The 56,970-nt window shown below is 71.2% G+C and carries 55 protein-coding genes and 1 tRNA gene (1 of these 56 only partly in view); 37 read left to right on the plus strand and 19 right to left on the minus strand.

Annotation, left to right across the window (positions count from 1 at the left end; genetic code table 11):
- The 3 genes from ACWPOB_RS23830 to ACWPOB_RS23840 form a co-directional block, all read left to right on the plus strand.
- Positions 1-336, plus strand: a 336-nt coding sequence (locus ACWPOB_RS23830) for an NAD(P) transhydrogenase subunit alpha (RefSeq protein WP_455402333.1), incomplete at its 5' end; no start/stop codon positions are given.
- On the plus strand, positions 333-1,763 hold the full coding sequence (locus ACWPOB_RS23835; protein WP_100055966.1) for an NAD(P)(+) transhydrogenase (Re/Si-specific) subunit beta: 1,431 nt from the start codon (positions 333-335) through the stop codon (positions 1,761-1,763). The genes ACWPOB_RS23830 and ACWPOB_RS23835, both read left to right, overlap by 4 nt.
- A 122-nt stretch (positions 1,764-1,885) precedes the next feature.
- The gene (locus tag ACWPOB_RS23840) at positions 1,886-2,488 is read left to right on the plus strand and encodes an NADPH-dependent FMN reductase (RefSeq protein WP_100055965.1); all 603 of its coding nucleotides are present in this window, start codon (positions 1,886-1,888) and stop codon (positions 2,486-2,488) included.
- On the opposite strand, the gene ACWPOB_RS23845 is transcribed toward ACWPOB_RS23840, so the two are convergent.
- Genes ACWPOB_RS23845 through pdhA form a run of 4 tightly spaced genes read right to left on the minus strand, consistent with a single transcriptional unit; the run spans position 2,485 to position 7,080 of the window.
- Positions 2,485-3,660 (minus strand): MFS transporter, encoded by a 1,176-nt coding sequence (locus tag ACWPOB_RS23845; RefSeq protein WP_455402334.1) that lies wholly within the window; start codon positions 3,658-3,660, stop codon positions 2,485-2,487. The two genes, ACWPOB_RS23840 and ACWPOB_RS23845, sit on opposite strands and share 4 nt — an antisense overlap.
- Before the next feature lie 21 nt (positions 3,661-3,681).
- Positions 3,682-4,986 (minus strand): dihydrolipoamide acetyltransferase family protein, encoded by a 1,305-nt coding sequence (locus ACWPOB_RS23850; protein ID WP_455402335.1) that lies wholly within the window; start codon positions 4,984-4,986, stop codon positions 3,682-3,684.
- Positions 4,987-4,996: 10 nt separating this feature from the next.
- Positions 4,997-5,980, minus strand: coding sequence for an alpha-ketoacid dehydrogenase subunit beta (locus ACWPOB_RS23855; protein ID WP_455402336.1), 984 nt, complete (start codon positions 5,978-5,980; stop codon positions 4,997-4,999).
- Positions 5,977-7,080, minus strand: coding sequence for a pyruvate dehydrogenase (acetyl-transferring) E1 component subunit alpha (gene pdhA, locus ACWPOB_RS23860; RefSeq protein WP_455402337.1), 1,104 nt, complete (start codon positions 7,078-7,080; stop codon positions 5,977-5,979). Before pdhA ends, ACWPOB_RS23855 begins: the two co-directional genes overlap by 4 nt.
- Before the next feature lie 166 nt (positions 7,081-7,246).
- Here pdhA and ACWPOB_RS23865 point away from each other — a divergent pair, with 166 nt between their 5' ends.
- Positions 7,247-7,717 (plus strand): Lrp/AsnC family transcriptional regulator, encoded by a 471-nt coding sequence (locus ACWPOB_RS23865; protein WP_006940156.1) that lies wholly within the window; start codon positions 7,247-7,249, stop codon positions 7,715-7,717.
- A 43-nt stretch (positions 7,718-7,760) separates the two neighbouring features.
- On the opposite strand, the gene ACWPOB_RS23870 is transcribed toward ACWPOB_RS23865, so the two are convergent.
- From ACWPOB_RS23870 to ACWPOB_RS23880, 3 genes are all read right to left on the minus strand, one after another.
- Positions 7,761-8,933 carry a thiolase family protein gene (locus tag ACWPOB_RS23870; RefSeq protein ID WP_100058247.1) on the minus strand — a complete coding sequence of 391 codons (1,173 nt, stop codon included), beginning with the start codon at positions 8,931-8,933 and terminating at the stop codon, positions 7,761-7,763.
- Between the two features lie 94 nt (positions 8,934-9,027).
- Positions 9,028-9,504, minus strand: coding sequence for an acyl-CoA thioesterase (locus ACWPOB_RS23875; RefSeq protein WP_455402338.1), 477 nt, complete (start codon positions 9,502-9,504; stop codon positions 9,028-9,030).
- Complete coding sequence (locus ACWPOB_RS23880; RefSeq protein ID WP_455402339.1) at positions 9,501-10,697, minus strand: benzoate/H(+) symporter BenE family transporter; 1,197 nt, start codon at positions 10,695-10,697, stop codon at positions 9,501-9,503. Before ACWPOB_RS23880 ends, ACWPOB_RS23875 begins: the two co-directional genes overlap by 4 nt.
- Positions 10,698-10,797: 100 nt before the next feature.
- Here ACWPOB_RS23880 and ACWPOB_RS23885 point away from each other — a divergent pair, with 100 nt between their 5' ends.
- Positions 10,798-11,634 (plus strand): sulfurtransferase, encoded by an 837-nt coding sequence (locus ACWPOB_RS23885; protein ID WP_455402340.1) that lies wholly within the window; start codon positions 10,798-10,800, stop codon positions 11,632-11,634.
- A 10-nt stretch (positions 11,635-11,644) separates the two neighbouring features.
- Here the strand turns inward: ACWPOB_RS23885 and ACWPOB_RS23890 are convergent, their stop codons facing one another.
- The 3 genes from ACWPOB_RS23890 to ACWPOB_RS23900 all read right to left on the minus strand — a co-directional run bounded on the left by ACWPOB_RS23890 (position 11,645) and on the right by ACWPOB_RS23900 (position 14,044).
- Entirely contained in the window at positions 11,645-12,469 is an 825-nt protein-coding gene (locus tag ACWPOB_RS23890) for a shikimate 5-dehydrogenase (RefSeq protein ID WP_100057369.1), read from the minus strand.
- Positions 12,470-12,605: 136 nt separating this feature from the next.
- The gene (locus ACWPOB_RS23895) at positions 12,606-13,307 is read right to left on the minus strand and encodes an HNH endonuclease family protein (RefSeq protein WP_455402341.1); all 702 of its coding nucleotides are present in this window, start codon (positions 13,305-13,307) and stop codon (positions 12,606-12,608) included.
- 161 nt (positions 13,308-13,468) lie between these two features.
- Positions 13,469-14,044 (minus strand): TetR/AcrR family transcriptional regulator, encoded by a 576-nt coding sequence (locus tag ACWPOB_RS23900; protein WP_455402364.1) that lies wholly within the window; start codon positions 14,042-14,044, stop codon positions 13,469-13,471.
- Between the two features lie 81 nt (positions 14,045-14,125).
- Between ACWPOB_RS23900 and ACWPOB_RS23905 the strand changes: the two genes are divergently transcribed.
- The 6 genes from ACWPOB_RS23905 to ACWPOB_RS23930 all read left to right on the plus strand — a co-directional run bounded on the left by ACWPOB_RS23905 (position 14,126) and on the right by ACWPOB_RS23930 (position 18,556).
- On the plus strand, positions 14,126-14,209 hold the full coding sequence (locus tag ACWPOB_RS23905) for a putative leader peptide (protein ID WP_442800834.1): 84 nt from the start codon (positions 14,126-14,128) through the stop codon (positions 14,207-14,209).
- A gap of 88 nt (positions 14,210-14,297) precedes the next feature.
- Positions 14,298-14,813, plus strand: coding sequence for a DUF4242 domain-containing protein (locus ACWPOB_RS23910; RefSeq protein WP_072634955.1), 516 nt, complete (start codon positions 14,298-14,300; stop codon positions 14,811-14,813).
- A gap of 8 nt (positions 14,814-14,821) precedes the next feature.
- The gene (locus ACWPOB_RS23915; protein ID WP_455402342.1) at positions 14,822-15,871 is read left to right on the plus strand and encodes an acyl-CoA dehydrogenase family protein; all 1,050 of its coding nucleotides are present in this window, start codon (positions 14,822-14,824) and stop codon (positions 15,869-15,871) included.
- Positions 15,847-16,587: an ABC transporter ATP-binding protein gene (locus tag ACWPOB_RS23920; protein ID WP_455402343.1), complete on the plus strand. Its 741-nt coding sequence runs from the start codon at positions 15,847-15,849 to the stop codon at positions 16,585-16,587. The genes ACWPOB_RS23915 and ACWPOB_RS23920 overlap by 25 nt, the downstream gene beginning before the upstream one ends.
- Positions 16,584-17,747, plus strand: coding sequence for an ABC transporter substrate-binding protein (locus ACWPOB_RS23925; protein ID WP_455402344.1), 1,164 nt, complete (start codon positions 16,584-16,586; stop codon positions 17,745-17,747). Before ACWPOB_RS23920 ends, ACWPOB_RS23925 begins: the two co-directional genes overlap by 4 nt.
- Before the next feature lie 35 nt (positions 17,748-17,782).
- The gene (locus ACWPOB_RS23930) at positions 17,783-18,556 is read left to right on the plus strand and encodes an ABC transporter permease (RefSeq protein WP_455402365.1); all 774 of its coding nucleotides are present in this window, start codon (positions 17,783-17,785) and stop codon (positions 18,554-18,556) included.
- 174 nt (positions 18,557-18,730) lie between these two features.
- Here the strand turns inward: ACWPOB_RS23930 and ACWPOB_RS23935 are convergent, their stop codons facing one another.
- Positions 18,731-19,057 carry a hypothetical protein gene (locus ACWPOB_RS23935; protein WP_006940172.1) on the minus strand — a complete coding sequence of 109 codons (327 nt, stop codon included), beginning with the start codon at positions 19,055-19,057 and terminating at the stop codon, positions 18,731-18,733.
- Between the two features lie 182 nt (positions 19,058-19,239).
- On the opposite strand from ACWPOB_RS23935, the gene ACWPOB_RS23940 reads away from it, so the two are divergent.
- The 7 genes from ACWPOB_RS23940 to ACWPOB_RS23970 all read left to right on the plus strand — a co-directional run bounded on the left by ACWPOB_RS23940 (position 19,240) and on the right by ACWPOB_RS23970 (position 28,402).
- Complete coding sequence (locus ACWPOB_RS23940) at positions 19,240-22,044, plus strand: DEAD/DEAH box helicase (protein ID WP_455402366.1); 2,805 nt, start codon at positions 19,240-19,242, stop codon at positions 22,042-22,044.
- A complete protein-coding gene (locus ACWPOB_RS23945) occupies positions 22,041-22,799 on the plus strand; it encodes an SWIM zinc finger family protein (RefSeq protein WP_100057111.1) in 759 nt (252 codons plus the stop codon). Before ACWPOB_RS23940 ends, ACWPOB_RS23945 begins: the two co-directional genes overlap by 4 nt.
- A 189-nt stretch (positions 22,800-22,988) precedes the next feature.
- Complete coding sequence (locus ACWPOB_RS23950; RefSeq protein ID WP_455402345.1) at positions 22,989-24,494, plus strand: CoA-acylating methylmalonate-semialdehyde dehydrogenase; 1,506 nt, start codon at positions 22,989-22,991, stop codon at positions 24,492-24,494.
- Positions 24,495-24,506: 12 nt separating this feature from the next.
- Complete coding sequence (locus tag ACWPOB_RS23955) at positions 24,507-25,661, plus strand: isobutyryl-CoA dehydrogenase (protein ID WP_100057110.1); 1,155 nt, start codon at positions 24,507-24,509, stop codon at positions 25,659-25,661.
- Positions 25,658-26,719, plus strand: coding sequence for an enoyl-CoA hydratase/isomerase family protein (locus ACWPOB_RS23960; protein WP_100057109.1), 1,062 nt, complete (start codon positions 25,658-25,660; stop codon positions 26,717-26,719). The genes ACWPOB_RS23955 and ACWPOB_RS23960 overlap by 4 nt, the downstream gene beginning before the upstream one ends.
- A gap of 1 nt (position 26,720) precedes the next feature.
- Positions 26,721-27,629: a 3-hydroxyisobutyrate dehydrogenase gene (gene mmsB, locus ACWPOB_RS23965; protein ID WP_455402346.1), complete on the plus strand. Its 909-nt coding sequence runs from the start codon at positions 26,721-26,723 to the stop codon at positions 27,627-27,629.
- Positions 27,626-28,402, plus strand: a complete 777-nt coding sequence (locus tag ACWPOB_RS23970) for an enoyl-CoA hydratase (protein ID WP_100057108.1) — start codon at positions 27,626-27,628, stop codon at positions 28,400-28,402. The genes mmsB and ACWPOB_RS23970 overlap by 4 nt, the downstream gene beginning before the upstream one ends.
- 54 nt (positions 28,403-28,456) lie before the next feature.
- Here the strand turns inward: ACWPOB_RS23970 and ACWPOB_RS23975 are convergent, their stop codons facing one another.
- Positions 28,457-28,984, minus strand: coding sequence for a MarR family winged helix-turn-helix transcriptional regulator (locus ACWPOB_RS23975; RefSeq protein ID WP_006940181.1), 528 nt, complete (start codon positions 28,982-28,984; stop codon positions 28,457-28,459).
- Between the two features lie 189 nt (positions 28,985-29,173).
- Between ACWPOB_RS23975 and ACWPOB_RS23980 the strand changes: the two genes are divergently transcribed.
- The gene (locus ACWPOB_RS23980) at positions 29,174-29,719 is read left to right on the plus strand and encodes an arsenate reductase/protein-tyrosine-phosphatase family protein (RefSeq protein ID WP_455402347.1); all 546 of its coding nucleotides are present in this window, start codon (positions 29,174-29,176) and stop codon (positions 29,717-29,719) included.
- On the opposite strand, the gene ACWPOB_RS23985 is transcribed toward ACWPOB_RS23980, so the two are convergent.
- The 3 genes from ACWPOB_RS23985 to ACWPOB_RS23995 all read right to left on the minus strand — a co-directional run bounded on the left by ACWPOB_RS23985 (position 29,704) and on the right by ACWPOB_RS23995 (position 32,877).
- Complete coding sequence (locus ACWPOB_RS23985; RefSeq protein WP_455402348.1) at positions 29,704-30,852, minus strand: sulfotransferase family protein; 1,149 nt, start codon at positions 30,850-30,852, stop codon at positions 29,704-29,706. The two genes, ACWPOB_RS23980 and ACWPOB_RS23985, sit on opposite strands and share 16 nt — an antisense overlap.
- Before the next feature lie 61 nt (positions 30,853-30,913).
- Complete coding sequence (locus ACWPOB_RS23990; RefSeq protein ID WP_455402349.1) at positions 30,914-31,714, minus strand: SDR family oxidoreductase; 801 nt, start codon at positions 31,712-31,714, stop codon at positions 30,914-30,916.
- A complete protein-coding gene (locus ACWPOB_RS23995; RefSeq protein WP_455402350.1) occupies positions 31,711-32,877 on the minus strand; it encodes a hypothetical protein in 1,167 nt (388 codons plus the stop codon). Before ACWPOB_RS23995 ends, ACWPOB_RS23990 begins: the two co-directional genes overlap by 4 nt.
- Before the next feature lie 83 nt (positions 32,878-32,960).
- Between ACWPOB_RS23995 and ACWPOB_RS24000 the strand changes: the two genes are divergently transcribed.
- From ACWPOB_RS24000 to ACWPOB_RS24025, 6 genes are all read left to right on the plus strand, one after another.
- Positions 32,961-33,875, plus strand: coding sequence for an IclR family transcriptional regulator (locus tag ACWPOB_RS24000; RefSeq protein WP_100058082.1), 915 nt, complete (start codon positions 32,961-32,963; stop codon positions 33,873-33,875).
- Positions 33,876-34,062: 187 nt separating this feature from the next.
- Positions 34,063-34,980, plus strand: coding sequence for a sulfate adenylyltransferase subunit CysD (gene cysD / locus ACWPOB_RS24005; protein ID WP_455402351.1), 918 nt, complete (start codon positions 34,063-34,065; stop codon positions 34,978-34,980).
- A complete protein-coding gene (gene cysC / locus ACWPOB_RS24010; RefSeq protein ID WP_100058084.1) occupies positions 34,980-36,815 on the plus strand; it encodes an adenylyl-sulfate kinase in 1,836 nt (611 codons plus the stop codon). The genes cysD and cysC overlap by 1 nt, the downstream gene beginning before the upstream one ends.
- Complete coding sequence (locus ACWPOB_RS24015; protein ID WP_455402352.1) at positions 36,812-37,927, plus strand: 3'(2'),5'-bisphosphate nucleotidase CysQ; 1,116 nt, start codon at positions 36,812-36,814, stop codon at positions 37,925-37,927. Before cysC ends, ACWPOB_RS24015 begins: the two co-directional genes overlap by 4 nt.
- Positions 37,928-37,980: 53 nt before the next feature.
- Positions 37,981-38,976 carry an MBL fold metallo-hydrolase gene (locus ACWPOB_RS24020; protein WP_455402353.1) on the plus strand — a complete coding sequence of 332 codons (996 nt, stop codon included), beginning with the start codon at positions 37,981-37,983 and terminating at the stop codon, positions 38,974-38,976.
- 13 nt (positions 38,977-38,989) lie between these two features.
- A complete protein-coding gene (locus ACWPOB_RS24025; RefSeq protein ID WP_455402354.1) occupies positions 38,990-39,370 on the plus strand; it encodes a limonene-1,2-epoxide hydrolase family protein in 381 nt (126 codons plus the stop codon).
- Between the two features lie 55 nt (positions 39,371-39,425).
- On the opposite strand, the gene ACWPOB_RS24030 is transcribed toward ACWPOB_RS24025, so the two are convergent.
- Positions 39,426-39,501 (minus strand) — tRNA-Arg (locus tag ACWPOB_RS24030).
- Between the two features lie 245 nt (positions 39,502-39,746).
- Between ACWPOB_RS24030 and ACWPOB_RS24035 the strand changes: the two genes are divergently transcribed.
- Complete coding sequence (locus ACWPOB_RS24035) at positions 39,747-42,137, plus strand: phosphoketolase family protein (protein WP_455402355.1); 2,391 nt, start codon at positions 39,747-39,749, stop codon at positions 42,135-42,137.
- A 106-nt stretch (positions 42,138-42,243) separates the two neighbouring features.
- Here ACWPOB_RS24035 and ACWPOB_RS24040 read toward each other — a convergent pair whose 3' ends face one another.
- Both ACWPOB_RS24040 and ACWPOB_RS24045 read right to left on the minus strand, forming a co-directional pair.
- Positions 42,244-42,954, minus strand: a complete 711-nt coding sequence (locus ACWPOB_RS24040) for a DUF305 domain-containing protein (RefSeq protein ID WP_100056643.1) — start codon at positions 42,952-42,954, stop codon at positions 42,244-42,246.
- 1 nt (position 42,955) lies between these two features.
- Positions 42,956-43,789, minus strand: a complete 834-nt coding sequence (locus ACWPOB_RS24045) for a DUF3105 domain-containing protein (RefSeq protein ID WP_100056642.1) — start codon at positions 43,787-43,789, stop codon at positions 42,956-42,958.
- 180 nt (positions 43,790-43,969) lie between these two features.
- Between ACWPOB_RS24045 and argS the strand changes: the two genes are divergently transcribed.
- From argS to prfA, 8 genes are all read left to right on the plus strand, one after another.
- The gene (gene argS / locus ACWPOB_RS24050) at positions 43,970-45,682 is read left to right on the plus strand and encodes an arginine--tRNA ligase (protein ID WP_455402356.1); all 1,713 of its coding nucleotides are present in this window, start codon (positions 43,970-43,972) and stop codon (positions 45,680-45,682) included.
- Positions 45,679-47,100, plus strand: coding sequence for a diaminopimelate decarboxylase (lysA, locus tag ACWPOB_RS24055; protein WP_455402357.1), 1,422 nt, complete (start codon positions 45,679-45,681; stop codon positions 47,098-47,100). The genes argS and lysA overlap by 4 nt, the downstream gene beginning before the upstream one ends.
- The gene (locus tag ACWPOB_RS24060) at positions 47,097-48,422 is read left to right on the plus strand and encodes a homoserine dehydrogenase (RefSeq protein ID WP_455402358.1); all 1,326 of its coding nucleotides are present in this window, start codon (positions 47,097-47,099) and stop codon (positions 48,420-48,422) included. The genes lysA and ACWPOB_RS24060 overlap by 4 nt, the downstream gene beginning before the upstream one ends.
- Positions 48,419-49,513: a threonine synthase gene (gene thrC, locus ACWPOB_RS24065; RefSeq protein ID WP_100056640.1), complete on the plus strand. Its 1,095-nt coding sequence runs from the start codon at positions 48,419-48,421 to the stop codon at positions 49,511-49,513. Before ACWPOB_RS24060 ends, thrC begins: the two co-directional genes overlap by 4 nt.
- A 35-nt stretch (positions 49,514-49,548) precedes the next feature.
- Positions 49,549-50,478, plus strand: a complete 930-nt coding sequence (gene thrB / locus ACWPOB_RS24070; RefSeq protein WP_100056639.1) for a homoserine kinase — start codon at positions 49,549-49,551, stop codon at positions 50,476-50,478.
- Between the two features lie 356 nt (positions 50,479-50,834).
- Positions 50,835-52,817, plus strand: a complete 1,983-nt coding sequence (gene rho / locus ACWPOB_RS24075; protein ID WP_455402359.1) for a transcription termination factor Rho — start codon at positions 50,835-50,837, stop codon at positions 52,815-52,817.
- 141 nt (positions 52,818-52,958) lie between these two features.
- Entirely contained in the window at positions 52,959-53,192 is a 234-nt protein-coding gene (gene rpmE / locus ACWPOB_RS24080) for a 50S ribosomal protein L31 (protein WP_006944378.1), read from the plus strand.
- A gap of 111 nt (positions 53,193-53,303) precedes the next feature.
- On the plus strand, positions 53,304-54,383 hold the full coding sequence (gene prfA / locus ACWPOB_RS24085; protein ID WP_100056427.1) for a peptide chain release factor 1: 1,080 nt from the start codon (positions 53,304-53,306) through the stop codon (positions 54,381-54,383).
- A 24-nt stretch (positions 54,384-54,407) separates the two neighbouring features.
- Here prfA and ACWPOB_RS24090 read toward each other — a convergent pair whose 3' ends face one another.
- A complete protein-coding gene (locus ACWPOB_RS24090) occupies positions 54,408-54,878 on the minus strand; it encodes a hypothetical protein (protein ID WP_100056426.1) in 471 nt (156 codons plus the stop codon).
- 123 nt (positions 54,879-55,001) lie between these two features.
- Between ACWPOB_RS24090 and prmC the strand changes: the two genes are divergently transcribed.
- The 3 genes in view from prmC to ACWPOB_RS24105 are tightly spaced (at most 36 nt apart) and all read left to right on the plus strand, a layout consistent with a single transcriptional unit that may run on beyond the window.
- Positions 55,002-55,922 (plus strand): peptide chain release factor N(5)-glutamine methyltransferase, encoded by a 921-nt coding sequence (gene prmC / locus ACWPOB_RS24095; protein WP_100056425.1) that lies wholly within the window; start codon positions 55,002-55,004, stop codon positions 55,920-55,922.
- Between the two features lie 36 nt (positions 55,923-55,958).
- On the plus strand, positions 55,959-56,621 hold the full coding sequence (locus ACWPOB_RS24100) for an L-threonylcarbamoyladenylate synthase (RefSeq protein WP_029542940.1): 663 nt from the start codon (positions 55,959-55,961) through the stop codon (positions 56,619-56,621).
- Between the two features lie 18 nt (positions 56,622-56,639).
- Positions 56,640-56,970, plus strand: partial view of a glycosyltransferase family 4 protein gene (locus ACWPOB_RS24105; RefSeq protein WP_100056424.1) — the beginning only. 875 nt of this gene lie beyond the right edge of the window; 331 of the gene's 1,206 nt are visible here — the first part of the coding sequence; the start codon lies at positions 56,640-56,642; its stop codon lies off the right edge, out of view.

Consider the following 56,970-nt stretch of genomic DNA (forward strand, 5'->3'; position numbering starts at 1 on the left):
GAACTGTTGGCGAACATCGCGATCCTGGTCCTGGCCGGGTTCGTGGGCTTCGCCGTGATTTCGAAGGTGCCCAACACCTTGCACACCCCGCTGATGTCGGGCACCAACGCCATCCACGGCATCGTGGTGCTCGGTGCGCTGGTGGTCTTCGGCCACCTGCCGGCCGACGCGCCGTGGAGCATCAAGGTCATCCTGTTCGTCGCGCTGGTGTTCGGCACGCTCAACGTCGTGGGTGGCTTCGTGGTCACCGACCGCATGCTCGCGATGTTCAAGCCCAAGAAGCGGGTGCCGGTGCAGGCCGCCCCGGCGGTGGAGAAGGGAGCCGACGCGAAATGAGCTACCTCGTCTCCGTCCTGTACATCGTCGCGTTCGCGATGTTCATCTACGGTCTGATGGGCCTGACCGGCCCGAAGACCGCGGTCCGCGGCAACTACATCGCCGCGGTCGGTATGGCCGTGGCGGTCGTCGCCGTCCTGATCGACATCCGCGCCACCGACAACTGGCTCTGGATCGTCGCCGGCCTGGCCGTCGGTGTCGTCCTGGGCGTGCCGCCGGCGCTGCGCACGAAGATGACGGCGATGCCGCAGCTGGTGGCGCTGTTCAACGGCGTCGGTGGCGGCACCGTCGCGCTGATCGCGTGGGCGGAGTTCCTCGACTCGGACGGCTTCACCACCCTCGCCGAGGAGCCGACGGTGCCCGTGGTGGTCGGCTCGCTGTTCGCCGCGATCGTCGGGTCGGTCTCGTTCTGGGGTTCGCTGGTGGCGTTCGCCAAGCTGCAGGAGCTGCTGAACAAGAACCTCGAGCGCCGCCTCGTCGGCGCGGCCAAGGCCTTCCAGCTGGCGAACATCGGGCTTGCGCTCGCGGCGGTCGCGCTCGCCGTGTACATCGGTCTCGCGGCCGACCCGGCGAACGAGCCCACCTCGGCGATCTGGATCGTGGCGCTGCTCGTCGTGGCCGGGCTGATGGGCCTGTTCGTGGTGCTGCCGATCGGCGGCGCCGACATGCCGGTGGTCATCTCGCTGCTCAACGCCCTGACCGGCCTGTCGGCCGCGGCGGCCGGTCTGGCGCTGAACAATCAGGCGATGATCGTCGCCGGCATGATCGTCGGGGCGTCGGGTTCGATCCTGACCAACCTGATGGCCAAGGCGATGAACCGGTCCATCCCGGCGATCGTGTTCGGCTCGTTCGGCGGCGACGGCGGTGCCGGTGCGGTGGCCGGCGGGGCCGGTGGCACCGTCAAGGCCACCTCCGCCTCCGATGCGGCGGTCCAGATGGCGTACGCCAACCAGGTCATCGTGGTGCCCGGGTACGGGCTGGCGGTGGCGCAGGCGCAGCACGCGGTCAAGGAGATGGCGGCGCTGCTCGAGGAGAAGGGGGTGGAGGTCAAGTACGCCATCCACCCGGTCGCCGGCCGGATGCCCGGGCACATGAACGTGCTGCTCGCCGAGGCCGAGGTGCCGTACGAGGCGCTCAAGGAGATGGACGACATCAACGGGGAGTTCTCCCGCACCGACGTCACCGTCGTCATCGGCGCCAACGACGTCACCAATCCCGCCGCCCGGCACGACTCGTCCAGCCCGATCTACGGCATGCCCATCCTCAACGTGGATCAGTCCAAGTCGGTGATCGTGCTCAAGCGCTCGATGAGCTCCGGGTACGCCGGCATCGACAACCCGCTGTTCACCGCCGACCACACCTCCATGCTCTTCGGCGACGCGAAGAAGATGGTCTCCGAGGTCACCGAGGAACTCAAGGCGCTGTAACGAGTTCGACGAACCGGGGCGTCCGCACGGAACACCGTGCGGGCGCCCCGCTCGTGTGCGACCGTCGGAGATGGCAGGCGGGCTGCGCCCGGCCCGTGGCACCGACGGAAAGGACTCGTCCTGTGACCGAGCATCCCGTGACCGAGCACCCAGGGGCCGAGAGGACGTACAGGGTCGGCTACTTCGTCGGCAGCCTGTCGTCCACCTCGATCAACCGTATCCTCGCGAAGGCGTTGATCCGGCTCGCCCCGCACGACCTCGAATTCGTCGAGATCGCCATCCGGGACCTGCCGCTCTACAGCCCCGACTACGACGCGAACTACCCGCCGGAGGGGGCCGCGCTCAAGGACGCGATCGCCGCTGTCGATGCGGTGCTGTTCGTCTCACCCGAGTACAACCGGTCGATTCCCGGGGCGCTGAAGAACGCCATCGACTGGGCGTCGCGCCCGTGGGGGCAGAACTCGTTCGATCACATCCCGGCCGCGGTGATCGGCGCCTCCATCGGCGCGATCGGCACCGCCGTGGGCCAGCAGAGTCTGCGCGCCGTGCTGAGCTTCTGCAACGCCCGGCAGATGACGTCGCCCGAGGCATACATCCATTACACGCCCGAGGTCTTCGGGGACGACGGCACCGTCCACAACTCGGGCACCGAGGACTTCCTCCGCAACTACATGCGCGAGTTCCGCGACCACGTCGTGCGGGTCCTGACCGTCCTCCCGCGCTAGCGGCCGTCCACGCGCGCAAGCGTGTGACGGGTCCGCTCACCGACGGAGCCGGCGAGGGCTGCGGCGGCGAGCACGCATGCCAACGGCACCGTCATCGCCGCGGTGAGCGACGTCGCCTCCGAGAGCCAGCCGATGGTGGCGGGTCCCGCCAGGAACCCGATGTATCCCATGCCGACGACACGGGACATGTTGCGGCCCGGGGCGCCGGCGTCGATGTTCCCGGCTGCGCTGAAGATCTGCGGCACGGCGCCGGACAGGCCCAGCCCGAACAGCGCCCATCCGGCGAGCGTCGTGGGCAGCCACGGGGAGGCGACGACCGTGCCCATCCCGGCTCCCGCCAGCAGCGTGCCGTACCGGACCACGGCCACGGCGCCGATGCGGGCGCTGACGCGGTCCGCGACGAAGCGGCCGAGCGTCATCGTCGTGGAGAACGCGCCGAAGGCCAGCGCCGCGACCGCATCCGGGCTGCCCAGGTGTTCCTTGACCTGCAGGGCGCTCCAGTCGTTGGCGACGCCCTCGCTGAGCATCAGCATGAACGCGAGCCCGCCGAGCAGCAGCACCCGGCGGGAGTATCCGCCGCGCGGGCCGGCCTCGCGCGGGTGCTCGACCCGGGGCACCCGCACGAGGTGCGGCGCCGAGACCGCGACGACGAGCACGCCGACGAGGCCGGCGCCGCCGAGGGCGACGGCCGGGGTGAGCCCCGTCGCCAGGGCGGCCGCCCCGACCAGCGAGCCGACGACCCCGCCGACCGAGAACAGGCCGTGGAACGCGGCCATGATCGGCCGCCGGTAGCGTTGCTCGACCGCCACGGCCTGCGAGTTCATCGACACGTCCAGGGCGCCGTTCGCGAACCCGAACACCGCGAGCGCCACGCCCAGCTGCCACGCCGTGCCGGCCAGGCCGGGGCCGAGGGTCGCCACCGACAGCAGGACCGCCGCGGCGACGGTGGTGCGGTCGCTGCCGAACCGGTCGGCGAGCGGACCGGTGGCCTGCATCCCGGCGATCGCCCCGGCCGCGAGGACCAGCAGCAGGGAACCCAGCGTGGCGTGGTCGATGCCGACGCGCTCCTCGATCGCGGGGATGTGCACCACCCACATCGCGAGCAGGAACCCGTTGACGCCGAAGGTGGCGAACACGGCCGCGCGGGCGCGGCGAAGATCCTGAGCGGTCACGTGTCCCGACGCTACCGCCCGTCAGATACCGGCGAGCAGTTCCGGCACCGGGTCGGTGAGGATCGCCCCGATCTCGGCCAGCGCGCGCGCTGCCTGCTCACCGTCGACGAGACGATGGTCGAACGACAGCGACAGCGTCGTGACCTGCCGGACGGCAAGCTCGCCGTCGACCACCCACGGTCGCGGGGTGACGGCACCGAGCGCGAGGATCGCCGTCTCCCCGGGATTGAGGATGGGGGTGCCGGTGTCGACGCCGAACACGCCGATGTTGGTGATCGAGACCGTGCCGCCGGTCAGGTCGGCCGGGGTGGCGCGGCCGGATCGGGCGGTCTCCGCGGCGTGGGCGATGGCGCCGGCGAGGTCCGGCAGCGACATGCGGTCGGCGTCGCGGATCACCGGCACCATCAGGCCCGAGTCGGTGGCGGTCGCGATACCCAGGTTGACGTAGTGGCGGGTGACGATCTCCTGGTGCTCCTCGTCCCAGGCCGCGTTGAGGACGGGCTGGTGCTCGAGCGCCCGCAGCAGCGCCTTGGCCACCACGGTGAGCGCCGTCGGGCGACGGCCCTCGAAGGCGGCCGCGCCGCGCAGCCGGGCGACGAGGTCGACCGTAGCGGTGACGTCGCAGGTGAGGAACACGGTCACGTGCGGGGCGGTGAAGGCGCTGCGCGCCACCGCGGCGGCGGTACGTCTGCGGATCCCGTGGATCGGCGTCCGGGTCTCGCGATCCGATCCTGCTGCCGCCGTGGCGGATCCGTGTCCCTCCGCGGCGCGTCGGACGTCGGGGACGATGATCGCCCCGCCCGTGCCGGTTCCCGTCACCTCGGTGAGATCCACGCCGAGGAGCCGGGCCTCGCGGCGCGCCGACGGTTTCGCGTCGGGGCGGTGCCGCTCGCCGGGCGGTGTGGGTGCCTGCGCCGGGGCCGGTGCCGCCGCCGCGGCCCGGGCCGCGCGCCGGCTCACCGGCGCGGCGCCCGGCCCGTAGCCGACGAGCACCTGCACGGGTGAGTCGCCGCCACCGGTCGGGGTCGCCGCGGTGCCCGCCGCGACCGGCACCGCGATGCGGATCAGTGGCGCCCCGACGGGCACGCCGGCGCCCGGCTCGGCGAGCAGTTCGGCGACCGTTCCCGCGTACGGGGAGGGCAGTTCCACCGTCGCCTTGGCGGTCTCGACCTCGGCGATCACCTGGTTGAGCTCGACCCGGTCGCCGACGGCGACGGTCCACGACAGCAGTTCCGCCTCGGTCAGGCCCTCCCCGAGGTCCGGCAGCCGGAACACCTCGCTGTGTTCGGTCACCACGGTGCCGTGTTCGTTCATGCCCGGTTCCATGTCCGGCTCCTCACGCCGCGAGGCTGCGGTCGACGGCGTCGAGGATGCGATCCGGGTCGGGCAGGTGGTGCGCCTCGAGTTTCGCCGGGGGATAGGGGATGTCGAAGCCGCCGACCCGCAGCACCGGCGCCTCGAGCTGGTAGAAGCAGCGCTCCGCGAGCTGGGCGGCGATCTCGGCGCCGATGCCGCAGAACAGCGGTGCCTCCTGCACCACGACCAGCCGTCCGGTGCGCCGGACCGACGCCTCGACGGTGTCGAAGTCGATGGGCGAGAGGGACCGCAGGTCGATCACCTCGACCGAGTGCCCCTCGGTGTCGGCGATCTGCGCGGCGTGCAGCGCGGTGGACACCATCGACCCGAACGTCACGACGGTGACGTCCGTTCCGGGCCGGGCGACGCGGGCCTTGTCGAGCGGGAGGTCGGGCTCGGTGTCGAGGTCGACCTCGCCGCGGTCCCAGTACCGGCGTTTGGGCTCGAGGAAGATCACCGGGTCGTCGAGCGCGATGGCCTGCTGGATCATCGTGTAGGCGTCGGCCGGATGGCTCGGGCTGACGACCCGCAGTCCGGCGGTGTGCGTGAAGTACGCCTCGGGTGACTCCGAATGATGTTCCACCGCACCGATCCCGCCGCCGTAGGGGATGCGGATGGTCAGGGGTGCGGTGACCCTCCCGGCGGTGCGGTAGTGGATCTTGGCGACCTGCGAGACGATCTGGTCGAACGCGGGGTAGACGAAGCCGTCGAACTGGATCTCGCACACCGGCCGGTAGCCGCGCAGGGCCATGCCGAAAGCCGTTCCCACGATCCCGGATTCGGCGAGGGGTGTGTCGATGACGCGGTTGTCGCCGAAGTCCTTCTGCAACGTGTCGGTGACCCGGAAGACCCCGCCGAGCCGGCCGACGTCCTCGCCCATGATCACCACCTTGCGGTCGTGTTCGAGGGCCCGGCGCAGGCCGGCGCCGAGGGCGGCCCCGAGGGCAAGCGTGGTGGTGGTCATGACGGCGCCTCCTCGTGGGTCGCGATCTCGAAATCGGCGAGGTAGTCGCGGTAGCGGGTTCGTTCCTCGGCGATCATCGGATGGGCGGTGGCGTAGACGTGGTCGAACATGCTCAGCGGCTCGGGGTTCGGGGCGCCGAGGGTGCCGGCGCGCAGCCGGGCCGCGGCCTCGTCGGCGGCGGCGCCGACCTCGTCGAAGAACTCGTCGCCGGCGTGTCCTTCCCGCCGGAGCAGCCGGTGGAGCCGGTCGATCGGGTCCCGGGCCTTCCACAGTTCGGTCTCGGCGGGGGTGCGGTAGCGGGTGGGGTCGTCGGAGGTGGTGTGCGGGCCCATCCGGTAGGTGATGGCCTCGACGAACGACGGGCCGCTGCCCTCCCGCGCGTGCCGGGTGGCCCGGCGGGTGACGGCGAGCACCGCGAGCGCGTCGTTGCCGTCGACCTGCACGGCGGGCATCCCGTAGCCGGCGGCGCGCTGCGCGATCGGGACGGGACTCTGCGACCGGACGGGGTGGCTGATCGCCCAGTGGTTGTTCTGGCAGAAGAAGACCACGCCGACGCCCCACGCGACGGCGAAGCCGAGGGCCTCGGCGATGTCGCCCTGGCTGGTCGCCCCGTCGCCGAAGTAGACGACGGTGGCGATCTCGGCGCCGTCGAAGTGGGCGCCCATCGCGTATCCGGTGGCGTGCAGGCCCTGGGAGCCGACCACGATGGCGGGGTTGGTCATGTTGACCGTGGCCGGATCCCAGCCGGAGTGGGCGCACCCGCGCCACAGCCGGGTCATGTCGGCGGGGTCGACGCCGCGGCACCAGGCCACGCCGTGCTCGCGGTAGCTGGTGAACACGTAGTCGTCGCGGTGGAGGGCGTGCGCGGAGCCGACCTGGGCGGCCTCCTGGCCGAGCAGCGGCGCCCACAGTCCGAGTTCGCCCTGCCGTTGCAGCGCGGTGGCCTCGGCGTCGAGGCGGCGGACGACGACCATGTCGCGGTAGAGGGCGCGGAGTTCGTCGGGTCCGACGTCGGCGACGAGCGCGGAGTACTCGGGGTTGTAGACCCGTCGTCCGTCGGGCTGGATCAGCTGGACCGGATAGGCAATCTTGTCGACCACCGTGCACCACCTCGCTATGGCGGGACCGGTCGCCCTCGTGAGGCGGGCCGGCGAACCTGTGTTGTACCTCACATGATCCACGCGGGGTGCAGGTGCGCAATCGGCCGATGCGCGATTGCGCAGGAAGCACGGTTTCGGGGTGCCCGCCGCTGTCATACTGCGAAATATGACCAGTCTCGATGCCACCGACGCCCGGCTGCTGCTCGAGCTTGCGCGGACCCCGCGGGCGACCGGGGTGGAGCTGTCCCAGCGTCTGGGGTTGTCCCGGAACACGGTGCAGGCGCGGCTCGCGCGATGGGATGCGGAGGGGGTCCTCGGGTCGTTCGAGCGGCGGGTGGATCCGCGGGCTCTCGGCTATCCGCTGGCGGCGTTCGTCGCGACCCGGGTCGATCAGCACCGGCTCGATTCGGTCGTCGCGGCCCTGGCGCAGATCCCGGAGGTCACCGAGGTGTACGGCATGACGGGGCAGACCGACCTGTCGGTGAAGGTGGTCGCGCGCGACGCCGAGGATCTCTACCGGCTGGCCGGGCAGATCCTCGAGATCCCCGGCGTCGAGCGCACCAACATGGCGCTGGTGATGCGCGAACTGGTGGGTCCGCGCACGACGCCGCTGCTCGAGCGGCTGGCGCAGCGATGAGGTGTGCCTTCCGGGACCGGGTCCCGGAAGGCACCACCGCGGGCTAGAGGATCTCGTAGATCGTGGCGTTGGCGGTGCCGCCGCCCTCGCACATCGTCTGCAGGCCGTAGCGGCCACCCGTGCGGCGCAGGTGATGGATCAACGTCGCGGCCAGGCGACCGCCCGAGGCGCCGAGGGGGTGGCCGAGCGCGATGGCACCGCCGAGGGGGTTCAGCTTCTCGAGCGGCGCGCCCGTCTCGCGTTGCCACGACAGCGGTACGGAGGCGAAGGCCTCGTTGACCTCGAACGCGTCGATGTCGTCGAGCGACAGTCCCGACCGCTTCAGCGCCAGGGCGGTGGCGGGGATGGGGCCGGTGAGCATCTTGACCGGATCGTCGCCGGTGACCACGGCGGTGTGCACGCGCGCGAGCGGGGTCAGGCCCAGCGCCTTCGCCTTCTCCGAGGTGGTGATCAGCAGCCCGGAGGCGCCGTCGGAGATCTGGGACGCGTTGCCGGCGGTGACCACGCCGTTCTCCCGGAACGGGGCCTTCAGGCCCGCGAGCTTCTCGACGGTGGAGCCGCGCCGGATGCCCTCGTCCGAGGCGATCACGGTGCCGTCCGCCAGGGTGTACGGCGCGATCTCGTCCGCGAACAGCCCCTCGTCCTGCGCGCGGGCGGACTTCTCGTGCGACCGGACGGAGTACTCGTCGAGCTCGGTGCGGGAGATGCCCCACTGCTCGGCGATGATCTCGGCGCCCACGCCCTGGTTGAAGCGGCCGTGGAAGCCGGGCGCGGTGAGCTCGTCGGCGTACCGTTCGCGGGCCGGGCCGCCCATCTGCCCGGTGCCCTCGGGAGCGGAGGAACCCAGCGGGATCGCCGACATGATCTCGACGCCGCCGGCGACGACGAGATCGGCCTGGCCGGAGATCACCGCCGCGGCCGCCGTCGAGACGGCCTGCTGCGACGAGCCGCACTGCCGGTCGATGGTGAAGCCGGGCACCGATTCCGGCCAGCCCGCGCCGAGCACGGCCATGCGGCCGATGTTGCCGGACTGCATGCCGACGGATTGCACGGTGCCCCAGTGCACGTCGTCGACGAGCGCCGGGTCGATGCCGGTGCGTTCGGCGATGGTGCGCAGGACGTGGGCGGACAGCTCGACGGCGTGGACGCCGGACAGGCCGCCGCCCCGCTTGCCGATGGGGGTACGGACGGCTTCGACGATGACAGCATCGCGCATCTTCGGATCACTCTCTCTCGGGGGACGTGCGGATGCCCCGGAGTGTAATCCGGTAGATGAATACAATGCCAAGCGGATGCTTGGTGGACGGGAGCTATTCCGTCGGGGGCGTCACCAGCTGGGCGACCGCCTTCTTGATCTCCTTGGGGATCACCACGGGACGTCGCGTGCGGGCGTCGACGTACACGTGCACGAAACGCCCGGTCGCCGCCGGCTGCAGCCCGCCTTCGCCGTCCTCCCGGAAGATGGCCAGCGAATAGGTGACGCTGCGGGTTCCCAGCCGCTCCACCGCCAGGCCGACGCGCAGCCGGTCCGGGAACGACAGCTCCGCCAGATACCGGCACGACGTCTCCGCGACCACGCCGATCGCGTCCAGCTCCCGGATGTCGACCCCGGTCGTGGCCATCAGCCATCCGTTGACCGCGGAGTCGAAGTACGAGTAGTAGGTGACGTTGTTGACGTGGCCGTAGTGGTCGTTGTCCGCCCACCGGGTCTGCATCGGCCAGAGGACCGGGAACCGGGCGGGAACGGGTGGGTCGGCGGCGGGCGTCGTCGGCTGGCGGTTCGTCACCGTCCTGACGATAGTCCCACGCGGACGGCAAGTCCGACCATCAACGCCCAGAATGCCGATCCGATACCGAACAGGGTCGATCCGGACGCCGCGACCAGGAACGTCACGACCGCTGCTTCGCGCTCCGGCGCGTCGCGCAGAGCCGAGGCCAGGGCCCCGCCGAGCGTCGCGAGCAGGGCCAATCCGGCCACCGCCTCGACCACCCCGTCCGGTGCCGTCGCCACGACCGTCGCGAGCCCGGTCGAGCACAGGGCCAGCGCGAGGTACGACCAGCCCGCCGACCACGCGGCCACCCACCGGCGCGCCGGATCCGGGTCCGCCTCGGGCGCCGCCGCCAGCGCCGCACTGATCGCCGCGAGGTTGATCGCGTGCCCACCGGCCGGCGCGCCCACGGCGGTGCCGAGGCCCGTGACCGTCATCGCCGCCCGCCACGGCGTGGCGTAACCGAACGAGTCGAGCACTGCGGTGCCCGGGATGTTCTGCGACGCCATCGTCACGATGTAGAGGGGCACGGCGATGCCGAGCAGCGCCTGCCACGTCCACGCCGGAGCCGTGAGATCGATCGAGGGCAGCAGATCCCGCGCTGCGGGCCGGGTTCCCGAGCGCGACAGGTGGATTGCCACGACCACCGCGGCCGCCGCGAACGCCCCCGGCACCGCCCAGCGCGGCCGCAGCCGCTGCAGCACAAGCCACGTCGCCACCACGGGCAGGATCGAGGCGGGCGAGGACATCACCTCCTCGACCGGGGCGAGGCAGAGCGGGACGAGCACCCCGGCGAGCATGGCCTGCGCCAGCGGCGTCGGGATCGCCGCGATCAGGGCGCCGAGCCGCGGCCACAGCCCCGTCAGGACGATCGCGGCGCCCACGACGACGAACGCGCCCACCGCGGCCGGCCATCCGCCCGCCACCACGCCGGTGCCGGCGAGCAGCGCAGCGCCGGGCGTGGACCACGCGAGCGTGATCGGTGTGCGGTACCGCCGTGCCAGCCACAGGATGCCGAGCCCCTGCGTCACACAGAGCGCCAGCAGACCGGCCGCCGCCTCCGACGGCGACGCCCCGACCGCCCGCAGTCCCGTCAGCACCACCGCGAACGAACTGGTGAACCCGACGAGGGCCGTGACGATGCCCGCCCCGATCGGCTGGGTGAGCGGGGCGGGACGGGTGGGCGCGGGAGCATCTGACACGGGCGGCATTCTGCCGCAGCGGACCCGGGCGGCATTCTGCCGCAGCGGACGCCGCCGCACCTCCCGTGTCGCGCGGCGCCCACCGCGCGGGCGTGCCAGGATCGGAGCCATGGTTGCGAATCCCGTGCTGATGACCGTGAGTGAACTGGCCGATCTCGTCGAGGTGGGCAGGCCGCCGGTCCTGCTGGACGTGCGCTGGTCGCTCGACGACCCGAACGGCGAGGACCGCTACCACGAGGGTCACATCCCCGGAGCGGTGTTCGTCGACCTCGAGACCGAGCTCGCCGATCCGGGATCGCCCGAGCGCGGCCGTCACCCCCTGCCGGACGTGGTGCGGCTGCAGGACCACGCGCGACGGTGGGGGATCGACGACGGCGACACCGTCGCCGTCTACGACGACACCGGTGGCCTCGCCGCCGCCCGGGCCTGGTGGCTGCTGCGCTGGGCGGGCCTTCGGGACGTGCGCCTGCTCGACGGCGGGCTGTCGCTGTGGACGGCGGCGGGACATGGCCTCGCGGCCGGGCCGGGGGAGGCCGTGAAGCCGGGATCGGTGACCCTGCGCGGCGGCCGGATGCCCACCGTCGGCATCGACGAGGCAGCCGAGTTCCCTTCGCGGGGAACCCTGCTCGATGCGCGGGCCGCGGCGCGGTACCGGGGCGACGAGGAACCCGTCGATCCGCGCGCCGGCCACATTCCCGGCGCGGTGAGCGCCCCCGCCACGGACAACCTCCGCGTGGACGGCACGTTCCGGACCGCCGAGGAACTCGCCGACCGCTTCGCGACCGTGTGCGGGGACGGTCCCGTCGCCGTGTACTGCGGATCCGGGGTGACCGCGACCCATCAGATTGCGGCGCTCGCCCTCGCCGGGATCGACGCAGCCCTGTTCCCGGGGTCGTGGTCGCAGTGGTGCCGGGACCCGGCCCGGGAGATCGCCACCGGGGCGTGAATGCCGGGGCTCAGGCCGCGGATCGGGAGAACTCCGACGCGCGGCGCACCTGCTCGGGCGTCGGGGTCACGCCGGTGTACAGCGCGAACTGCTGCGCCGCCTGCAGGGCGATGACCTCGGCGCCGGTGATCACGGGCAGTCCCCGCTCCTGGGCCGCGCGGATCAGCGGCGTCTGCGGGGGCATCGCCACCACGTCGAACACCGTCGTCGCCGCGCCCACCGCGGCTTCGGGGAACGGCAGCTGCCCGGATTCCGGCCCGCCCGCCATCCCGATCGGCGTGGCGTTGACGAGCAGGCCCGGAGCGAGCTCGCCGAGCTCGGGCCGCCAGTCGAACCCGTACTGCTGCGCGAGCGGGCGCCCGGTCTTCTCGTTGCGGGCGATCACCGACACGTTCGCGAACCCGCTGTCGCGCAGGGCCGCCACAACCGCCTTGGCCATCCCGCCGCTGCCGGCGACGGCGGCCGGCAACGCGGGGTCGACCTCGTGCTCGCGCAGCAGATCCACCACCGCCTGGTAGTCGGTGTTGTAGGCGTGCAGCACCCCGTTCTCGTTGACGACGGTGTTCACCGATTCGATGGCCCGCGCCGAGTCGTGCAGCTCGTCGATCAGGGGAATGATCGCTTCCTTGAACGGCATCGACACCCCGCACCCGCGGATGCCGAGGCCGCGGATCCCGGCCACCGCCGCCGGCAGGTCGGTCGTCGTGAACGCCTTGTACACGAAGTCCAGGCCGAGTTCGTCGTAGAGGTAGTTGTGGAAGCGGGTGCCGATGTTGCTCGGGCGGCCCGACAGCGAGATGCACAGGCGGGTGTCCTTGGTGATGCGCGAAACCATGAGTGCCACGCTAGTTCCCTCTGCCCGGATGCGGGGCACGGCGCCGGAGGGCGGCAGCCGCGCGACCACCGGCCGTCCGCGGGCAGCTCGTTGGATGCGCACGACCGACGAGCGCGCGGTCGCCGCGACGACGGGCTCAGCACGCGGAGATCGTCGACGCCAGCGCCCGCCGGTCGGCCACCGTGATCGGCAGCCCGTAGCGCACCGCCACCGACAGGTACTTGCCCGCGAACCAGCAGCGATACGCCGCCGCCGGCGGCAGCCACTCGGCCGGGGTGTGATCGCGCTTGTCCTCGTTCGCCGGGCCGTCCACCGCGATCAGGTTGTAGGCGACGTCGTTGGCGAACTGCCGGCGCCGTTCGGCCGGCCAGGCCGCCGCCCCGAGGTCCCACGCCGCCGCCAGCGGGTAGATGTGGTCGATCTGGACGGCCCGGCCCTCGGCGCGACGGAATTCGAGCCGCGCCCCGGTGTACGGGTCGGTCAGCGTGCCCGACAGGACGACACAGTCGCCGGTGCCGGGCCGGAACGCGACGTCGCGCAGATCGCGGGCGAGCACGTTGTTGCGGGTGTCGCACCCGTCGCGCCCGCCTGGTCCCGGATGGTCGTCGGACCACGCCTCCCCGAACACGCACCCCTCGCCCGGTCCGCACGCACGCTCGTACCCCGGCACCTGCGGCCGGTGCGGCACCACCGCCGCCCGCGCCAGCAGCTGTTCGAGCTCGCCGCGGCCGGGACTGCCCGGTGCCGGTGGTGCGTTCGACTCGATCCGGTCCCAACCCCACGACACGGCGATCGCGACCGCCACCACCAGCCCCCAGAACGCTGCGCCCCCTCGCACGCGGACATTCTCACCGACCGCACCGACAGCGTCGGCGCCGGTGCCCGCTCAGTGAGTGTTGTGGAACCCTGCGCCGAGGCGGCAAGTCGGCCGTGCAGGTGCATATCGGTGCCGAGAACTGGCACGTCGATCTGTCATGGCGAGATCGCCGTGCCTGAAAGTCAGCCCGTTGCGATCGCGGCGGCGAGTTCGCGGCCGAGCTGCAGCGGCTCCTCGGAGTGTTCGAGCTTGGAGCCGGACAGTGCCCCGTCGTAGATCAGTTGGATCTGCCGGGCAGCTGATTCCGGGGCGGCCACCCCGGCCTCGGTGAGCAGCGCGACGAGAGTCTTGCGCAGCCAGTCGCGGTGCGCTCGCACGGGCGCGAATTCTTCGTCCGGGAACTCGGTCGCCGCGTTGGCATATTGGCATCCCCGGTAGTTCCTCGCCGGAGCCGACATGAGGGCGAGGTCGAAGAACATCAGGACCTTCTCGACGGGATCGGCGACATCGGTGACGGCCGCGGTCCAGCGCGCGCGGTCCCGGCGGTCGAGGTAATCGAGGTAGGCCAGGACCAATGCGTCCTTGGATCCGTAGGCGGAGTACATGCTCGCGCGGGCCACGCCCGATTCGGCGAGGATGCGGTCGATGCCCACGGCACGGATCCCGTAGCGAGAGAACAGCGTCACCGCCGTGGCGAGCAGTCGCTCGGCGGGCGGCGCCTTGACTGGACGGGACTCGGGCGTGGTGTCCACGCGGATATCGGCGGAAGCGGGCACGGATCCAGGGTATCCGAGCGGCCGGATAGACAGATCGTTCTGTCCGTCTGTACTGTGGACGGCGTGACCCGCAGCAACCTCACCCGCCGCCTGCACGTGGATCTCGTGCGCGTGGCCGCTGCGGTGTGTCGTCACTCCTGTCGCTGACCGAGCCCGTCGGCTCGCAGCCTCCGCGCGCAACCCTCTCCAGGTTCGGCGCGCCCCGCCCTTCTCCTCAGTCCCCGGAAGGTGACCCATGTCCCTGTACCTGTACGAACTCGTGCCCACTGCCGACAATGCCGACCAGGCCCTCAAGGAATTCGACGCCCAAGTCGCCACCGCCGGCGGCGAGCTGATCGAGGCCCAGGTGACCGCCGGCGCGCAGCGCGTCTTCGCCGTCGCCGAGTTCGACGGCTGCAGCGCTCCCGACCTCGACGCCGCGGCGCTGTCCGCCTCCGAACTCGACGGACCGCACCAGGTCCGCCTCGTCGGCGCCGACCTCGACCAGATCAAGGCGGCACGGCCCGAGGCCGGCTATCTCGTCGAGTGGGACATCCCCGCCGAGATCGACATGGACACCTACCTCGCCCGCAAGAAGGCGAACTCGCCGAAGTACGCCAACGTCCCCGAGGTGAGCTTCCTGCGCACCTACGTCCGCGAGGACATGGACAAGTGCCTGTGCTTCTACAACGCGCCCGACGAGGCCGCGGTGTTCCGCGCCCGCGACGCCGTGAGCACCCCTGTCGACCGCATCCACACCCTCGAAAGCTGACCTTCACGATGACCGCGGCTGTTTCACAACCCCTCACCGAACGGCGCCGAACCGTCGCCGAATCCGTTCGCGACCGGGCGGACGCGCTCGATCGTGGCGAGACCGACATCCGCGTCGATCTCACCAGGATCGGCGAAAGCTGCCTGATCGCCGCCGGCCTCGGTGAGGACGGGATCGGCGAGATGGTCGCGGTCATCGAGGACATCGCCGCCGAGAGCCTCGCCGTGGGCTTCTCGCTGTGGGCGCAGCGGATGAGCCTCGAATACATCGACCGAGCTCCGGCGCCGCTACGGAACAGGTACCGCGACGACCTCGCCGCCGGGCGGCTCGTCGGCGTCACCGCGATGGCCGCCGCCCTCAAGCATCTCGCGGGCCTCGGCGAACTGCCGCTCACGGCCGAGCGCACCGCCGACGGCCTCGAGGTGTCCGGCCCGATTCACTGGGCCTCCAACATTTTCCCCGAGTCGCTCATCGTCTTCCCGGCACGCGGCGCGGACGGCACCCGTTTCGTCGCCGCCGTCCGGGCGAACGCGCCCGGCGTGCGGATCGCCCCGGCGCCGGAGTTGCTCGCGCTCGGTGCCACGTCCTCGACGTCGCTGACGTTCGACAAGGTGCACGTTGCCACGGACCACATCATTACCGACGACCTCGGAGGCTTCTGCGGGAACATCCGCCCGACGTTCCTCCTGCTGCAGACGGCGTTCTGCAGCGGCATCACCCGCACGGCCCTGGCCGAGTCCTCCGCCCGCCTCACCGGTCTCGGCGCCCAGTTCGCGGAGGAATACCAGACGCTGGCGGCCCGGTACGAGTCGCTGCGCGACCGCCTGCACCGCTTCGCCGCGAATCCGGCCACGGCCGGCCCAGCCGATCTGATCCGGTTGCGGCTCGACGGTTCGAGCGTCGCGGTCGCCGCAACCCGCCTCGAGTCGACCCTGCGCGGGGGCGCAGGCTACGCCTCCTCGAGCGCAACCAACCGTCGGTTCCGCGAGGCCGCCTTCCTGCCCATTCAGTCGCCCTCGGAAGGACAGCTGCGGTGGGAACTCTCGCAGTACGAATAACTAACGGATACAAGAGTTTTCCGGGACGGAACACGCCCGTCCTGGGTGGGGTCGACCTCGACATCGCCGACGGCGAGTTCCTCGTCGTGCTCGGCACGAGCGGTAGCGGCAAGTCCACACTGCTGCGAATCGTCGCCGGCCTCGAGCACCTCGACGGCGGCACCGTCACCTGGCCCACCTCCGACGACGACACCCGCCCGCACACGGGAGTGGTGTTCCAGCAACCCTTTCTGATGCCGTGGCTGACGGTGCGGGAGAACAGCGCCTTCGGGGGACGCTTCGCCGCCCACCGGGACCGGTTCGACGCCGCCTACGCGGACGAGCTGCTGCGGATGTTCGGGCTCGCCGACCTCGCCGGGTACTACCCCGACCAGCTCTCCGGCGGGCAGGCCCAGCGCGTCGCGGTGATCCGCGCCGTCGCTGTCCGCCCGCGCCTGCTGCTCCTCGACGAGCCGTTCAGCGCGCTCGACCCGGCTATCCGCTCCGACCTGCAGGTGTGGCTGCGCGACCTCGCCCGCGAACTCGGCTTCACCACGGTGCTCGTCACCCACGACATCGACGAGGCGCTGCTGCTCGCGGACCGCATCGCGCTGCTCGGCGGCGGGGGCGCCGTGCAGCAGCAATGGCACCTGAGCGCCCGTCCGGACGAGCATCCGGACCATCTGCGCGCCGAGATCCTGGCCCGCTACCGCGACACGTCGCTGTCCTCGCGGTGAGCGCCGTGATCACGCGCCGGACGCTGCTGCGCGGTGCCGTCGGGCTGGCCGCCGCCGGGGGCGTGGCCGGCCTCGTGGATCTCGGCCGCGTCGCGGCTACCGACCCCGCCAACACCACCGGGCAGTTGCGGATCGGATACCTGCCCATCACCGACGCCGCGCCGTTGCTCGTCGCGCACGGTGCCGGCCTGTACCCGCAGGGCGTCGTCGACGGCGCGAAGCCGGTGCTGTTCCGTAGCTGGGCGTCGCTGGCCGAGGCATTCCTCACCCGGCAGGTCGACGTCGTGCATCTGCTGATGCCGATGGCCGTACAACTGCGCTATTCGCTCGGCAGCGCCGTGCGCGTCATCGGCTGGAATCACACCAACGGCTCGGCTCTTACCGTCGCGCCCGACGTCACCGACCTCGGCCAGCTCGCCGGCCGGCAGGTTGCCATTCCGTTCTGGTGGTCCATTCACAACATCGTCCTGCAGAAACTGCTGCGTACCCATGGATTGCGCCCGGTGATCCGCCGGTCCGCGTCCCGCTCCGACGGCACCGTGGAGCTGATCGTCATGAGTCCGTCGGACATGATCCCCGCGCTCGCCAACGGCTCGATCGGCGGCTTCACCGTCGCCGACCCGTTCAACGCCGCCGCCGAGCTCCGCGGCATCGGACGCATCCACCGCTTCCTCGGCGACATCTGGCGCGACCATGCCTGCTGTGCGCTGCTCGTTCACGAGGACCTACTCGAGCAGCGACCCGCCGTCGCCCAGTCCGTCACCGACTCGCTCGTCGGCGCGCAGCAGCGGATCGGTGCCGATCGCCCGGCCGCGGCAACGATGCTCGCGGGCGGATACCTGCCGCAGCCGCTGCCTGCGATCACCGAGGCCTTGACCTATCCGGACCGCAGTCCCGGCGTGCACCCGCACTGGCGGCCGCAGCAGGTCGGCTACCAACCGTTCCCGTTCTCCAGCTTCACCGCGGCGCTGGTCGAGGCCATGCACGACACCCTCGTCGACGGCGACACCCGGTTCCTGGACCGGCTCGATGCCGCGACCGTGCACGACGACCTCGTCGACGACCGGTTCGTCCGGGCGTCACTCGCCCGTCTCGGCGGTCCCGCCACTTTCGGGCTGCCCGCAGACCTGACCCGTATCGAGGAGGTCGACCCCTCTTGAACCCCTCCACTCCCGCACCGCGGCGACCATCGCTCGTGCCGCAACTCGTCGCGGTTCTCGTCGCAGTGTTGCTGTGGTGGCTGCTCACCAGCGTCGTCGCCGCTCCCGACTCGCTGCTACGAGAGTTCGCACCCCAGCATGTGGTTCCCGCGCTGATCGACCTCGTCGAACGCGGCGTGCTGCTGCCCGACGTCGCTGCCAGCATGTGGCGGCTGCTCGTCGGTCTGCTGATTGCCGCGACGGTCGGCATCCCCGTCGGCCTGTTGATCGGACTGAACCCGGTCGTGGAGCGGGCGACCATGCCGGTGATGCAGTTCCTGCGGATGATCTCGCCGTTGTCGTGGGCGCCGATCGCCGTCGCGCTGTTCGGGATCGGCCATCAGCCGGTGTTCTTCCTCATCGCCGCGGCGGCCGTGTGGCCCATCGTCATCAACACCGTCGCCGGCGTGCACGCCGTCGACCCCGGGCAGCTGCTCGTCGCCCGGTCGTTCGGAGCGACCCGGTTCGAGCAACTCACCTCCGTGGTGCTGCCCGCGATCCGCGGCCAGGTCCAGACCGGGCTGCGGGTCGGGCTCGGCATCGCCTGGGTGGTCCTGGTGCCCGCCGAAATGCTCGGCGTCCGCTCCGGCCTGGGCTACCAGATCCTCAACGCCCGCGACCAGCTCGCCTACGACCAGGTGATGGCCGTGATCGCAGTCATCGGTGTGCTCGGATTCTGCCTCGACTGGGCGGCACGCCACCTGCTACGCGACCGACGCCGCCCGGTGTGCGTCGAGGACGCCGAAGACGAGAACCTGCAGCGCGCTTAGCTCGGTGACCGCACGGATGAACCCGCAGATCACCGCCGAAATCTGTGAAAGGGCACGACCGGAGATACCAGTGGACACGCCGGGCAGACCGGCCGATCGCCCCTGCCTCGCGAGATCACCCATCCCGAAATCCGATCCCGATCCGGATCGGGATCACCGACGGTGGATCAGGGTTCAGCCGTCGGTCGTCAGCGGAAACCGTGTCGCGTGGATGGACTCGATGGTGCGGCCGTCGTGCCCGACGATCCACGACCCGCCGTGCTGCCTGCACTCGGCGATCCGGTCGAACACGGTCAGCAGGAAGAACACCGCCTGCTCCGCGGTCGCGGTGGCGGCGAGCCGGTGGGATTCACCGTGTTTCGTCCCGTCGAGCCACACGCCGCACTGACCGTCGAGCCGCATGGTGGTGATGTGCTCGGAGTCGACGAACGCGTACTTGACCTGCTCCCAAGGGGTGTGGGCGCTGTAGGCCTGCTCGAGGACCTGGATCATGATCGACATCGCAGTCTCCTGGTGGGTGCACCTGCAGCCCAGTGTCCTCCGGGGAGCGAGCCCGATCCAGGGCCGATCGTCACCGGCGCTCAGCGCACGACCGTCCCGCGCGCGTGCCCACCCGCCACGACGGCGTGCGTGCGCCCCAGCCCGTCACGACGGTGTCGGTCGCGACTGGCACCATGGTGGGCATGCTGCACGGGCTGTGGTCACCGGGAGCGGGCCTGATGCTGTGGCGCGACGGCGACGACCCGCCCGACGACACACCCGCTGTACTGCGACGATGGATCGACCGGCCGTTCCGGCACCGGGTCGAGCTGCGTCTGCCCGGCGACGACGGTCCGCGGTCGATCCCGGCGGTGGCGGTCGCGCCGCCCGACGCCGCGGAGCTGCTGCTGGCGCTGCCGCGGCACGCCGAGGGGGTGGCCGGGGACCTGCGCTACCTCGCTCACGTCGCCCGCGGCCTCGAGCGCTGGGCGCAGGCCGGGCGGGTGGCCCCGGAACTGCACCGCGCGGACGGGCAGTGGTGGGCCCGGTGGCGCCTGCTCGGCGGTGACCGGATCCGTGCCTGGACGGCCGAACTGTCCGCCGCGATGCCGCCGGTGCAGCGGCAGGCCGGGCGGCCCGCGGCGCTCCTCGACGACCTCGCCACCGAGCTCACCGATCCGATCACCCGGGCGTTGATCGGCAACGTGGGTACCTCGCTGCATCCGCTGATCGCCGCCCTGGCCGAGGGGCAACCGCACCACAGCGGCTCCCAGCGCATGGCCGAGGCGCTGGACGAATGGCGGGCCTCGCTCGCGGGAAACGAGCCCGACCTGGTGCTGCGGCTCGTCGAACCGGACGACGAGGAGGACGGCATCGGCGCCGACACGCTGTGGCGGCTCGAGGTGTGCCTGCGGTCGGAGGGGCAGGCGCCGGTGCCGGTGCCGGTGGACGGCTCCGACGCCCAACTGCTGCAGATCGGGATCCGCAAGCTCGGCGCCGCCCTGAAGGCGTATCCGCGGCTGCAGGACGTGCCGCGCGACCCGGACAGCCTGGACCTGCTGCTGCCGACGGGGGTCGTGACCGACCTCGTGGAGCACGGTGGCCGCGCGCTGGGTGAGGCCGGCGTCGCGTTGCTGCTGCCGCGCGCGTGGGCGCGGCTCGAGCCGTCGCTGCGGCTGCAGGTGTCCTCGCCGGTCGCACCCGTCGCCGCCGAGGACGACACCGTCGGCATGAACGCGCTCGTCTCGTTCGAGTGGCAGCTTGCCGTGGGCGACATGCTGCTCACCCCCGCCGAGATGGAACGGCTGATCGCGGCCAACAGCGACCTGGTCAAGCTGCGCGGCAAGTGGGTGCAGGCCGATCCGATCGCCCTCGCGCGGGCCGCCCGCTACGTCGCCGGCCAGGGCGCGACGGACGCGACGCTGGCGACGTTGTTCGGCCGGTTCACCGGCGACGAGCCGCCCCCGGTGGAGGTCACCGACGTCGCCGCGACCGGTTGGGTGGCGACCCTGCTCGACGGGCAGGTCCGGCCCGAACCGGTGCCGCCCCCACCCGGCCTGCACGCGACCTTGCGTCCGTACCAGCAGCGCGGCCTGGAGTGGCTGGCGTTCATGAGCGGCCTCGGGCTGGGCGCGGTGCTGGCCGACGACATGGGCCTCGGCAAGACCGTGCAGGTGCTCGCGCTGCTCGCCCACGAACGGGCGGGCGGCGACGACGTGGCCCCGACGTTGCTGGTGTGCCCGATGTCGGTGGTGGGCAACTGGCAGCGCGAGGCCCAGCGGTTCGTGCCGGGCCTGCGCGTGCACGTCCACCACGGCCCGGCGCGGTTGCGCGACGCCGCGCTGGCCGCGGCGGTCGCCGACAGCGACCTGGTGATCACGACGTACGCGCTCGTCGCGCGTGACGTGGCGCCGTTGAGGTCGCTGCGCTGGGGCCGGGTGGTGCTCGACGAGGCCCAGCATGTGAAGAACGCCGCGACCGCGCAGTCCCGCGCGACGCGGGCGATCCCCGCGCGGCACCGCGTCGCGCTCACCGGCACCCCCGTGGAGAACCGGCTCGAGGAACTGCGATCGATCCTCGACTTCGCCAATCCCCGCCTGTTGGGTTCGCCGTCGACGTTCCGGGCCCGGTTCGCCGTCCCGATCGAGCGGGAGCGCGACGCGGCCGCCGCCGCGCGGCTGCGGGCGTTGACGTCGCCGTTCGTGCTGCGCCGCGTCAAGACCGACCCGTCGGTGATCTCGGACCTGCCGGAGAAGTTCGAGCAGACGGTGCGGGCCAACCTGACCGCTGAGCAGGCGGCGCTGTACCGGGCGGTGGTCGACGAGATGATGCGGCAGATCCGGGACAAGGAGGGCATGGCCCGCAAGGGCGCGGTGCTCGCCGCGCTGACCCGGCTCAAGCAGGTGTGCAACCACCCCGCGCACTACCTGGGCGACGGCTCCGGGGTGCTGCGGCGGGGCCGGCACCGTTCGGGCAAGCTCGGGCTGGTGGAGGACATCGTCGAGTCGATCCTCGCCGACGGCGAGAAGGCGTTGCTGTTCACCCAGTTCCGGGAGTTCGGTGAGCTGATCGCCCCGTACCTCGCCGAGCGGTTCGATACCACGGTGCCGTTTCTGCACGGCGGGGTGTCCAAGGGCCGGCGCGACGCGATGGTCGCCGCGTTCCAGGGCGACGGCGGCCCGCCGATGATGTTGCTCTCGCTCAAGGCCGGCGGCACGGGCCTGAACCTGACGGCCGCGAATCACGTGGTGCACCTGGATCGTTGGTGGAATCCGGCGGTGGAGAACCAGGCCACCGACCGGGCGTTCCGCATCGGCCAGCGCCGCGACGTGCAGGTCCGCAAGCTCGTGTGCGTCGGCACGCTGGAGGAACGGATCGACGAAATGATCGCGGGGAAACAGGAATTGGCGGAGCTTGCGGTGGGAGCGGGCGAGAACTGGATCACCGAGCTGTCCACCGAGCAGCTGCACTCGCTGCTGTCCCTGGGCGACGAGGCGGTGGGCGAGTGAGCCCGGCCGGCGGGTTCGACCGTTACGGCAAGCGCCGGCGGGTCGTCGGCGGCATCGAGGCGCGGACGAAGCGCGGGTCGATCGGACGCACCTGGTGGTCGAAGGAGCTGGTCGCGGCGATGGAGCAGGTCGCCGACAAGGGCCGGCTGGCGCGGGGCCGGACCTACGCCCGGTCGGGACAGGTGGTCTCGATGCGGCTCGAGCCCGGCGTGGCGGTGGGGGAGGTGCAGGGCAGTCAGCTGCGCCCGTTCACCTCGACGGTCTCGATCCGCACGCTCGACGAGGAGGCGGTCGCGGACCTGATCGACCGGGTGCGGTCGGCGCCGGGCATGCTGGTCCGGCTCGCGGGCGGTGCGCTGCCGGAGGAACTGGGTCCGCTGCTGCTGCCGCGGCGCGCCGGTGAACTGGACTTCGACTGCACGTGCCCGGACGACGGGTGGCCGTGCAAACACGCGGCGGCGGTCGGGTACCTGCTGGCCGAGCACGTCGACGAGCAGCCGCTGGCGGTGCTCACCCTGCGCGGGGTCGACCTGAACGCATTGATCGGCGGGGTGGACGCCGCCGAGACCGACGACGAGGACTTCTACGGGGACGCGATCCGGTTGCCGGATCTGCCGGCCGAGCAGTACCGGCCCGCGCTGGACGATCTCGATCCGATGCTGTTGCGGCGGGCGCTGCGGGCCGGCGGCACCGACGAGTCGGTGGTCATCCGCGGTGCCGCCGACCTGGAGGAGATGTACCGGCGGCTGCGATAGGCCGCTCCGCGGCCCGTGCGTCCTTTGGGCGGCTGGAGCAACCCGAAGGACGCACCGGCGGCGTAGCCGCCTATGGACATACGTGGACTTCCAACTATAGGATGAGCACACATTGCCGGGGGTGTCGTCCGCTGCCCCCGATCATCCCACCGAAACACGAGAATTCGACCAGTTAGGACGGATCCGGACATGAGCGTTCGAGAACTCACCCACTTCGTCGGGGGCAAGCACATCCCCGGCGCCTCCGACCGGTTCGCCGACGTCTTCGACCCCAACACCGGCGAGGTGCAGGCCCGGGTTCCGCTCGCCGACGTCGCCGAGACCGAGGCCGTCATCGCGAACGCCGTCGAGGCTCAGAAGGAATGGGCCGCGTTCAATCCGCAGAAGCGCGCCCGCGTGCTGATGAAGTTCCTGCAGCTCGTGCAGGACGACATGGACAACCTCGCGAAGCTGCTGTCCTCCGAGCACGGCAAGACCGTCGCCGACGCCAAGGGCGACATCCAGCGCGGCCTCGAGGTGATCGAGTTCGCCACCGGCATCCCGCACCTGCTCAAGGGCGAGTTCACCGACTCCGCCGGCACCGGCATCGACGTCTACTCGATGCGCCAGCCGCTCGGCGTCGTCGCCGGCATCACCCCGTTCAACTTCCCCGCGATGATCCCGCTGTGGAAGGCCGGACCGGCCATCGCGTGCGGAAACGCATTCGTGCTCAAGCCTTCCGAGCGCGACCCGTCGGTGCCGCTGCGCCTGGCGGAGCTGTTCATCGAGGCCGGGCTGCCCACCGGCGTGTTCAACGTCGTCAACGGCGACAAGACCGTCGTCGACGTGCTGCTGACCGACGAGCGCGTCAAGGCCGTCGGCTTCGTCGGCTCCACGCCGATCGCCCAGTACATCTACGAGACCGCCGCCGCCCACGGCAAGCGCGCCCAGTGCTTCGGCGGCGCCAAGAACCACGCGATCGTCATGCCCGACGCCGACATGGACCAGGTGGCCGACGCCCTCGTCGGCGCCGGCTACGGCTCCGCCGGTGAGCGCTGCATGGCCATCTCCGTCGCGGTGCCCGTCGGCGAGGAGGCCGCCGAGGCTCTCGTCGCGAAGCTGACCGAACGCGTCGGAAAGCTGAAGGTCGGCCGCAGCGACGACCCGAACGCCGACTTCGGCCCGCTCGTCACCGCCGAGGCTCGCCAGCGGGTGCACGACTACATCCAGTCCGGCATCGACGAGGGCGCCGAGCTCGTCGTCGACGGGCGCGACTTCGTGCTCGAGGGCCACGAGAACGGCTTCTTCTCCGGCGCCACCCTGTTCGACAACGTCACCGCGGAGATGAAGATCTACCGCGAGGAGATCTTCGGCCCCGTCGTGATCGTCGTCCGCGCGCACGACTACGAGGAGGCCCTGCGGCTGCCCTCGGAGCACGAGTACGGCAACGGCGTGGCCATCTTCACCCGCGACGGCGACACCGCCCGCGACTTCACCAACCGCGTCAACGTCGGCATGGTCGGCGTGAACGTGCCGATCCCGGTGCCGATCGCGTACCACACCTTCGGCGGCTGGAAGCGGTCCGGCTTCGGCGATCTCAACCAGCACGGCCCGGACTCGATCCGCTTCTACACCAAGACCAAGACCGTCACCCAGCGCTGGTTCTCCGGCCTGAAGGAGAACGCCGACCACTTCGTCATCCCGACGATGGACTAGGACGAGATACCGATGTTCACCCTCACCGACGACGACCGGGCGATCCGCGACACCGCCCGCGACTTCGCCGCCGAGTTCCTCGCCCCGAACGCGGTCGAATGGGACCAGACCAAGCACTTCCCGGTCGACGTCCTGCGCAAGGCCGCGGCCCTCGGGATGGGCGGCATCTACGTCCGCGAGGACGTCGGCGGGTCGGGCCTGCGTCGCCTCGACTCCGTCCGGATCTTCGAGGAACTCGCCAAGGGCTGCCCGTCCATCGCCGCCTACATCTCCATCCACAACATGGTCACGTGGATGATCGACCGGTTCGGCAACGACGAGCAGCGCCGTCGTTGGGTCCCCGGGCTCTGCACGATGGACCAGCTCGCGAGTTACTGCCTGACCGAGCCCGGCGCCGGCTCCGACGCGGCGGCCCTGAGCACCCGGGCCGTCCGCGACGGCGACGAGTACGTCCTCACCGGCGCCAAGCAGTTCATCTCCGGCGCCGGCACGTCGGACGTGTACGTGGTGATGGCGCGCACCGGCGAGCCCGGCCCGCGCGGCATCTCCGCGATCATCGTCCCGAAGGACACCCCCGGGCTGTCCTTCGGCGCCAACGAGAAGAAGATGGGCTGGAACGCCCAGCCCACCCGGCAGGTGAACTTCGACGGTGCCCGGGTGCCCGCCGAGAACCTGCTCGGCGAGGAGGGCAGCGGCTTCCGCATCGCCATGCACGGGCTCAACGGGGGCCGGCTCAACATCGCCGCGTGCTCGGTCGGCGGCGCCCAGGCCGCGCTCGACAAGACCGTCGGCTACCTCGCCGAACGCAAGGCGTTCGGCGAGCGGCTGCTCGACTCGCAGGCCCTGCAGTTCCGCCTCGCCGACATGCGCACCGGCATCGAGGCCTCCCGCACCCTGCTCTGGCGCGCGGCCGACGCGCTGGACCGGAATGCCGACGACGTGGTCGAGCTGTGCGCCATGGCGAAGCGATTCGCCACCGACGCCTGCTTCGACGCCGCCAACGACGCGCTGCAACTGCACGGCGGCTACGGCTATCTTGCCGAGTACGGGCTCGAGAAGATCGTGCGGGATCTGCGGGTGCATCAGATCCTCGAAGGAACCAACGAGATCATGCGGGTGGTCGTCGCGCGCAGCGTGGTGGCCGCGGCGCAGAACGGAGCAAAATGACCGAGACGGAAGACGTCCTCGTCCGGGTCTCCGGCGGCATCGGCCGGATCACCCTGAACCGGCCCAAGGCCATCAACGCCCTGAACTACGACATGGTGAAGGTGACGGCCGCCGCGCTCGGCGAGTGGGCCGGGGACGACTCGGTCCGCGCGGTCGTCGTGGACGGGGCGGGGGAGCGCGGCCTGTGCGCCGGCGGTGACATCGTCTCGATCTACCACGACGCCCGCGACGGGGGCACCGGCTCGCAGGACTTCTGGCGCGACGAGTACATCCTCAACGCCGCCATCGGCCGCTACCCGAAGCCGTACGTGGCGATCATGGACGGCATCGTCATGGGCGGCGGCGTCGGGATCGCCGCCCACGGCAACGTCCGCGTCGTCACCGAACGCTCCACGATCGCGATGCCCGAGGTGGGCATCGGCTTCGTCCCCGACGTGGGCGGCACCTGGCTGCTCTCGCGCGCACCGGGCGAGCTCGGCACCCACCTCGCTCTGACCACCGGTCGGATGACGGCCGGCGACGCCATCGCCCTCGGTTTCGCCGACCACTTCGTGCCGTCCGAGGCGCTCGACAAGTTCGTCGCCGCCCTCGAATCCGGCACGGTCGACGAGGCGCTCGCCGAATTCGCCCAGCCGGCCCCGGAGTCGCCGCTGCTCGCGCAGCGCTCCTGGATCGACGCCGCCTACTCGGCACCGACCGTCGAGGAGATCGTCGCCCGCCTGCAGGCCGCCGAGGAGCCCGAGGCCCGCGCGGCCGCCGAGCAGATCCTCGGCAAGTCGCCCGTCGCGCTGAAGGTGACCCTGCGATCGGTGCGCCACGCCCGCGAACTCGGCAGCCTCGAAGAGGTGCTGAACGAGGAGTACCGGGTGTCACTGGCGTCGTTGCGCTCGCACGACCTCGTCGAGGGCATCCGCGCGCAGGTGGTCGACAAGGACCGCAACCCGGCGTGGTCGCCGGCGACCCTCGCCGATGTCACCGACGCCGACGTCGACGCGTACTTCCAGCCACTCGGCGAGCTCGAGCTCGGGCTCGCCGCACCCGAGAAGGAAACCGCCTGACATGAGCACACTGCCGAACGTCGCCTTCCTCGGTCTCGGCCACATGGGCGGGCCGATGGCCGCGAACCTCGTCAAGGCCGGCTACCCGGTCACCGGTTTCGACCCGGTGCCGGCGGCCCAGGAACAGGGCCGCGCCGACGGCCTCACGATCTCCGAGTCCGCGACCGACGCGGTCCGCGAGGCCGACGTCGTGATCACGATGCTGCCCAACGGCGCCCTCGTGCTGAAGCTGTACGACGAGGTCCTGCCGGCCGCCCGGCCGAACACGCTGTTCGTCGACAGCTCCACCATCGACGTCGCCGACGCGCGCGCCGCCCACGAGAAGGCCGTGCAGGCCGGGCACCGCGCCATCGACGCGCCCGTCTCCGGCGGCGTGGCCGGCGCGGCCGGCGGCACCCTCGCCTTCATGGTCGGCGGGTCGGAGGAGGACTTCGAAGCCGCAAAGCCGCTGCTCGAGGTGATGGGCCGCAAGGTCGTGCACTGCGGCGGGTCCGGCGTCGGCCAGGCCGCCAAGATCTGCAACAACATGATCCTCGGCGTGTCGATGATCGCCATCAGCGAGGCCTTCGTGCTCGGCGAGAAGCTCGGACTGACCAACCAGGCCCTCTTCGACGTCGCGTCCAACGCCTCCGGCCAGTGCTGGGCGCTGACCAGCAACTGCCCGGTGCCCGGGCCGGTGCCCACCACCCCCGCCAACAACGACTACCAGCCCGGGTTCGCCGCCGCGCTCATGGACAAGGACCTCGGTCTGGCCGCGAACGCGTTGCGCGCCAACGGCGTCGACGCCGAGCTGGGGCTGCGGGCCGCGGAGATCTACCACCGCTTCAACGAGTCGGGTGGCGGCGGACTGGACTTCTCGGCCATCATCACCGAGATCCGCAACCGCTCGACAGAACAGGAAACCCAGTGACGGACTTCGAGACGATCCTGCTCGACCGCAAGGACCGCGTCGGCATCATCACGCTGAACCGGCCCAAGGCGCTCAACGCCCTCAACAGCCAACTGATGCGTGAGGTGGTGGCGGCCGTCGAGGAGCTCGAGGCGGATGCCGGTATCGGCGCCATCCTGCTCACCGGCTCCGAGAAGGCGTTCGCCGCGGGCGCGGACATCAAGGAGATGGCGCCGAAGACGTTCTCCGAGGTGTACGCGGAAGACCTGTTCTCGCAGTGGGATCGGCTCTCCTCGGCCCGCAAGCCGATCATCGCCGCCGTCTCCGGGTACGCCCTCGGCGGCGGCTGCGAACTGGCCATGCTGTGCGACTTCATCATCGCCGCGGACACCGCCAAGTTCGGCCAGCCCGAGATCAAGCTCGGCGTCATCCCCGGCATCGGCGGCTCGCAGCGGCTCACCCGCGCCGTGGGCAAGGCCAAGGCGATGGACATGTGCCTGACCGGCCGGAACATGGACGCCGAGGAGGCCGAGCGCGCGGGCCTGGTGTCGCGCATCGTGCCGGCCGCGGAACTGTTCGACGTGGCGCTCGAGGCCGCGACCACGGTGGCGTCGATGTCGCTGCCCGTCGCGATGATGGCCAAGGAAGCGGTCAACCGGTCCTTCGAGACCACCCTCGCCGAGGGCGTGAAGTTCGAGCGGCGGGTGTTCCACTCGACGTTCGCCACCGCCGACCAGAAGGAAGGCATGGCCGCGTTCGTCGAGAAGCGCGCGCCGGAGTTCAAGCACGCCTGATCGTCGTCCTCGACCGGGGCCGTTCCGCATCGTGCGGGACGGCCCCGATCCGTGTCACCACCTGGTGGGATCGCCTCCGGTGTCGAAGTCGCCGGCGTCGCGGCGCAGGCCGGCCAGGATCCGCAGCAGCGTCTCGAGCTGGTCGTCGGGCACGCCGGGCCGGGCGAACACCTCGGCGTTGAGCTTCTCGGTGGTCTCGACGGCCAGCGCCCGGCCCTCGTCGGTCAGTTCGACCAGCGTGGCGCGACGGTCGCTCGGGTGCGGGGTGCGGCGCACGAGCCCGGCGGTCTCGAGCCGGTCCACGGCATTGGTGACGCTGGTGGGGTGGACCTGCAGCCGGGCGCTGGCCTTCGCCATGGGCAGCGCCCCGGTCCTGGTGAAGTGCAGCAGGGTCAGCAGTTCGTACCGGGCGAACGTGAGCCCGAACGGTTTGAGGACCTCCTCGACCCGCGCCATCATGATCTGCTGCGCGCGCATCACGGAGGTCACCGCGGCCATGCCGTCCGCGACCTCACCCCAGCCGTGGGCCGTCCACTGGCGGTGGGCCTCGGCGATCGGATCGAGCGGTAGGGGTGCGGGCATACGTCGATCATCCCATGTGGCGCCGCATCGAGGTGACGCGGACACGGCATCCGGACCCCGCCGGGGCGGCCCGCGAACCGGCCGCCGAGGGTGAACGACACGCAACGGCCGGGCCAACGTCCCGTGAACACCGGGCGTCGCCCAAAAGTGCGGGCCCGCTGCCCGATTCGCGGCGGCTAGAGTGCGCGCGTGCACATCCTGTTCGTCTGCAGCGGCAACGTCTGCCGGTCCGTGATCGCGGAGCGGCTGACGCGGGCCTACGCGTGCGAATCGGGGTGGGCCGATCTGACCGCCGAGAGCGCGGGCACCCGGGCCCTGGTCGGGTATCCCGTCGAACCCCGGGCGGCGGCGGTCATCGCCGGTCTCGGCGCCGAGGCGAGCGACTTCCGCGCCCGCCGGGTGACCGCGACGATGGTCGAGGGCGCCGACCTGGTCCTGACCATGAGCGAGGAGCAGCGCGACCGGGTCGCCGGCCTGATCGCCGGCGCCGCGGCGAAGTCGTTCACCCTCACCGAGGCACACCGCATCGCGACCGTCACCGGGGCGGAGACCATCGCCCGGCTCGACGCCTGCCGGGATCCCAGCGGCGCGGCCCGCACCCCGAACATCCCCGACCCGATCGGCCTGTCCGAGCAGGCGTTCGTCGAGACCGGGGATCTCATCGCCGCCGCGCTGTTCCCGCTGCTCGACGTCCTCGCCGCCGCGGCGGTCGTCGCGGGTCAGCGACAGGCGTAGTCCGGGAACCGCTCGTCCACCTCGGCGTCGCTCAGACCGAAGTCCTCGAGCCGGTAGCGGTGCGCCGGCCGGCGATCCCCGCTGCGGCTCTCGGCGTGCAGCGCGGCCATCGCCTGTTCGGCGCCGGCGGTGAGCGGGATGCCGAACCGGTCGTAGATCGCGCCGACCGTGCCGAGGGGATCGGCGACGAAGTCGCGGTAGTCCACGTCGACGAACCGATCCGGGTGGTGCCGGCTCCGTGCCGCGGTGAACGTGTCGAGCCCGCGTGCCCACAGGTCGAGCTGGCTGCGCCCGATGCTCGCGCCCCGGAAGGTGTGCGACCAGCCGTCGGTGGCGTGCGCGGCCAGGCTGCACACCGACGGGATCACGATGCGCGGGTCGCGGTGGGTCACGACGATGAGCGCGTCGGGGTAGACGGTGAGCAGTTCGTCGAGTGCGAACAGGTGGCTCGGGTTCTTCAGGACCCAGCGCTTGCCGGCGTCGGGCAGCCCGATCAGCTGCAGGTTCCGGCGGTGCCGGGCGTACGCGCCGGTCCAGTCCTGCCGCGCGAGCCAGCGCGAGTAGGTGGGCAGGTGCGCGAGGCATTCGTAGGACACCGATCGGAAGGACTGCCGCAGCAGCTGCCAGCACTCCTCGACCTCGCCGGCGGACATGTAGTGCACACCCATGAACTCCGGGTGCTCGACGTGGTGCTGCGCGAACCCGGCCTCGATGGCCGCGAACGCCGGGTTCCCGGCCCACGTCTCGCGCGGCGGCCGGGGCTGCGGCAGCTCGGTCAGCCACATCTCGAGTCCCTGGTGGCCGGGATCGGCGGTGAGCAGGCGGTGCAGCGCGGTGGTGCCGGTGCGGGGGAGGCCGGTGACGAAGATCGGCCGTTCGATCGCCACGTCGGCGTGCTCGGGGTGGGCGCGCCAGGCCGACTCGCTCAGCAGCCGCGCGACGAGGGCGCCGCGCAGGAACACCCGCGACATCTTGCTGCCGAGCGGGGTGAGGTGTTCGTCGCGCGCATACGAGTCGAGGAGGACGCCGAGGGCGTCGGTGTAGTCGTCGTCGCCGAAGTCGGTCAGGCCGGTCAGCCGCGTCGCGGAGGCGTGCAGGTCCTCGACGGTGCCGACGCTGGTGCGTTCACTCATGGATCTCCCTTCCCTGTGCGCGCTTCTGGTAGCGCCGGCTACCGAAAACGCGCACGGCTGGTCAGTGGTGGTATTCGCCGCAGTTCACGTCCAGGCACTGGCCGGTGACGGCCCGTGCCAGCGGGGAGGCGAGGAAGATCACGGCGTCGGCCACCTCCTCGGTGGTGGGCAGGCGTTTGAGGTCGGTGCCCGCCGCGGTGTGCTGGTAGATCTGTTCGACGGTGGTGCCGTACTTCTCTGCCTGGTGCTCGAAGTACGCCTTCAGGGTTTCTCCCCAGATATAGCCTGGGGCAACGGAATTGACTCGGATACCGTGAGGGCCGAGCTCGGTGGCGAGGGACTGTGACATCGCGAGCAGAGCCGACTTGGCCAGTTTGTAGCTGCCGTAGCGCTCCTGCGAATGTCGCAGCACCATCGAATTGATGTTCACCACCGAGCCCTTCGTCTCGGTCAGGGCCTCGGTGAACAGTTGGGTCAGGCGCAGCGCGCCGAGGACGGTGAGTTCCACGCTGTCGCGGATGTGCTGGAAGTCGGTGCGTGCCAACGGTTTCATTGATGGAACCGAGAAGGCGTTGTTGACCAGGGTGTCGACCCGGCCGAACTCGCGGAGGGCCGTCTCGACCAGCCGGGACGCGGAGCCGGTGTCGGTGATGTCGGTCGGGACGGACAGGGCGCGCCGGCCCAGGGCGGTGATCTCGGCCGCGACGTCCTCGAGGCGGGCGGCGGTGCGGGCGGCGAGCACGACGTCGGCGCCGTGCTCGGCGCACCGCACCGCAAGGGTGCGGCCGAGCCCGGGCCCGACGCCGCTGACCACGACGGTCTGTCCGGCGAGCAGGGGGCTCGGGGTGGTCACGGCGCTCACCCGAGCATCCGGTCGGCGATCGCGGTCTGGCGGGCGGCGATCCGCGCGGACCACTGCTGGGGCGTGACCCGGTTGTGGTCGAGGAACGGCAGTGCCGCGGCCAGGTCGTCGAACGGGACCACCCGGGCCGTCGGGCCGTCCGCGGTCGTGAGGCCGCGGGAGAGGCGCTGCCAGCGGAACTGCAGGAACCCGCGGCTGCGGCCCAGGGTCTCGACCCAGTTGGCGACGCCGGGATTGCGGGCGGAGACGACCATGCGGATCATCCCGTCCGGATCGACCTGGGCCTGTGTGTTGTTCAGCGACGTCTGGTGGTGGATGTAGTCGAGCGAGATGTACCAGAGGCTGCCCAGCTGGAAGCCCTGGTACGGCGCGTCGGAGGCGGGGACGGTGAGGATCATCGCCTCGTCGTCGCGCAGGTCGAAGTGCCCGACGGACGAGTACTGGGTGGCCAGGCCACCGGGCGTCGGCCGCGGCTCGGTGACCGTGTTGACCGGAAGGTCGAGGTAGAACCACTGCGGGAACTGCAGCCACGTCCGCACTCGGGACACGAGGGCGCGCCCGGCCCGCCGGTAGCGAGCGGCGGCGTCGTCCTGCGTCGGCTCGGGCGGCGGCGTGCCGAGCGCGTCGACCCGGTCGATGCGCAGGGTGCCGCGCCGCTGGGACCAGTCGCTGTAGACCTCCCGGACGACGAGCTGGGACGAGCCGGGGGCGAGGGTGAAGTAGTTGTTCCCGGGGTCGGCAGGTCCGGGACCGAACCGGGCCTCGAAGGTGCCGTCGTCGGCGATGCGCAGCTCGCGGTCGTCGAACGCGGTGACGTTGCCGGGCACCTCGGCGTCGGTGTAGTTGCCGGCGAGCACCTGGAAGCTCAGGTCGCAGGTGGTGCCGCGGCGGCCGGTGACGACGTACTCGGCGTCGTCGCGGATGCGCGCCCCGAAGTAGAGGGTGTCGGGGTTGTCGAGTCCCATCTTCGTGTAGGGCCCGGTGCCGGTGACGAACGTGGGGTGGGCGCCCTCGGCCGCCCATGCCGAGTGGACGCAGGCGGTGATTCCGCCGGCGAGGTAGCGGTACCCCTCGATCAGGTCCTGCTCGGTGCGGATGTGCGGCGCCGTCGCGACGAGCTTCTCGGCCTCGGCGATGGCGGATGTGAGCGGATCGGTGAGCACACGATCTCCTTGCGGTTCAAATATGTACCGGTGCGGTAGGCTCTCGGTGCAGCGACGATAGAACGTGTTCCAAGGAGGCGTCAATGACCGAGGCCGCCGCGACGTCGTCCGCTCGGCGTTCGCCGCCGACCGAGCGGGTCGTGCAGGTCCTGGACCACCTGGTCGCGCACCCGGAGACCCGGTTCGGGCTCTCCGAGCTGGCGCGCCGGCTGGGCATGAGCAAGCCCACGTGCCTGGGGATCCTGACCGCCCTGACCGAGGCCGGCTACCTGATGCGCCATCCCGCCGACAGGACGTACGGCCTCGGTCCCGCGCTGATCGTCGCGGGCCGTGCCGCGCAGCGCGGCTTCGCCGTCGGTCCCGTCACCCACCGGCACCTGGCCGCGCTCGGCGCCGAGTTCGGCGCCACCTGCGCCGCGTCGGCGGTGGTGGGCGACCGTATCGCGGTCCTCGACGTCGCCGGGGCCGATCCGGACGGGGTCGGGGCGCGGGTGGGAGAGGTCTATCCGTTCGCGCCGCCGGTGGGCCTGATGTACGTGCTGTGGGACTCCGACGAGCGGCTCGAGCAGTGGCTTGCGCGCGAGCCGACGCTTCCGGTGCGGCTGGACCGGGACCGCCTGCGGGACGTGGTCGACGAGTGCCGCACCGCGGGATATCTGGTCGAGTCGCTCACCGCGGGCGGGCGGCGGTTGCACGCGCTCATGGCGGGCGTCGCGGCGCACGACCTGCCGTCCGAGCTGCGCGAACTGCTGGGGGAGATGGTGTCCAGCCTGGGGGAGCGGGTGCTGCTGACCGGGGCGGAACCGGTCGACGCCGAGCATCCGGTGAACCTGCTCGCCGCCCCCGCTTACGACGCGGACGGGCGGCAGTCGGTGGTGCTCACTCTCCACGTGGGCGCGACCCTGGCCAACCGGGAGATCGCCCGGCGCGGGGCGGCGCTCGTGGCCACCGCCGAGGCCGTCACGCGCGAGCTCGGTGGGCGTCGCCCGGCGCGGTGACGGCCGGGTGTGGCGGCGCCGGGGCCGAGCGAATGGATCATGCCGTCGGTCTGATCGAGTGGGCGATACATTCGCTCGCACCCCGCGAGGCGTTGACCCGGAACTGAAACTCGTTCTATTGTTCGGGGCGAAACCTTTCGACCGAGCCGGTACATATTTGGACCGGCACTCGTGAGCTGGAGCCCCGATGACCCTCACGCCGTCGTACGAACTGTCCCTGCTGCGCGCCCTCGAGGCCGAGTCCGTGCACATCTTCCGGGAGGTGGCGGCCACCTTCGAACGTCCCGTGCTGCTCTTCTCCGGCGGCAAGGACTCCGCGGTGATGCTGCACGTGGCGGCCAAGGCGTTCTGGCCGGCGCCGATCCCGTTTCCGGTGCTGCACATCGACACCGGCCACAACTTCCCCGAGGTCCTCGCCTACCGCGACGCCGAGGCGGCCCGCCGGAGGGTGCGCCTGCTCGTCTCCTCGGTGCAGGACGACATCGACGCCGGCCGGGCCGTCGAGGACGTCGGTCCGCGCGCGAGCCGCAACCGGCTGCAGACCCGAACGCTGTTGCGCGCCATCCGCGAAGGCGGATTCGACGCGGTGTTCGGCGGCGCCCGCCGCGACGAGGAGAAGGCCCGCGCCAAGGAACGCGTGTTCTCGTTCCGCGACGAGTTCGGTCAGTGGGATCCCAAGGCGCAGCGCCCCGAACTGTGGCAGCTGTACAACGGCCGGCACCGCCGCGGCGAGCACATCCGCGTGTTCCCGCTGTCGAACTGGACCGAACTCGACGTCTGGAACTACGTCCGCGACGAACGCATCGAGCTGCCGTCGCTCTACTACGCCCATCGCCGCCCCGTCATCGAGCGCGACGGAATGCTGCTGGCGCTCAACGAGTTTCTCACCCTGCTGCCGGACGACGAGCCGCGCGAGGCGCTGGTGCGGTTCCGCACGGTGGGCGACGCCACCTGCACGGGGTGCGTCGAATCCGCCGCCGTCACCCCCGACGAGGTGGTCGCCGAGGTCGCCGTCAGCCGCGTCACCGAGCGCGGCGCCACCCGCGCCGACGACCGCATCTCCGAGGCTGGCATGGAAGACCGCAAGAAGGAGGGCTACTTCTGATGACCCGGTTGCTGCGCATCGCCACCGCCGGCAGCGTCGACGACGGCAAGTCCACGCTGATCGGCCGGCTGCTCCACGATTCCAAGGCCGTGCCCGAGGACCAGCTCGACGCCGTCACCCGCACCAGCCGCGAGCGCGGCATGGACACCCCCGACCTGGCGCTGCTCACCGACGGGCTGCGGGCGGAGCGGGAACAGGGCATCACCATCGATGTCGCCCACCGCTACTTCTGCACCCCGCACCGCGCCTTCGTCGTCGCCGACACCCCCGGCCACGAGCAGTACACCCGGAACATGGTCACCGGCGCCTCGACCGCCGACCTCGCCCTCATTCTCGTCGACGCCCGCAAGGGCATCGTCGAGCAGACCCGCCGGCACGCCTTTCTCGCCAGCCTGCTCGGCGTCCCCCACCTCGTGCTGTGCGTCAACAAGATGGACCTGGTCGACTGGTCGCAACAGCGCTTCGACGAGATCTGCGCCGAATTCTCCTCGTTCGCAGCCAAACTCGACATCCACGACCTGACGTTCGTGCCGGTGTCGGCGCTGCTCGGCGACAACGTCGTCACGCGCACCACCACCATGACCTGGTACGAGGGCGCCTCGCTGCTGCACCGTCTGGAGCAGGTGCACGTCGACTCCGATCGCAACCTCATCGATGCGCGTTTCCCCGTCCAGTACGTACTCCGCCCCGGTCACGGGAAGCACCGCGACTTCCGCGGCTACGCCGGCACCGTCGCGAGCGGGGCGTTCGCCCCCGGCGACGAGGTGGTGGTGCTGCCCTCGGGCTACGGCACGCGTGTGCGCGCCGTCCACGGACCGGGCGGCGACCCGGTGCCGAGCGCCTTCGCGGGCAGCGCCGTGTGCCTCGAGCTCGAGGACGACCTCGACGTGGGCCGCGGTGACATGCTGTGCCGCCCGGGGAACCGCCCGCTCGTCGGGCACGAGCTCGACGCGATGGTGTGCTGGCTCGCCGAGGGCCCGGGTCTCGCACCCGACGCCACCTACACCCTGCTGCACACCACCAACGCCACCGCCGCGCACGTGGTGCGGCTCGACTACCGGCTCGACGTCACCACCCTCCACCGCGACGGGACGGCACGATCGCTGACCCTCAACGAGATCGGACGGGTGCAGCTGCGGACCCGCCGTCCCGTGCTGTTCGACCCCTACCGGCGCAACCGGACCACCGGCAGCTTCGTGCTGGTCGACGACGCGACCGGCAGCACCGTCGCCGCCGGGATGATCACCGGACCCACCCTCGCCGCCGCCCCCGTCGTGTGGCACGCGGCGGAGGCGACCCGCGCCGAACGCCTCTCGCGCGGGGCGACGGTGTGGCTGACCGGCCTGTCGGCGTCGGGCAAGTCCACCGTCGCCGCGGCGCTCGAGCGACGCCTGCTCGCGGCCGGTGTCCCGGCCTACCGGCTCGACGGCGACAACCTGCGCCACGGCCTCAACGCCGACCTCGGCTTCGGGCCGCAGGACCGCGCGGAGAACGTCCGGCGCGTCGGCGCGGTGGCGCAGCTGATGGCCGACGCGGGCCTGGTGACGATCTGCGCGCTCATCAGCCCGTACCGGTCCGACCGGGACCGGATCCGCGAGCAGCACCGGGAGGCCGGGCTGCCGTTCCTCGAGGTGTTCGTCGACACCCCGCTCGCCGACTGCGAGGCCCGCGATCCGAAGGGCATGTACGCCCGGGCCCGGGCCGGGGAGATCACCGGGTTCACCGGTATCGACGACCCCTACGAGGCGCCCACCCGGCCGGACCTGGTGCTGCGGCCGCAGGACGGCGATCCGGTCGCGCAGGCCGGGCTGGTCATGGAATTGTTGGCCCCATGACCGATGACGCCGCCCTCGCCGCCGAGATCGCCACCGCTGCAGGCGAACTGTTGCTGACCGTCCGCGCGGCCGAGGCCGACACACTCACCGGTCGCGAACTCGGCCGTCGCGGCGACCGCGCCGCCGACACGTACATCCTCGAACGGCTCGCCGCCGAGCGACCCGGCGACGCGGTGCTCTCGGAGGAATCCGCCGACGATCCGGTGCGGGTGCACGCGAAGCGGGTGTGGATCGTCGACCCGTTGGACGGGTCCAAGGAGTACGGCATGCCGGACCACGAGGACTGGGCCGTGCACGTCGCGTTGTGGGAGGCCGGCAGGGGCATCACCGCCGCCGCCGTCGCTCAGCCGGCCGTCGGTGCCGTCTACGGCACCGCCGACGTCCGTCCCGCCGAACTGCGGCCGCTGACCGGCCGACGGCCCCGGATCGTCGTCAGCGGCAGCCGGCCGCCGGCCTTCGTCGCCGACGTCGCCCGAGCCGTCGGCGCCCACGTGGTGCGGATGGGCTCGGCCGGGGCCAAGGCCATGGCGGTGCTGCGTGGCGACGTCGACGCCTACGTGCACGCCGGCGGGCAGTGGGAGTGGGACTCCGCGGCGCCGGTGGGGGTGGCGCAGGCGGCGGGGCTGTACTGCGCCCGCATCGACGGGAGCGAGCTCGAGTACAACCGCCCCCACCCCTACATGCCGGACCTGGTGATCTGCCGGCCGGACTGGGCGCCGACCCTGATGGCCGCGATCGCCGAGCATGCCGGCGCGCCCACCGACAGCGCCCGCGTCGCCATGGCCCGCTCCTACATCCGCTCCCTCGTCGGACACGACGCCTCGCACGTGCGGCTCGCGGCCGACGCGTGGCGGGTCGAGAACGGCGTGCGCACCGGCGACAGCGGCGTCGAGATCCGCGACCGGCTCGAGCAGGGCCCCGAGTACCGTCCGATCCGTCGTGTGCGGGAGCTGACGTTTCGCGAGTGGGACGACAACGTCGTCGCGCGGTTCCTGCTCGACCTCGACGCCGGCGACGGCACCCTTACGGTGGCGGTCACCGAGCACTTCGCCATCCCGGCGGGGGAGATCCGCTCGATCATGGCGATCATCGAGCCGCACGAACCCAAATAGTTTACTGTTTGTGTTCATTGAATGGCTAACGATCGAGTAGCTCGGAGGACCCCATGGACCACGCCCGCGACATCGGCGACGGCATCTACCGCATCCCCGTACCGGTGAGCGACCTGCCGGTCGGCGACACCCAGGTGTATGCGATGGAGTCGCCGCGCGGGCTGGTCCTCGTCGACGTGGGCTGGAACGACGACACGTCCTGGGCCGCGCTGCAGGACGGCCTCGCCGCCGTCGGCGCCTCCGTCGCGGACGTCGAGGGGGTCGTCGTCACCCACTTCCATCCCGACCACGTCGGTCTGACCGGCCGGATCCGGGAGGCGTCGGGCTGCTGGGTCGGCATGCACGAGGACGACTTCGGCCAGCTCGAGCTCATGATCTCCGGCGACGGCAACGCCGAGTGGGAGGCCGAGCAGTGGCGCCGCGCCGGCGCCCCGGACGACCAGATCGCCACCTACCTCGACCGGGCGAACGGGGAACGCGCGACCGGCAAGCCCGACGTCCATCCCGACCGCAAGCTCGCCACCGACGAACGGATCACGCTCGCCGGCCGCACCCTGCGCACGGTGTTCACCCCCGGGCACACACCCGGCCACGCCTGCTTCTACATCGAGGAGCACGACATCCTCTTCAGCGGCGACCACGTCCTCGCCACCACGACCCCGCACGTGGGCGACTTCGACTTCCCCCTCCCCGAACGCGACGCCCTCGGCGAGTTCATCGACTCCCTGCGCGCCGTCGGCACGCTCCCGGCCCGGCGCACCCTGCCCGCGCACCGGCAGCCGATCGACGACCTCGCGGCCCGCACCGACGCGCTCGTCGAGCACCACGAGCGACGCCTCGACGACCTGTACGCGGCGTTCGGCGACGCGGAGCTGACACTGTGGCAGGCTGCCGAGCGCATGACGTGGTACCGCCCCTGGGACCAGACCCCGCCCGCGGGCAAGCAGATGGCCCTGTCCGAGGCCTCGGCGCACGTGCGGCACCTCATCGAACGAGGCCGGGCGCGCCGGGTCCCGGGCACCGACCCGGCGCGCTTCGCCCGGGCCTGACGGAAGGAACCGCATGACCCCCGACGAGCTCGTCACCGAATTCTGCCGCCGCTGGGCCGATCCCGACCCCGCCGAGCTCGCGTCCTACTTCACCGACGACGCCGTCTACCACAACATCCCGATGGAACCGGTGCACGGGCGCGCGGCGATCGAGGAGTTCATCGCCGGGTTCGTCGCCTCGTTCGGGGGCATCGACTTCCGCATCCGGCACCAGGCCGTCCACGGTCCCGTGGTGCTCAACGAGCGTGTCGACGTCTTCACGATCGGGGGACGGACCGTCGAACTGCCCGTGATGGGGGCCTTCGAGGTCGTCGACGGAAAGATCGCCGGCTGGCGCGACTACTTCGACATGGCGCCGATCACCGCGGCGGCGCAGCAGGGTCCGGCGCAATAGCCGCCCGGGACGGGAACGGCCCCGCGTCGCACTGCGACGCGGGGCCGTTCCGGCGTGGTGCCCTCGGCAGGATTCGAACCTGCGACTTCTTGCTCCGGAGGCAAGCGCTCTATCCCCTGAGCTACGAGGGCGTTCCGGACTCCACCGGTTGCTCGGTGGGGCGGGAGTTAGCGTAGCGCATTGTCGGCGATACGCCACATCGCCTGGTCGGAAGGGGTTTCTCCGGCCCTCATCGGGTATCCGACGGGCCGGGCTGCCCCGTTCGGAGGGGAGTTCTTCGGCGAATGTTCCCCGGAACGGCCGGCGCGGGCCACCCGCCCGGGGCAGGCTCGAACCCGAGACCGGACGACACCGCACCCGCAGGAGAGGACCGTACGTGGACGCAGGACCCGACACGGCAACCCGGACCGGACCGCTGAGCCCCGAGGAGCTCGCCGCGCTCGACACCTGGTGGCGAGCCGCGAACTACCTGTCGGTGGGCCAGATCTACCTGATGGGCAACCCGCTGCTGCGCGAGCCGCTGCGTCCCGAGCACATCAAGCCCCGGCTGCTCGGGCACTGGGGGACCACGCCGGGGCTGAACTTCGTCTACGCCCACCTCAACCGCGCCATCGTCGCCCGCGAGCTGGACATGATGTACGTGATGGGCCCCGGCCACGGCGGGCCCGGGCCGGTCGCCGCGGCCTGGCTCGAGGGCACCTACAGCGAGATCTACCCCGACGTGTCCCAGGATGCGGACGGCATGGCCCGGCTGTTCACCCAATTCTCGTTCCCCGGCGGCATCCCCAGCCACGTCGCCCCCGAGACACCCGGGTCCATCCACGAGGGCGGCGAGCTCGGGTACGCCCTGTCGCACGCCTACGGCGCCGCCTTCGACAACCCGGACCTGATCGTCGCCGCCGTGGTGGGCGACGGCGAGGCCGAGACCGGGCCGCTCGCCGCCAGCTGGCACTCCACGAAGTTCGTCGACCCGCGCCGCGACGGCGCCGTGCTGCCCGTCCTGCACCTGAACGGGTACAAGATCGCCAATCCGACCGTCCTCGCCCGCATCGAGCACGACGAGCTCGAGCAACTGCTCCGCGGCTACGGCCACGATCCGGTGTTCGTCGAGGGCGCCGACCCCGAGCGCATGCATCAGGCGTTCGCCGCGGCCCTGGACCGCTGTCTCGACGCGATCACCGAGATCCGGCGCCGCGCCCGCCGCGACGGGGTCACCGACCGGCCGCGCTGGCCGATGATCGTGCTGCGCTCCCCGAAGGGGTGGACCGGGCCGAAGGAGGTCGACGGCCTCCCGGTCGAGGGCTACTGGCGCTCGCATCAGGTGCCCTTCGCCGATGCCCGCAACAGCGACGGCCACCGCAAGATCCTCGAGGAGTGGCTGCGCAGCTACCGTCCCGAGGAACTGTTCGACGACAGCGGCGCCCCCGTGCCCACAGTCCGCGACCTGCACCCGGCGGGGGAGCGGCGGATGAGCGCCAACCCCCGAGCCAACGGCGGACCGCTCGTGCGGGACCTGGCGTTGCCGGACTTCCGCGACTACGGCGTTCCCGTCGAGACACCCGGCACCGGCAGCGTCGAATCGACCCGCGTGCTGGGCACCTTCCTGCGCGACGTCATGCGCGAGAACGCGACCACCTTCCGCGTGTTCTCCCCGGACGAGAACAACTCCAACCGGCTCGGTGCCGTCCTCGAGGCCACCGCACGCACCTGGAACGCCCGCATCCTGCCCAGCGACGACCGGCTCGCCCCCGACGGGCGGGTGATGGAGATCCTGTCCGAGCACACCTGCCAGGGCTGGCTCGAGGGCTATCTGCTCACCGGCCGGCACGGCTTCTTCTCCTGCTACGAGGCCTTCGTCCACATCGTCGACTCGATGTTCAACCAGCACGCCAAGTGGCTGCGCACCACCAACGGCATCGACTGGCGCCGGCCGATCCCGTCGCTGAACTACCTGCTCACCTCGCACGTGTGGCGGCAGGACCACAACGGCTTCTCGCACCAGGACCCGGGCTTCATCGACCACGTGGTCAACAAGAAGGCCGACGTCATCCGCGTGTACCTGCCGCCGGACGCGAACACCCTGCTGTCGGTGGCCGACCACTGCCTGCGCACCCGGCAGTACGTCAACGTGATCGTCGCCGGCAAGCAACCGCAACTGCAGTACCTCGACATGGATGCGGCAATCGTGCACTGCACCAAGGGAATCGGGATCTGGGACTGGGCGGGTACCGACAAGGGGGTCGAACCCGACGTGGTGCTCGGCTGCGCCGGCGACGTGCCCACCATGGAAACCCTCGCCGCCGTGGAGATCCTGCTCGAATGGTTCCCCGACCTGAAGATCCGCGTCGTGAACGTCGTGGATCTGATGCGGCTGCAGGACCACACCGAGCATCCGCACGGACTGTCGGACCGCGAATTCGACTCGCTGTTCACCACGGACAAGCCGGTGATCTTCGCCTACCACGGCTACCCGTGGCTGATCCACCGCCTGACGTACCGGCGCACCAACCACGACAACATCCATGTGCGCGGGTACAAGGAGGAGGGCACCACCACCACGCCGTTCGACATGTGCGTGCTCAACCAGATCGACCGGTTCGACCTCGCCATGGACGTCATCGACCGGGTGCCCCGTCTGCATCCGATCTCCGCGTACGCGCGCGAGCACCTGAAGAACCGGCTGGTCGAGCACCACCAGTTCATCCGCACCCACGGGGAGGACATGCCCGACATCCGCGACTGGGAGTGGGGCCGGGCCGGACGGTAGACACCGACGGGGGACCCGGACGGTAGACACCGACGGGGGACCCGGACGGTAGACACCGACGGGGGACGGCCCGGTGGGCCGTCCCCCGTCGCGTGGGTCCGGTCGGTCAGTTCATCGGCAGCGGCTGCGCGCCCCGCTCCGCCAGCATCGACGTCATGAGCTCCGACTCGCTGGTCTGGGTGTCGACCATCGTCTGCGCCAGGGTGCGCACCGCCGGCTGGCCCGCATACTGCGCGCCGTACTCCATCATCGGCAGCCCGCCCTCGTGGTGGCGCAGCATCAGCTGCAGGAACAGCACGTCGAGTTCCGGGCCGGTGGCGCGGCGCAGGTTCGCCAGGTCCTCGGACGTCGCCATGCCGGGCATCCGGCCGGCGCCGCCGCCGTCGGAGTGGCTCGTGCTCCCGTGGTCGTGGCCGGACTCCTCGGTCATCCATGTCATGTAGTCACCCGTGGGCAGCAGCGGCTGCCCCCACAGCGACAGCCAGCCCTGCATCTGCCCGACCTGGTTCTGCTGGGTGGTGAGGATGTCGTACGCGAGGTTGCGCACCCGCTGGTCGCCCGACACCGTCAACGCGACGGTGGCCATCTCGATCGCCTGGCTGTGGTGGACGGTCATGTCCTGGGCGAACCCCACGTCGACGGAGTCGGCGGCCGGCGTCGCCGGCGGCGAGTCCTCGAGCGGGATGCGGGCGAGGAACCCGAGCAGGAAACCGATCGCGACGGCGGCGACGAGACCGAGGATCAGCAGCGTCCTGCGTCGGCCCGTCTCCTGGGGGGTGGGAGTCCCCTGGGTGGTGGGAGCGGAATCGTGCGTCACGTCAGCTCCCCGCCGGGGCCTGCATGTCGGCCGGCACCTGCTCGGTGCCGTCCACCGTGCCGCCGTCCATCGGCACCGCGTCCGGACCGGGGGCGGAGGGATCGAACGGGGGCGGATTGCTCGGGTCGTACGAGCCGGGCAGCGTGGAGCAGCTCGCGCCGACCTCCGGGTAGGCGTAGCGGTTCAGCCGCAGCGACGCGATGAAGTGGTCGATCCGCTCGTCGTCGGCGGCGTCCACCTTCAGCTGATGCCCCCACGACTGCAGGGCGATCGGGGAGTCGAGCCCCGGGTACGGCGACATCATCAGGTAGGACTTGCCGTCCACCTTCGCCGCGAGCGCGTCGACGCCCGCCTGGTCGACCAGGTCGGGGTTGTACGTGATCCACACCGCGCCGTGCTCGAGCGAATGCACGGCGTTCTCGGTGCGGATCGCCTCCGGGTACACGGTGCCGGTGCATGTGGCCCAGATCGCGTCGTGCGGCCCGCCGAACGGCGGGCTCTGGTCGTACGCGACGCGCTGCGTGGACCCGATGTGCTGACCGGCGGGGTAGTCGACCGTCACGACCCCCTCGATCGCAGTCGACGGGTCCTGATTCGACTCGGACGGCGTCCACTCCGCGAGCGCCTGGGAGTCCTGGTACTTCGGGATGATGCTGGCGGCGATGACCGCGACCAGTGCGACCACCGCGACCACGCCACCGATCAGAAGCCACGGAATCTGCCGCTGCTTGGGCAGGCCGCGACCGCCGCTCTTCTTCTGGGCGGCCTTGATCGCCTTCGCAGACTTGGCACCGGACTTCTTGCCGGGACCGCCACTTACCGAACCGCTGGGCATCGTTGGGTGCTCTTTCGACGGATGGACAACAGAGGGCGCACGACGCTCGGTCCGCGCGTGCTCTGTCAACTCTACGGGCGGGCGACAGGCAGGCGTCCCCGCGGCGGGCGGGCCGTGACCGCGACAACAGGCCGGACCGGCGTCACGGCGGGTGGGACGGAGCCAATAGGATAGAGACCCGTGACTCCTGCCGACCTTGCCGAATTGCTCCACGGAACCGCTGCGAGGGTGCTCGCCGAGCGCGACCTCGACGTGTCCGTCCTGCCCGAGACCCTGACGGTCGAGCGGCCGCGCAACCCGGAGCACGGCGACTATGCGACCAATGTCGCGATGCAGGTCGCGAAGAAGGCCGGCGTCAACCCGCGGGAACTCGCGGGCTGGCTCGCCGAGGCCCTCACCGCCGCCGACGGCATCGAGTCCGCCGAGGTGGCCGGCCCGGGCTTCCTGAACATCCGCCTCGCCGCCGACGCCCAGGGCGCGATCGTCGCCGACGTGCTCACCGAGGGCGCCGCGTACGGCAACTCGGACGCGCTGGCCGGAACCCGCATCAACCTCGAGTTCGTGTCCGCGAACCCCACGGGGCCGATCCACCTCGGCGGCACCCGCTGGGCCGCGGTCGGCGATGCGCTCGGCCGGATCCTCGCCACGCAGGCCGGCGACGTCACCCGCGAGTACTACTTCAACGACCACGGCGCCCAGATCGACCGGTTCACCCGCTCGTTGATCGCCGCGGCGCAGGGGCAGCCCGCGCCGGAGGACGGCTACGCCGGCGCGTACATCGCCGACATCGCGCAGGCCGTGCTGCAGCAGCGCCCGGACGCGCTCGCGCTGCCCGAGGAGGAGCGGCACGAGGTGTTCCGCTCGATCGGCGTCGAACTGATGTTCGCGCACATCAAGCGCACCCTGCACGAGTTCGGTGTCGACTTCGATGTGTACTTCCACGAGAACTCCCTGTTCGAGTCCGGCGCCGTGGAGAAGGCCGTCGAGACGCTCAAGACCTCCGGGAGCCTGTATCACCAGGACGGCGCGTGGTGGCTCAAGAGCACCGACTTCGGCGACGACAAGGACCGCGTCGTCATCAAGAGCGACGGCAACGCCGCCTACATCGCCGGCGACATCGCCTACTTCCAGGACAAGCGGTCGCGCGGCTTCGACCTGTGCATCTACATGCTCGGCGCGGACCACCACGGCTACATCGGCCGGCTCAAGGCCGCGGCCGCCGCGTTCGGCGACGATCCGGACACCGTCGAGGTGATGATCGGGCAGATGGTCAACCTCGTGCGCGGCGGCGTCGCCGTGAAGATGAGCAAGCGCGCCGGCACGGTCATCACCCTCGACGACCTCGTCGAGGCGATCGGCGTCGACGCCGCCCGCTACGCGCTGGTGCGCTCGTCGGTGGACCAGAGCATCGACATCGACCTCGAGCTGTGGGCCAGCACCACCAACGAGAACCCGGTCTACTACGTCCAGTACGCGCACGCCCGGCTCTCGTCCATCGCCCGGGGCGCCGCCGAGCTCGGTCTCGGCGCCGAGAACACCGCCGAGCTCGGTCTCGGCGCCGAGAACACCGCCGAGCTCGGTCTCGGCGCCGAGAACGCCGACCTGGCGCTGCTCACCCACGAGCGCGAGGGCGACCTGATCCGCACGATCGGCGAGTACCCCCGCGTCCTCGCCAAGGCCGCCGAGCTGCGGGAACCGCACCGCGTCGCGCGGTACCTCGAGGAACTCGCCGGCACCTACCACCGCTTCTACGACTCCTGCCGCATCCTGCCGCAGGGCGACGAGGAGCCCGGCCCGCTGCACGCGGCGCGGCTCGCGCTGTGCGCGGCGACCCGTCAGGTGCTGGCGAACGGGCTCGGACTGCTCGGCGTGAGCGCCCCGGAGCGGATGTGAACGCGCATCCCGCCGGTCCCCGGCACGCCGAGATCCCGCACGCACCGGGCCTGACCGAGCGGCCCGCGCACGCCGGCGAGCTGAACCTGCTGCACCCGGACGTGTGGCCCCGCAACGCGCGGCGCGGCGACGACGGCGTCGTGACGATCGCCGGTGTGCCCGTCACCGAACTCGCGGAGAGATACGGCACCCCGCTCTTCGTCGTCGACGAGGACGACTTCCGCTCCCGGTGCCGGGACATCGCGGCCGCGTTCGGGCCGGACGCGAAGGTGCACTACGCGTCGAAGGCGTTCCTGTGCACCGAGATCGCGCGCTGGGTCGAGCAGGAGGGCCTGTCCCTCGACGTCTCGACCGGCGGTGAGCTCGCCGTCGCGCTGCGCGCCGGCTTCCCGGCCGGGAAGATCGCCATGCACGGCAACAACAAGTCCGTGGCCGAGCTGCGGACCGCTGTCGCCGCAGGCGTCGGGCACATCGTCCTGGACTCCATGTCGGAGATCGACCTGCTCGACGCGGTCGCCGGCGAACTCGACGTCGTGCAGGACGTGCTGATCCGCGTCACGGTCGGTGTCGAGGCGCACACCCACGAGTTCATCTCCACCGCGCACGAGGACCAGAAGTTCGGGCTGTCCCTGGCCGGCGGGGTGGCCATGGCCGCGGTCCGCAAGGTGTTCGCGAGCGATCACCTGCGTCTGGTCGGTCTGCACAGCCACATCGGCTCGCAGATCTTCGACGTCGACGGGTTCGAGCTCGCCGCGCACCGGGTCATCGGCCTGTTGCGCGATGCCGTCCACGAATTCGGCGTCGACAAGTCCGCGCAGATGAACATCGTCGACCTCGGCGGCGGCCTCGGCATCTCCTACGTGCCCAGCGACGACCCGCCGCCCGTGGAGGAACTCGCCGCCAAGCTGCGGCACATCGTGCAGACCGAGTCCGCACTCGCCGGCCTGCCCGAGCCGACGCTCGCGGTCGAGCCCGGACGCGCGATCGCCGGCCCCGGCACCGTGACCCTCTACGAGGTGGGCACCATCAAGGACGTCGCGGTGGGGGCTCACCAGGCACGCCGCTACATCAGCGTCGACGGCGGCATGAGCGACAACATCCGCACCTCCCTATACCAGGCCGAGTACGAGGCCCGCCTGGTGTCACGGTCCAGCGACGCGGAGCCCGTCGTGTCCCGCGTCGTCGGCAAGCACTGCGAGAGCGGCGACATCGTCATCCGCGACGCCTGGATGCCCGCCGACCTCGAAGCCGGCGACCTGTTGGCCGTCGCCGCGACCGGTGCATACTGCTACTCGATGTCCAGCAGGTACAACCTGCTGCCCCGGCCCGCCGTCGTGGCGGTCAAGGACGGCGCCGCCCGCGTCGTCCTGCGTCGGGAAACCGTGGAAGATCTGCTCAGCTTGGAGGTTACGGAGTGACGACCGAAGCGGTGACCAACGAACCGGGGCAGCGCCCGATCGGTGTGGCTGTGCTCGGGCACGGCACCGTCGGAGCCGAGGTCGTGCGCATCATCCGCGACGATGCCACCGATCTCGAGGCGCGCATCGGCGCGCCGCTCGAGCTGCGGGGCGTGGCCGTGCGCACCGTCCGCGACGACCGCGGCATCCCGCAGGACCTGCTCACCACGGACGCCGAGGGCCTGATCGCCCGCGACGACGTCGACATCGTGGTGGAGGTCATCGGCGGCATCGAACTGCCGCGCAAGCTCGTCCGCACGGCCCTCGACTCGGGCAAGTCCGTGGTCACCGCCAACAAGGCGCTGCTCGCGGAGTACACGGGCGAGCTCGCCGAGGCCGCCGAGGCCAAGCGCGTGGACCTGTACTTCGAGGCGGCCGTCGCCGGCGCCATCCCGGTCATCCGGCCCCTCACCCAGTCCCTCGCCGGTGACAAGGTGAACCGGGTCCTCGGCATCGTCAACGGCACCACCAACTACATCCTCTCGGCCATGGACGAGACCGGCGCCGACTACGCCGAGACCCTCGCCGAGGCGGTCCGGCTCGGATACGCCGAGGCCGACCCGACGGCCGACGTCGAGGGCTTCGACGCCGCGTCCAAGGCCGCGATCCTGGCCTCGATCGCCTTCCACACCCGCGTCACCGCCGGCGACGTCTACCGCGAGGGCATCTCGAAGATCACCGCCGCCGACCTGACCACCGCGCGGGCGCTGAACTGCACCGTCAAGCTGCTGGCCATCTGCGAGCGGATCACCACCGACGGCAAGGACCGGGTCTCGGCGCGGGTCTACCCGGCCCTGGTGCCGCGCGAGCATCCCCTCGCCGCCGTCAACGGTGCGTTCAACGCGGTCGTCGTCGAGGCCGAGGCATCGGGCCGTCTCATGTTCTACGGCCAGGGTGCCGGCGGTTCGCCCACCGCCTCCGCGGTGATGGGCGACCTCGTGATGGCCGCCCGCAACCGGGTGCACGGGGGCCGGGGTCCGCGCGAATCACGGTACGCCGACCTCGAGATCGCCCCGATGAGCGACATCGTCACCCGCTACTACGTCAACCTGCAGGTCGCGGACCGGGCCGGCGTGCTCTCGGCGGTGGCCGCCGAGTTCGCCAAGCGGGACGTGAGCATCGCCGCCGTGCGCCAGGAGGGCGCCGGCGAGGGAGCCCGCCTGGTGGTGCTGACGCATTGCGCCACCGACAAGGCGCTGTCGGACACCGTCGCAGCGCTCGACCAACTCGAATCCGTGATTGCTGTGACCAGCGTCCTGAGACTGGAGGGATCCGCCGAATGAGCGCGCCCCGGAAGAACACCGCCACCCCCGTGCACACCCCGTGGCCGGGTCTGATCGAGGCGTACCGTGACCGGCTCCCGATCGGCGACAACTGGACGACCGTCACCCTCCGCGAGGGCGGCACCCCGCTGCTGCCCGCGGCGCACCTGTCGGAGCTGACCGGCTGCGAGGTGCACCTGAAGGTCGAGGGCCTGAACCCGACCGGCTCGTTCAAGGACCGCGGCATGACCTTGGCCGTCACCGACGCCCTCGCCCGCGGCCAGCAGGCCGTGCTGTGCGCCTCCACCGGCAACACCTCCGCCTCCGCGGCCGCATACGCCGTCAAGGCCGGCATGGGCTGCGCGGTGCTCGTGCCGGACGGCAAGATCGCGATGGGCAAGCTGGCCCAGGCGGTCATGTACGGCGCGAAGATCATCCAGGTCCAGGGCAACTTCGACGACTGTCTCGAGCTCGCCCGCAAGACCACCGCCGAGTTCCCCACCATCGGGTTGGTGAACTCCGTCAACCCGGTGCGCATCGAGGGGCAGAAGACTGCGGCGTTCGAGATCGCCGACGCGCTCGGCGACGCCCCCGACGTGCACGTGCTGCCCGTCGGCAACGCCGGCAACATCACCGCCTACTGGCGCGGCTACACCGAGTACTTCGCGGACGGCCTCACCACCCGCAAGCCGCGCATGCTCGGCGTCCAGGCCGCGGGCGCGGCACCGCTGGTGCACGGCGCCCCCGTGAAGGACCCCGAGACCATCGCCACCGCCATCCGCATCGGCGCCCCGGCGTCGTGGAACGGGGCGATGACCGCCAAGGAGGAGTCCGGCGGCGCGTTCCGGGCGGCCACCGACGAGGAGATCCTCGAGGCGTACCGGCTCGTCGCCGCCACCGAGGGCGTGTTCGTCGAACCGGCGTCCGCCGCGTCGATCGCCGGTCTGCTCGCCGCCCGCAAGGAGGGCTGGCTCGATTCCGGGCTGAAGGTCGTGTGCACCGTCACCGGCAACGGCCTGAAGGATCCCGACACGGCGTTGCTCGGGATGCCGCAGGTGGAGCCGATCCCGGTCGATCCGGTCGCTGTGGCCGCGGCGCTCGAGCTGGCCTAGTGACCGCCTCGCCCTCCTCCGTTGGGAAAGACGACATGACGCAGACGCTGCCCGTAGGGATCTCCGTGACCGCCCGGGTCCCGGCCTCGAGCGCGAATCTGGGCCCCGGTTTCGATTCGCTGGGGCTGGCCGTCGGGTTGTACGACGAGATCACGGTCACCACAACCGCATCGGGCCTCGAGGTGCGTGTAGAGGGCGAGGGCGCCGAAGAGGTGCCGTGGGGGCCGTCGCACCTGGTGGTGCGGGCGGTCGAGCGTGGCCTCGAGGCCGCCGGAGTGTGGGCCGACGGTCTGGACGTGTTGTGCCGCAACGTTATTCCGCACTCGCGCGGCCTCGGCTCGTCGGCCTCGGCGGTCGTCGGAGGCCTGGCGGCCGCCAACGGGCTGGTGCGCAAGGTGGCTCCGGAGCGCGTGCTCGACGAGGGGCAGCTCGTCCAGCTCGCCTCCGAATTCGAGGGCCACCCGGACAATGCCTCCGCCAGCATCCTGGGCGGCGCGGTCGTGTCGTGGAGCGAGTCGGTCGTCGGCGACGAACAGCGCACCTACCGCGCGGTGCCCCTCACGGTCCACCCGGCGATCCGGGTCGTCGTGCTGGTGCCGTCGTCGCGCTCGTCCACCGCGCACACCCGCGGGTTGCTCCCCGATCTGGTGCCGCACCGCGACGCGGCGTTCAACGTCAGCCGCGCGGCGCTGGCCGTCGTCGCCCTCACCGAGCGGCCGGACCTGCTGATGCCGGCGACCGAGGACCTGCTGCACCAGGCGCAGCGCGCCCCGGCCCTGCCGCTGACCACCAAGTGGATCGCCACCCTGCGCGCGGCGGGCATTCCCGCCGCGGTCTCCGGTGCCGGCCCCACGGTGCTCGCCCTCACGACCGAGTCGTTCCCCGCGGAACTGCGCGCGGCCGCGGAGGCCGACGACATGACCGTGCTCGAACTCGACGTCGCGGACGGCGTGCAGGTCGTGTGAGCGAGCCCGAACCTCTCGAGTCGGGCGCGAACCCCCGGGCGACGCGCCCGGGGGCTTCTTCTTGCTCAACGTACAGTTCGTCGCTATTCTGTGCTTAGTCCGCACGTCGTGCGTTTCAGTCGCTGGCTTTTCCAGGGCATTCACTCCAGATCCATCGGGGCGATCGATCCTGGATCGATCCTCACCTGACCTCGTTTCGGGGAGATGGACCGACCGCACCTGCCGGAGGATGGCGTGATGGCGGACGTGCCGACCGTTCGATCCGTGAACACGTACGGCAATCCCAGATCGACGCAAGATCTGCGGAACGAACCCTCGACTCTGCGTGGCGCGAGTGAGGGAAGGAAAGGATCTCCGTGACAGATACGGACCTGATCGCTACGCCTGTTCTCGATACCACGGATTCGTCCGCGGGAGCGCAGGCCACCGATCCTGCACAGACTGCACCGCGTGCCGGTGGGCGGCGTGGCGCCGGTCTCTCCGGCATGGTGCTGGCCGAGCTGCGGACTCTCGCGGCCGAACTCGGTATCAAGGGAACCTCCGGGATGCGCAAGGGCGATCTCATCGCCGCGATCAAGGAGCGTCAAGGCGGCGGAGCTGCCGAGACGGCTCCTGCGCCGGAACAGCCGGCCCGGCCCGCCCGGACTCGTCGCGCCCGTGGTGCCGCCCAGGACGCGGCCCCCGCGGACACTGCCGCCCCCGCCGCCGAGCCGGCCCAGGCGCGGCCCGCCGCGACGACGGCGCCCGAACAGCCCGCCGAGGCTGCGGAACAGCCCGTCGACGGCGAGGCCGAGGGTGGCCGCCGGGGTCGTCAGCGTCGCGGTCGCCGAGGTGGCGACCAGGCCGCCGAGACGGCCACCGCCGAGGCCCCGAAGGACGCCGCCGAGGCGCGGACCGACGAGAAGCCGCGCGCCGAGGAAAAGATCGAGGAGAAGGCCGAGCCGTCCGACGGCGGTCGGCGCGAGCGCGGCCAGCGCGACGGCCAGCGTGACCAGCGCGACCAGCGCGACCAGGGCGAACGCCGCCGCGAGGACCGTGGTCAGGGCCCCCGTCAGGACGGCCGCGACGGCCGGGGTGGCGACGACGACGAGGACGGCCGCGGGCGCCGTGGGCGCCGCTTCCGTGAGCGTCGTCGCGGACGTGACCGCGGCGAGGCCGGCGCTGACACACGCGAGCCCGAGATCCGCGAGGACGACGTCCTGCAGCCGGTCGCCGGCATCCTCGACGTCCTGGACAACTACGCGTTCGTCCGGACCTCCGGGTACCTGGCCGGCCCCAACGACGTGTACGTCTCGATGAACATGGTGCGCAAGAACGGCCTGCGCCGGGGCGACGCCATCACCGGTGCGGTCCGCGTGCCGCGCGAAGGGGAGCAGGGCAACCAGCGCCAGAAGTTCAACCCGCTGGTCCGGCTCGACACGGTCAACGGTGGCGACGTCGAGGCCGCCAAGCGCCGCCCGGAGTTCAACAAGCTCACCCCGCTGTACCCGAACCAGCGGCTGCGGCTCGAGACCACCCCGAACATCCTGACCACCCGCGTGATCGACCTGATCATGCCGATCGGCAAGGGCCAGCGTGCCCTGATCGTGTCGCCGCCGAAGGCCGGCAAGACGACGGTGATGCAGGACATCGCGAACGCGATCACGACCAACAACCCCGAGTGCTATCTCATGGTCGTGCTGGTGGACGAGCGGCCCGAAGAGGTCACCGACATGCAGCGCTCGGTCAAGGGCGAGGTCATCGCCTCGACCTTCGACCGGCCGCCGGCGGATCACACGTCGGTCGCCGAGCTTGCGATCGAGCGGGCCAAGCGGCTCGTCGAGCAGGGCCGCGACGTGGTCGTCCTGCTCGACTCGATCACCCGCCTCGGCCGCGCGTACAACAACTCGTCGCCGGCGTCGGGCCGCATCCTCTCCGGTGGTGTCGACTCGACCGCCCTGTACCCGCCGAAGCGGTTCCTGGGCGCGGCTCGCAACATCGAGAACGGCGGCTCTCTCACCATCATCGCCACGGCCATGGTGGAGACGGGTTCGACGGGCGACACGGTGATCTTCGAGGAGTTCAAGGGCACCGGCAACGCCGAGCTCAAGCTCGACCGCAAGATCGCCGAGCGGCGCGTGTTCCCGGCGGTGGACGTCAACCCCTCCGGTACGCGCAAGGACGAGCTGCTGATGAGCCCCGACGAGTTCGCGGTGGTGCACAAGCTGCGCCGCGTGCTCTCCGGTCTGGACTCGCACCAGGCCATCGATCTGCTCATCGACCGGCTCAAGAAGAGCAAGAGCAACATCGAGTTCCTCCTACAGGTGTCGAAGACGGCACCGGGAGCGCTCGACGACTGATTGCCGCGGCAGCGGCGCCGCGTGCCCGGGGGCGGAATTTCTTCCCCCGGGCATGCGTTTGGCATAATCGAACAGCTCAGTCCGGTCCCGGTTCACGTCTCCGATCCGCGGAGGCGACCCGGCGGCCACGAAAGGGACACCATGAAGGCAGGAATTCACCCGAACTACGTGACGACCACCGTCGTCTGCGGTTGCGGGAACACGTTCGAGACGCGCAGCACCGCAGAGTCGGGACGGATCACCGTCGAGGTCTGCTCGCAGTGCCACCCGTTCTACACGGGCAAGCAGAAGATCCTCGACACCGGCGGACGCGTCGCCCGCTTCGAGGCCCGCTACGGCAAGCGCGACACCAAGAAGGCTGCTGCCGACAAGTAGCTGTCTCGCCGACGCCCGGTTCTGTCTCAGCCACAGGCCGGGCGTCGGCCTTTTTCCATCCCGATCCGGGCGCGGCACGGATCGGCACGACGGACGAGTGGAGCGAATCACATGGCGGGGCAGACCAAGCCGTCGGCCATCGACGACATCCTGGCCGAACACGCCGGTCTCGAGCAGCAGCTGTCCGATCCGGCGCTGCACAACGATCCGGCGACGGCCCGCAAGGTCGGCAAGCGGTTCGCCGAGCTCGCTCCCGTCATGGCCACCTACACCAAGCTGCGGGCCGCGCGCGACGATCTCGAGGCCGCGCGTGAGCTCGCCGCGGACGACGCCGCCTTCGCTGCCGAGATTCCCGCGCTCGAGGAGCGGGTGAGCGAACTCGACAAGGCGCTCACCGACCTGCTCGCCCCGCGCGATCCGCACGACGGCGACGACGTGGTGCTCGAGGTCAAGTCGGGGGAGGGCGGTGAGGAGTCCGCGCTGTTCGCCGCCGACCTCGCCCGCATGTACATCCGGTACGCCGAGCGCGCCGGCTGGCGCGTGGAGGTCCTCGGCGCGACCATCTCCGACCTCGGCGGTTACAAGGACGCGACGCTGTCGATCAAGTCGAAGAGCGATGTGCGCGACGGCGTCTGGTCGCGCCTGAAGTTCGAGGGGGGCGTGCACCGCGTCCAGCGTGTCCCCGTCACCGAGTCCCAGGGCCGGGTGCACACCTCGGCGGCCGGCGTGTTCATCTACCCCGAGCCGGACGAGGTGGAGGAGGTCCAGATCGACGAGTCGGACCTGCGCATCGACGTGTACCGCTCCTCCGGCAAAGGTGGTCAGGGCGTCAACACCACCGACTCGGCGGTGCGCATCACGCACCTGCCCACCGGCATCGTCGTCACGTGCCAGAACGAGCGGTCCCAGCTGCAGAACAAGGCGCGGGCGATGCAGGTGCTCGCCGCGCGGCTGCAGGCCGCGGCGGAGGAGGCCGCCGAGGCGGAGGCCTCCGCGGGCCGCGCCAGCCAGGTGCGCACGGTGGACCGCTCCGAGCGCATCCGCACCTACAACTTTCCCGAGAACCGGATCACCGATCACCGCATCGGCTTCAAGGCCCACAATCTCGACGGTGTGCTCGACGGCGACATGGACGCCCTGCTCGACGCCCTGGGCAAGGCCGACCGGGAGGCCCGGCTCGCTGCGGAGTGACGCTGTGAGCCGGGCCCCGGGCGGCTACTGCGCGGTCTCGCCGGGTTCGTCGCCCGGATCGTCGTCCGCGGGCACCTGCGAGATGTCGATGCCGGGAAGCAGGAAGCAGTTCTCGCCCTTCGCGTTCTGATGCGGTCCCCACACGGCGGACACGACGGTGCCCGGCCCGGTGTTCAGCAGCGCGACCGGGACGTCGCTGCTCTGCGGTGTCGCGGTCAACGAGGCGCCCCCCGTCTGCCAGGTGGCCGTGTTGACCCAGCCGACCTGACCGTTCTGCGCCTTCTGCTCGCCGACGGCGAAGAACAGCTGACCCTCCTCGAGGGCGTCGCTGTCCGTCTCGGTCACGCTGTGGATCGGCGCGACGTAGCTGCAGAGCAGCGGCGTGGGTTGGACGTCGATCGGCGATGCGGAGGCAAGTCCGGGCGCTGCGAGGCTGCCGGCGGCTCCGAGTGCGACGACGGCCGCTGCCCGAACCGCGAATCTCGACTTCGTCACAGGAAGATCCTTCCGTAGTTCCGTAGTGCTGCCTGACACGGACGATCTCGATCATGCCGCAGACCGGCGTAATGCGTGACCTGTCCGTTTCCGTGTGGTGACCGGCATGGCAGTCTGTACGCCGTGACTCGTCAACCCCTGCGCCTGGCGATCCTCGAAGCGGTGTCGGTGCTCGAGGAGGCCGGTGTCCCCAGCCCGCGTGTGGACGCCGAGCTGCTCGCCGCGCATCTGCTCGGCATCGAGCGCACCCGTCTCGGGCTCGTGCCGCTCGTCGACCCCGCCATGGTCGACGCGTACCGCGCGATGATCGCGCAGCGTGCCAAGCGGATCCCGCTGCAGTACATCACCGGCAGCACGGGGATGGGGGAGATCGACATCGAGGTCGGCCCCGGCGTCTTCGTCCCGCGGCCCGAGACCGAGCTGCTGCTGGCCTGGGCCCTGGCGTACCTGGAAGGACTCCAGGAGCATCCGCCGGTGGTGCTCGACCTGTGCACCGGCTCGGGCGCCCTCGCGCTGGCCATTGCGCACGCCCGGCCCGACGCGGTCGTGCACGCCGTCGAACTCGAGCCCCACGCCCTGGCCTGGGCGCGGCGGAACGCGGAACGCTGCGCGGCGGCGGGGGACACCCCGATCCTTCTGCATCAGGGCGACGTGACGGACCGCAACCTGCTCACCTCGCTCGAGGGCCGGGTCGACATCGTGGTGTCGAATCCGCCCTACATTCCCGAGGGCACCGACCTCCCGCCCGAGGTGATCGAGCACGACCCGCACTCGGCGCTGTTCGGCGGTCCCGACGGGCTGTCGGTGATCAAGCCGATGGTGTCGAACATCGCCCGCTGGCTGCGGATCGGCGGTGCCGTCGGCGTCGAGCACGACGACACGAACGGTGCCCAGGTCGCGGAGCTGTTCGCGCAGCGCCGCGTGTTCGGTGACGTGACCGAGCACCCCGATCTGGCGGGCCGGCCGCGGTTCGTCGTCGCCCGCCGGGTGCCGACCGACGTGGAGGCGCGGCGCGGCGGATCCCAGGGCGGGGCGGGTGTGTGATGTCGGACACGTTCGCGGCAGTGGAAGGATGAACTCGTGAGCACCGTCTACGACTGCAGTCGCCCCGATTCCCGTGCCGCCGGTCTGACCGCCGCCAAGGGTGCGCTCAAGGCCGGACGGCTCGTCGTCGTGCCCACGGACACGGTGTACGGGATCGCGGCGGATGCCTTCGACAGCGATGCGGTGACCAGCCTGCTGCGCGCCAAGGGCCGGGGCCGGGACATGCCGGTGCCGGTGCTGGTCGGCTCGTGGAACACGATCGACGGCCTGGTGAACACCGTTCGTCCGCAGGCACGGGAACTCATCCGTGCCTTCTGGCCCGGCGGTCTCAGTCTCGTTGTGCACCAAGCTCCCTCGCTCGCATGGGATCTGGGGGACACGCGCGGCACCGTGATGCTGCGCATGCCGTTGCACCCCGTGGTGCTCGAGTTGCTGCGCGAGGTGGGCCCGCTGGCCGTGTCGAGCGCAAACGTCTCCGGCCGTCCGCCGGCCACCACAGTGGACGAGGCGCGCACCCAGCTCGGCGGGTCGGCGAGCGTGTACCTCGACGGCGGACCGGCCGAACACGCCGTCGCCTCCACCATCGTCGACCTGACCGCCGACCGGCCCCGCGTGCTGCGCGAGGGCGCCGTGGCGGTCGAGGACATCGCGGAGGTGCTGGGCGAGGACCCGGCGCAGCTGCGTGCCGGCGGGGAGTGACGGCGGGGACCGGGCGAAGTGACTGCCGCCGACACGGCATCCCTGGTGCTGGCCCAGTCGGGCCGCGGCGCCGGCGTGCCCATCCGTGAGCTGCTGCTCGTGGCCCTCACCGCCGCGGTCGTCACCTTCCTCTCGACCGGGGCCGTGCGGATCGCCGCGATCCGGTTCGGTGCCGTCGCCGTACCCCGGGACCGCGATGTGCACGTCCAGCCGACGCCGCGGCTCGGCGGTGTCGGCATGTACATCGGGCTGGTGGCGGGCCTGCTGTTCGCCCAGCAGCTTCCGGCGCTGACCAGAGGCTTCGAGTACACCCCCGACATGGGTGCGGCGCTGGTGTCGGGCACCATCA

The organism is Rhodococcus sp. 2H158 (assembly GCF_053764755.1).

Coding starts and splice junctions, on each gene's coding strand:
- ACWPOB_RS23835 (WP_100055966.1), top strand. CDS start 333: ATGAGCTACCTCGTCTCCGTCCTGTACATCGTCGCGTTCGCGATGTTC.
- ACWPOB_RS23850 (WP_455402335.1), bottom strand. CDS start 4,986: ATGGAACCGGGCATGAACGAACACGGCACCGTGGTGACCGAACACAGC.
- ACWPOB_RS23855 (WP_455402336.1), bottom strand. CDS start 5,980: ATGACCACCACCACGCTTGCCCTCGGGGCCGCCCTCGGCGCCGGCCTG.
- ACWPOB_RS23865 (WP_006940156.1), top strand. CDS start 7,247: ATGACCAGTCTCGATGCCACCGACGCCCGGCTGCTGCTCGAGCTTGCG.
- ACWPOB_RS23870 (WP_100058247.1), bottom strand. CDS start 8,933: ATGCGCGATGCTGTCATCGTCGAAGCCGTCCGTACCCCCATCGGCAAG.
- ACWPOB_RS23880 (WP_455402339.1), bottom strand. CDS start 10,697: ATGCCGCCCGTGTCAGATGCTCCCGCGCCCACCCGTCCCGCCCCGCTC.
- ACWPOB_RS23885 (WP_455402340.1), top strand. CDS start 10,798: ATGGTTGCGAATCCCGTGCTGATGACCGTGAGTGAACTGGCCGATCTC.
- ACWPOB_RS23890 (WP_100057369.1), bottom strand. CDS start 12,469: ATGGTTTCGCGCATCACCAAGGACACCCGCCTGTGCATCTCGCTGTCG.
- ACWPOB_RS23910 (WP_072634955.1), top strand. CDS start 14,298: ATGTCCCTGTACCTGTACGAACTCGTGCCCACTGCCGACAATGCCGAC.
- ACWPOB_RS23915 (WP_455402342.1), top strand. CDS start 14,822: ATGACCGCGGCTGTTTCACAACCCCTCACCGAACGGCGCCGAACCGTC.
- ACWPOB_RS23935 (WP_006940172.1), bottom strand. CDS start 19,057: ATGTCGATCATGATCCAGGTCCTCGAGCAGGCCTACAGCGCCCACACC.
- ACWPOB_RS23940 (WP_455402366.1), top strand. CDS start 19,240: ATGCTGCACGGGCTGTGGTCACCGGGAGCGGGCCTGATGCTGTGGCGC.
- ACWPOB_RS23950 (WP_455402345.1), top strand. CDS start 22,989: ATGAGCGTTCGAGAACTCACCCACTTCGTCGGGGGCAAGCACATCCCC.
- ACWPOB_RS23955 (WP_100057110.1), top strand. CDS start 24,507: ATGTTCACCCTCACCGACGACGACCGGGCGATCCGCGACACCGCCCGC.
- ACWPOB_RS23960 (WP_100057109.1), top strand. CDS start 25,658: ATGACCGAGACGGAAGACGTCCTCGTCCGGGTCTCCGGCGGCATCGGC.
- mmsB (WP_455402346.1), top strand. CDS start 26,721: ATGAGCACACTGCCGAACGTCGCCTTCCTCGGTCTCGGCCACATGGGC.
- ACWPOB_RS23975 (WP_006940181.1), bottom strand. CDS start 28,984: ATGCCCGCACCCCTACCGCTCGATCCGATCGCCGAGGCCCACCGCCAG.
- ACWPOB_RS23985 (WP_455402348.1), bottom strand. CDS start 30,852: ATGAGTGAACGCACCAGCGTCGGCACCGTCGAGGACCTGCACGCCTCC.
- ACWPOB_RS24000 (WP_100058082.1), top strand. CDS start 32,961: ATGACCGAGGCCGCCGCGACGTCGTCCGCTCGGCGTTCGCCGCCGACC.
- cysD (WP_455402351.1), top strand. CDS start 34,063: ATGACCCTCACGCCGTCGTACGAACTGTCCCTGCTGCGCGCCCTCGAG.
- cysC (WP_100058084.1), top strand. CDS start 34,980: ATGACCCGGTTGCTGCGCATCGCCACCGCCGGCAGCGTCGACGACGGC.
- ACWPOB_RS24015 (WP_455402352.1), top strand. CDS start 36,812: ATGACCGATGACGCCGCCCTCGCCGCCGAGATCGCCACCGCTGCAGGC.
- ACWPOB_RS24020 (WP_455402353.1), top strand. CDS start 37,981: ATGGACCACGCCCGCGACATCGGCGACGGCATCTACCGCATCCCCGTA.
- ACWPOB_RS24025 (WP_455402354.1), top strand. CDS start 38,990: ATGACCCCCGACGAGCTCGTCACCGAATTCTGCCGCCGCTGGGCCGAT.
- ACWPOB_RS24045 (WP_100056642.1), bottom strand. CDS start 43,789: ATGCCCAGCGGTTCGGTAAGTGGCGGTCCCGGCAAGAAGTCCGGTGCC.
- thrC (WP_100056640.1), top strand. CDS start 48,419: ATGAGCGCGCCCCGGAAGAACACCGCCACCCCCGTGCACACCCCGTGG.
- thrB (WP_100056639.1), top strand. CDS start 49,549: ATGACGCAGACGCTGCCCGTAGGGATCTCCGTGACCGCCCGGGTCCCG.
- rpmE (WP_006944378.1), top strand. CDS start 52,959: ATGAAGGCAGGAATTCACCCGAACTACGTGACGACCACCGTCGTCTGC.
- prfA (WP_100056427.1), top strand. CDS start 53,304: ATGGCGGGGCAGACCAAGCCGTCGGCCATCGACGACATCCTGGCCGAA.